This is a genomic window from Vibrio sp. 378 (genome assembly GCF_033339435.1).
Map to the genome: position 1 here is coordinate 1 of NZ_JAWOUO010000002.1, position 57671 is coordinate 57671.

Here is a 57671-nt window from a genome sequence, read left to right on the forward strand (position 1 = left end):
GCGGTCGCACCATCTTCGTCCACGACTACAACATCAAGATTCACTTCACCATTGAAGTTTTGGTTTGGTGCAAAGCTAAACGTACCATCACCATTGTCGGTAAAGATACCTTCGCTGCCACTGTAGATCACGCTATCTAGTGCTACCTCACCTTCAATATCGGAAGAGTTTGCCAACAACTGTTCTGCGCTGATGGTGATAACTTCATCTTCATCAATGGTGTAACTGGTTGTGCCTGCGATTGGTGGATCGTTCACCTCAAGAACGGTAATACCCGCTGTTGTTGTGTCAACCGCGCCGTCCTCGTCAACCACGACAACATCTAGGCTAACATCGCCTGTAAAGTTTTCGTTTGGTGAGAAGGTGTAAGTACCATCGCCATTAATTTCTAGCACACCGTCGTTACCGCTGTAGCTCACGCTGCTGATCGCAACATCACCCTCGATATCAGACGAATTAGCCAGTAGTTGCTCATCACTGATGGTGATCGAGTTGTCTTCATGTACTGTGTAAGACGTGCTGCCCGCAACTGGCGGATCGTTCTCTGGCGTCACACTCACATCAATGTTGGCAGAGGTTGTATCCGTATCGTCTGATACATCGAAAGTGAAGTTCACATCGCCATTGAAGTTCTCGTTCGGTGCGAAGCTGTATGAGCCATCACCATTGTCGGTGAGGACACCGTCTGCACCTGTGTAAGTCACGCCTTCAACTGTTAGGTTGTCACCTTCTACATCCGTCGCGCCTGTTAACAAGTCCGCATCAGTGAAGGTAAGAATACCATCCTCACCCACGGTGAACGCTTGATCTTGTGGCTCTGGCGCATCATTGACTGGTGTTACCGTTAGATCGAGACCAGCCGCGACCACTTCTTCCCCGTCAGTCACATCGTAGGTGAACTCGATATCACCGTAGAAGTTCTCGCTTGGAGTAATGGTGAAGCTGCCATCCTCGTTCATTTCAACCGTCGCATTTTCATCATTGGTGCTTAGGTTGATTGCGCTCAGATCGTCACCATCAATATCAACAGCGTGCTCCAGTAACTGCTCTTGAGTTAGCGTAATGCTGTTGTCTTCGGCAGTGACTGCGCTGATGTCACCCGTCACTTCTGGTGCATCATTGGTTGGGGAGATATGAATCGTCACATCTTGCGTCGCTGTCGCTGTTGTACCTGTATCCACATCCGTAGAGGTTGCATTCACGGTTAGCGTCACATCGCCATTGAAGTCTGCAGAAGGAATAAACTCTAGCCCTTCTAGCTCGCCTGGTTGTAGTGACCAAGTACCATCACCATTATCAACACCCGCTGATAATGAGCTGCCTTCTGGCACATCTTCAATCAAGATAGCGAGGTTTTCTGAACCATCGGTATCGGTCAATGCTGCATCGATATCAAGCGGCACTGGTGTATCTTCGGTACCAATGATTTGGTAATCCGCGTCCGCTACCGTGATTTCAATGTTGTCGATGCCGAATGACTCGTCAGGAATACTTTGGTTTAGCGTAGAACCAAAGCCTAACTGAAGCTGACCGTCTTCCACCGGAACGGTTAAGTTCACTTGGTGTGCTTGGTCATTCCAACCACTGAAGCCTTCACGTTGAGAGGCTCCGTGGATCACTTCACCCACTTCATTACCATCTGAGTCGTAAAGCGTTGTCGTACCATCTTGAGTACGGAACGCGGAGTGCTCCAAGGTGGTTAGCTGTTCACCGCCGACAAAGATTTGGAACGACTCGCCATCCCAAGAATCGATTTCGTAGAAGCTAAACGAGATATTCACTTCGTTGACATCGCTTGGGATCAAGTAGGTTTTGCTGACCGCTTCATCACCGCCAGTGCCACCAATACGACCCAACATGTCGCCCGTTTCGAAGCCTTGAGAGCTTTCAGTGTTCGCGTTCCAACCGTTCGAGCCAGACTCGAAGTTATCAGACGCAATCACCAAGTCCGAAGCAATCGAAAGCTCTGGCATATCAACCACAGATTGAACATCAATGTTCGCTTCTGCTGGCACGGTAACGGTTCCATCGTTGACATCAAACGTTACGTTCACGTTGCCATCGAAGTTTTCATTCGGAGCGAAGGTGTACGTGCCGTCACCGTTGTCGACTAACGTACCACTGTCAGAAGCAACGTTCTCAACCGTTAGGTTATCACCATCGATATCACCTGCATTTTGCAGCAGTTGCTCTTCGGTGAAGGTGAAACTGGTGTCTTCTTGCGTAACAAACTGTGGTTGACCAACCGTTGGTAGGTCGTTCACTGGGTTCACAGTCAGATCGGCAGTGGCTTGAATGGTCGCATCGCCGTCCGTAATGTCGAAGCTCAGATCAATGTCGCCATTGAAGTCCGCATCTGGTGTGATAGTGAAGCTGCCATCGTCATTCGCAACAACGGTCGCATTGCCGTCAACAGTGAGGTTCGCCGCGGTTAGGTCATCGCCATCTACGTCGCCTGCTTGTGCAAGAAGCTGTTCTTGGCTTAGCGTGATAGAGCCATCTTCATCCACGCTGTAAGCCAAATCACCTGATACCGGAGCATCATTGACTGGCAATACATCAATATTTGCATTGGTTGCTACCGTTGCACCGTCTTCATCGGTCACGACCACATCTAGGCTGACATCACCGTTGAAGTTTTCGTTTGGCGCGAAGCTGAATGTGCCATCGCCGTTGTCAGTAAAGATACCGTCAGAGCCGCTGTAGCTGACGCTATCAATCGCGACTTCGCCTTCAACATCAGAAGCACTCGCCAATAGCTGCTCAGAGCTGATGGTGATGACTTCATCTTCGTTAACGGAGTAGCTCGTCGCGCCTGCGATTGGTGGGTCGTTCACCTCAAGAACAGTAATGCCAGCGGTGGTTGAGTCCGTCGCACCGTCTTCATCTACTACGACAACATCTAGGCTCACTTCACCATTGAAGTTCTCGTTTGGCGAGAAGGTGTAAGTACCATCACCATTGTCTTGGAACACGCCATCTGCGCCGCTGTAGCTGACGCTGTCGATTGCTACTTCGCCTTCAATGTCCGATGAGTTCGCTAGTAGCTGTTCATCACTGATGGTGATCGAGTTATCTTCATGCACTGTGTAAGACGTGCTGCCTGCCACTGGTGGATCATTCTCTGGCGTCACACTCACATCGATATTCGCGGTCACGGTGTCCGTGCCATCAGAAACATCGAAGGTAAAGTTCACATCACCATTGAAGTTCTCGTTTGGAGCAAAGCTGTAGGTACCATCACCGTTATCGGTTAGGACACCGTCTGCACCTGTGTAAGTCACGCCTTCAACCGATAGGTCATCGCCATCGATATCCGTTGCACCATCCAACAGGTCTTGATCAGTGAAGGTCAACACGCCATCTTCACCAATGGTGAACGCTTGATCTTCCGGCTGCGGCAAGTCATTAACTGGGTTAACCGTTAGGTCCGCCGTTGCAACGATAGTATCGCCGCCATCATTGATATCGAACGTGATATCAATGTCGCCATTGAAGTTCGCGTCAGGCGTAATGGTAAAGCTGCCATCGTCGTTTGCCGTAACCGTTGCATCACCGTCAACCACTAGGTTAGTCGCGGTTAGCGCGTCGCCTTCTACATCCGATGCTTGAGCAAGAAGCTGTTCTTGGCTTAGCGTAATTGAATTGTCTTCATCGACACTGTAAGCCAAGTTACCAGATACAGGTGCATCATTGATTGGTAAGACATCGACTGTGATGTAAGTATCAACCTCTGCGCCATCTTCATCGCGAATGGTCACATCCAACTGTACTTGACCGTTGAAGTTTTCATTCGGTGCAAAGCTACAAGTACCATCACCGTTTACTGAGAAGATGCCATCTGGACCGTCGTAGCTGATGCCTACTAGCTCAACATCCCCTTCAACATCCGAAGCATTCAGTAGCACTTGCGATTCACTGAAGGTTAGAACTTGGTCTTCATCGATAGTGTATGCGGTAGGACCTGCGATTGGTGGGTCATTTACCTCAATCACAGTAATGCCTGCAGTGGTCGAGTCCGTTGCACCATCTTCATCGACAACGACAACATCTAGGCTCACCTCGCCGCTGAAGTTTTCGTTTGGTGAGAAGGTGTACGTACCATCACCGTTGATTTCCAGCACGCCATCGTTACCGCTGTAGCTCACGCTATCAATCGCCACTTCGCCTTCTATATCAGACGAGTTAGCCAACAGCTGTTCGTTACTAATGGTAATCGAATTGTCTTCATGAACGGTGTAAGCCGTGCTGCCTGCAACCGGTGGATCGTTCTCCGGCGTCACGCTTACGTCGATATTCGCCGTCACGGTATCCGTGCCATCGGAAACATCGAAAGTGAAGTTCACGTCGCCATTAAAGTTCTCGTTTGGTGCGAAGCTATATGTGCCATCACCATTGTCAGTAAGAACACCGTCCGCGCCTGTGTAAGTGACGCCCTCAACAGATAAGTCATCCCCTTCAATATCGGTAGCGCCTGTTAGGAGATCCGCATCAGTAAAGGTCAGCACACCATCTTCACCAATGGTGAACGCTTGATCTTGTGGTTCAGGCGCATCGTTAACTGGTGACACCAATAACTCAAGGTTGGTTGAGACAACATCATCGCCGTCAGACACATCGAACGTAAAGGTGATGTCACCATTAAAGTCCGCATCTGGCGTTAAGGTGTAAGTACCGTCACCATTGTCTGTGATGGTGATGTTTTCATCATCCGTTGCCAAGTTCAGTGCTGTCAGTTGGTCTCCATCCAAGTCACGCGCATTAGCGAGCAAATCTTCTTGCGTGATTAGGATTGAACCATCTTCTTCAACCACAGCAGAAACAGGCAATGCTTCAGGCGTATGTTCAATGTGAGCACCCGTTGCATTGACGTAGATGGTTTGAGAAACGGTTTCAGAATCATTATTTGATAGCTCTGTCGCCGTTGCCGTTACATTGATTTCTAGCTGTTGGTTAAAGTCTTCTGGCAATTGAATCTGTAGCTCTTGTTCAATTGCTGTGGTTGGAAGCGTTACATAACCATCTGGACCGACTGTTACTTCACCGCTGTAGATCTGGCTGTTCACTTCACCTACATCAATGGTGAAGTTGAAGTCACTATAATCGGCATCGCCGCCACCGTAGAGATCTTCAAAGCCGTAAACCAGTTCACCGTCTTCGTTCACAGTAGTTCGAGTATGTTCAATGCCATCTTGGTTGAGCTCTGAGCTTGTGCCGCCATGGAAGACTGCATCACCAAATTGGCTTTGAATCACGGTTTCAGAACCATCAGCACCCACAAACACGAGTTGTGGGTCGACCGTATCCATGTTCGCAGGAGAGCCATCTGCCGCACGGAACTCATACTGACCATCTTGCATGGACGCAAAGTCATTGAAGTTATGACCGTTAGGAATCAAGAATAGGTTGAAGCTTTCCCCTTCCGAGATTTGGAAGCTGAACTGATCTTGTCCCGGAATGAGGTCACCGCCTCCGCCAACTTGAGAGGCGTTTTCGTACACCACTTCAACGCCCGTGATATTGCCGTCTTCATCAACTTTGTAATAGCCAGCTGCGTTTTGGTAACCCGCGGTTTCACCTTCAAAGGTAACCGTGATTTCAGTATCGTTAAAACTGGTGATACCGTTGTCTTGATCGTTAAGTACCCCTTCGTTGTCGTAGCTGATCACCGAACCTTCTGGGACACCATCCACGGTCACCGTCAGCGTTTCTGACAAGTCTTGGTCAACCAATGCAGCGGCGATGTTCACTTCAACAATACCGCCTGGCTCAACCAAGATTGCTTGATCATCCACGTTTCGACCATCGCCATCAGTGATGACTAGGTCTGGCGCATCTGCCACGGCTTCGATATGGACATTAATGTCTTGCTCAACTTCATCAGTACCGTCAGAAACCGTAAAGCTGAACTGCAAGTCACCACTGAAGTGCTCTTCTGGTACGAAGCTAAATGTACCGTCACCGTTGTCCGTTACAGTACCTTCATCACCCGAGTAATTAATGCTGGTAACAGTGAGGTCATCACCATCAATATCAATCGCACCACTTAGCAGATCTTCTTGCGTGAACAGGATGCTGCCATCCTCTTCAATGTGGTACATGCCAGGCGCAACAATTGGAATGTCATTGACTGGGTTCACCGTCAATGTCATTTCATTGGCAACACTCAATTCACCGTCGCTTACTTCATAATTAAACTCTATGTCCCCATTGAAATGTTGTGAAGGCGTAACGGTAAAGGTGCCGTCACCGTTATCCACGATAGAGGCATTAGGATCATTGGTTTCTAATGCCGTTGCGTACAGGTCATCACCATCTTGATCGCTGGCGTTTTCAAGCAGCATTTCTTGTGTCACGAGGATAGATCCATCCTCGTCCACGTCTGCCACGATTGGCGCTGCTTCTGGTGCGTCGTTGACGAACTCAACTTTCAAGTCGATGTTTGCCGCCACCACATCGGTGCCATCGCTCACATCAAACGTGAGGTCAACATTACCAAAGAAGCCCTGCTCTGGCGTTAATGTGTAAGTGCCATCGCCATTGTCTGTCACTTGAACCGTGTCGCTTAAACTCGTCACGTTAACAACAGACAGGTCATCGCCTTCGATGTCCGTCGCTTGAGCCAGCAGCTCTGCTTCAGTAATAGTGATCGCTTCACCGTCTTCTGTGGTGAAGGACAAATCAGGCACATCTGGCAGGTCGTTCACTGGGTTAACGGTGAGGTTTAGAGCCGCAGCGACGGTTTCAATCGCGTCAGTTACGTCATAAGTAAATTCGATTTCACCAAAGAAGTTTTCGCTCGGTGTAATCGTAAAGCTACCATCAGCGTTCTCAACGATAGTTGCATTAGGATCGTTGGTCGATAGGTTCACCGCTTCAAGGTTGTCACCATCCACGTCCGTCGCGTTCGCTAACAAGTCTTCTTGAGTGATGGTAATTGAGCCATCTTCATCAACGACCGCATCAACTGGACCGCTAACCTCTGGACCTTCGTTGACGATCTCAACATCGATCTTCGCAGTGCTTGGTGCACTTGCTTGACCATCGCTGATGTCGAAGGTCAAGTTCACTTCACCGTAGAAGTTCGAAGTTGGCTCGAAGGTAAAGGTGTTGTCGCCGTTGTCTGTCAACGTACCTTGTGACTGGTCAACAAGCAGTAGATTCTCGATATGCAGAATGTCGCCATCCACATCGGTCGCACCTGATAGTAGGTCTTTTGCTTCGATGATGATGGTGCCGTTTTCTAGCATTTGAGTATGCAGCGGCGCACCAGGAACTGGCACATCATTGACTGGAATAACGGTCAGATCTAGATGGGTGTCGACTTCATCGGTGCCATCGAAGACTTTGTAATCAATGTCGACTTCACCATTGAAGTTTTCATTCGGCATAAAGGTGTAAGTGCCGTCGCCATTGTCGACAAGCTCACCGTTATCACCGCTGTAAGAGATATCAGAGATAGACAGCGCATCGCCTTCCACGTCACTAGCATTGGCAAGCAGATCGTCCGCGCTAAACGTAATGCCCACATCCTCATCAGTCGACAACACAATCGGACCAGAAACGATTGGCGCATCGTTTACTGCTTCGAAGTTGATGTTGATGATGTTGTCGTCGGTTAGCTCACCATCCGTAACTTGGTAACCAAGCTCAATCTCACCATAGAAGTTCTCATCCGGTGTGACTGTCCATGTACCATCGCCGTTGTCGGTTAACGTAGCGTGCTCCGCGTTATCCCCCACCAGCTCTAGGTTTTGAATATCAAGGACATCACTATCGATATCACTCGCTTGTGCTAAAAGCTGATCTTCTGTAATTACCACAGAGGCAAACTGCGTAGAACCTTCGGTATCGATGGTCACATTTGGCAAGTCAGCGGTCAGTTCGATTTCACTGTCACCTTCTCGGATATTCAGTTCTACCGTCTCCGTGATTTCCGTGCCGTCCACGCCAATAGATGTGAACACTGCTTCATCATGACAAGTTTGCGATACCGTCATGTTTTGAACCACGTAAGTACCGTTACCTTGAATTGTTCCTAGCTCAAAGTAAGACACTGGCTCGTTCACCGTTAGGGTGTAATCCGTCTCATAGCTACCACGATCTTCTTTGTGGTAAGTCATCGAGTCGATCAAGTCACCATCGGAGTTGAATGCACGAATTTCGACTTCGGTAAAGTGGCGAGACTCTTCCATAAACCAGCCGCCTAGACCATCTAGGTGGAAGCTGATTTCGTTGATGTCTTGACCTTCAACGGTCACAGTCAGTTTTTCATCACCACTCAAGCCTTGGCGGTCAGTATCGCCAATACCGTGACCGATGTGTGTTTTACCATTCCACGCACCGAGTGGGTCATCATTACTTTGAACGGTAACTTTCAAATCACCATCAACAAACTCACGTGTGTAAGGGTCAACAGCAGTACCCCAATCATCGAGGCTAGCGTTGTCATCAAAAGTACCAATTTGACTCGTGTGCGTACCGTTCGCCAATGCATCATCATTTGGAATGAAGCGCACTTCCGTATCTGCAGGCACCTCTTGCCCGACTTCTAGCTGTACCCATTCGTCATTTAGATTCGCTTCAATGATGCCGTTTTCAGGGGCTTGGTCGAGACGTAACGCAGGCTCTTCACGCAGAGAAACACCCACGGTTTGGTCTTCTTCCGCTTGAATAAAGATCTCGTCGCCCGCTTCTGGCGCATCGTTGACAGGGTTAACGGTCAGATCCAACGTGGTCAGAACATCATTTTCGCCATCGCTGATGTTGTAAGTGAAGTCCAACTCACCGTTAAAGTTTTCCGTATGCGTAATCGTGAATGAACCATCGTCGTTGGCTACGATCGTCGCATCTGGGTCATTGGTTTGCAGATTGCTGGCAACAAGGTCATCACCTTCAATGTCTGTCGCATTCGCAAGCAACTGTTCTTGCGTGATGGTGATGGCGTTATCTTCATCCACTTCAGCTTGAATGCCTGATGTTTCAGGTGCGTCGTTCACCGCGATAACATCGATGCCTGCGGTTGTCGTATCCGTTGCACCATCTTGGTCGATAACTGTAACGTCGAGCGAAATGTTACCGTCAAAGTTCTCATTTGGCGTAAAGGTATATGTGCCGTCGCCATTGTCCACGAAGCTACCGTCGTTACCAGAGTAGCTAACATTCGCCAAGGCTACGTCGCCTTCCACATCAGAAGAGTTGGCTAACAACTGCTCGTCACTAATGGTGATTTGACCATCTTCTTGAACCGTGTAAGACGTAGAACCTGCCACCGGTGGATCGTTCACTGGTGTCACGCTGACATCAATAAATGCAGGTGTTGAGCCTGTGCCGTCAGACACATCGAATGTGAACTGAACATCACCGTTGAAGTTCTCATTCGGCGCGAAGCTGTAAGTGCCATCGCCATTGTCGGTAAGCACACCATCCGCACCTGTGTAGAGAACGTTTTCGATAGACAGATCATCGCCATCAATATCCGATGCGCCTTCCAATAGGTCTGCATCCGTGAACAGCAAGGTGCCATCTTCTTCTACCGTGAACTGTTGATCTTGCGCTTGTGGCAAGTCATTCACAGGATTAACCGTAATATCCAGACCAACTTGTACCGAGCCACCATCGTTATCAATGATATCGAAGGTCAGGTCTAGATCGCCGTTGTAGTTTTCATCCGGTGTGATGGTGTAGCTGCCATCATCGTTATATTGAATTGTCGCGTTGTCATCTGTCGATAGATTGATGGCTTCAAGGTTCTCGCTATCAATATCGCCCGCTTTGGTAAGCAACTGCTCTTGGCTTAGCGTAATTGAGCTGTCTTCGTTGATGGTGTAAGCCAAATCGCCCGATACTGGTGGATCGTTGATTGGTAATACATCGACATTGATGTGCGTATCAACGGTTGCCCCATTCTCATCTTGAATGGTCACATCCAACTGAACTTGACCATTGAAGTTCTCGTTTGGCGCAAAGCTACAAGTACCATCGCCATTGACGGTAAAGATACCATCCGAGCCTTCATAGCTGATGCCAACAAGCTCTACATCGCCCTCGATATCAGATGCGTTGGCAAGAATTTGTGACTCACTGAATGTCAGTACTGAATCTTCATCAATCGTGTAAGATGTTGGACCGGCAACTGGAGGATCATTCACTTCAATGACCGTAATGCCTGCGGTCGTTTCGTCAATCGCACCTTGCTCATCCGCCACAATCACATCAAGGCTGATATCACCACTGAAGTTCTCATTCGGCATGAAGGTGTAAGTGCCGTCACCGTTGTCTTGGAATACGCCATCGGTGCCTGAATAGGTCACGCTATCGATAGACACTGCGCCTTCCACATCCGAAGAGTTAGCCAGAAGCTGCTCGTCGGAAATCGTAATCGCATTATCTTCATCAACCGTGTAAGACGTAGAACCCGCAACCGGAGGATCGTTCACTGGAGTGACGCTCACATCCACATTGGCAGGTACGGTCTCAGTGCCGTCAGAAACACCAAAGCTAAAGCTGACATCGCCGTTGAAGTTTTCGTTTGGTGCAAAGGTGTAAGTACCATCGCCGTGGTCAGTCAGCACACCATCGCTGCCTGTGTAGCTAATGCCATCAACCGTTAAGTTATCGCCATCGATGTCGGTCGCCCCTGCAAGCAGGTCTGCGTCAGTAAACTGAAGCGTGCCGTCTTCTTCAACACTAAACTGCTGGTCTTGAGGAACAGGAAGATCATTAACCGGATTAACCGTTAGATCTGCCGTTGCTTGGATAGTGTCTGTGCCGTCCGTAATGTTGAATTGGATATCAATGTCACCATTAAAGTCCGCATCTGGTGTAATCGTGAAGCTGCCATCATCGTTCGCTGTAACGGTTGCGTTTCCATCAACAGTCAAATCGCTAGCAGTCAGGTCATCGCCCTCAATATCAGACGCTTGAGAAAGAAGCTGCTCTTGGCTGAGTGTAATCGCACCGTCTTCATCAACACTGTAAGCCAAATCACCCGATACTGGCGCATCATTGATTGGCAATACATTCACATTGATGACGGTATCAACTTCTGCTCCATCTTCATCTCGAATGGTGACATCAAGTTGAACTTGTCCGTTAAAGTTCTCGTTTGGCGCGAAGCTGCACGTGCCATCATCGTTAACGGTGAAAATGCCATCCGGCCCATCGTAACTAATGCCAACAAGCTCTACATCGCCTTCCACATCAGAGGCATTCAACAGCACTTGCGACTCACTAAACGTCAGAACTGAATCTTCATCAATAGTGTAAGAAGTTGGTCCAGCGACTGGTGGATCGTTCACTTCCAGTACTGTAATGCCAGCAGTGGTGACATCCGTTGCGCCTTCTTCATCAGCGACGACAACATCAAGCGTCACTTCACCATTAAAGTTTTCATTTGGAGAGAAGGTGTACGTACCGTCACCATTGATTTGCAACACACCATCGCTGCCAGAGTAGCTCACGCTATCAATCGAGACATCCCCTTCTAAATCCGAAGAATTTGCCAACAGCTGCGCGTCAGAAATGGTAATAGAGTTGTCTTCGTGAACCGTGTAAGACGTTGAGCCTGCCACCGGAGGATCATTCACCGGCGTGACGCTCACATCTACATTCGCTGAAACCGTATCTGTGCCATCAGATACGTCGAAACTGAAGTTTACATCGCCATTGAAGTTCTCATTTGGCGCAAAGCTATACGTGCCATCGCCATTGTCAGTTAGAACGCCATCGGTGCCTTCATAGCTGATTCCCGTTACAGAAAGGTCATCGCCTTCAATGTCGGTCGCACCAGCAAGCAGATCCGCATCAGTAAATTGCAGCGTGCCGTCCTCTTCCACACTGAATTGTTGGTCTTGAGGAACCGGCAGATCGTTGATTGGATTAACGGTTAGATCAGCGGTTGCTTGAACGGTGTTCGTGCCATCGGAAATATCGAAGCTGATGTCGATATCACCATTGAAATCTGCGTCTGGCGTGATAGTGAAGCTGCCATCGTCGTTTTGAGTCACCGTCGCATTGCCATCTACCGAAAGGTTAGAAGCCGTCAGTGCATCGCCTTCCACGTCAGAAGCTTGCGACAACAACTGCTCTTGGCTTAAACGAATCGAGCCATCTTCGTCCACCGAGTAAGCAAGATTGCCAGACACTGGCGCATCATCGACTGGTGTGACGCTTACATCAATGTTGGCAGAAACCGTATCTGTGCCATCGGATACATCAAAGCTGAAGTTCACATCACCATTGAAATTTTCATTTGGCGCAAAAGTGTAAGTCCCATTACCGTTGTCGATCAGGATGCCGTCGCCACCATCGTAACTCACACCTTCAACTGTTAGGTTATCGCCCTCAATATCCGTTGCGCCAGCAAGCAGGTCTGCGTCCGTAAAGATCAGCGTGCCATCTTCTTCCACGCTGAACTGCTGGTCTTGAGGAACCGGCAAATCGTTTATTGGGTTAACGGTTAGATCAGCGGTTGCTTGAACGGTGTTCGTGCCATCGGAAATATCGAAGCTGATGTCGATATCACCGTTGAAATCTGCGTCCGGCGTGATAGTGAAGCTGCCATCGTCATTTTGAGTCACCGTCGCATTGCCATCTACCGAAAGGTTAGACGCCGTTAGTGCATCGCCTTCCGCATCAGAAGCTTGCGACAACAACTGTTCTTGGCTCAAACGAATCGAGCCATCTTCATCCACTGAGTAAGCAAGATTGCCAGATACTGGCGCATCATCAACTGGCGTAACGTTAACATCAATGTTGGCAGAAACCGTATCTGTGCCGTCGGACACATCAAAGCTGAAGCTCACATCGCCATTGAAGTTTTCATTTGGCGCAAAAGTGTAAGTCCCGTTACCGTTGTCGGTCAGGATGCCGTCGCCACCGTCGTAGCTCACGCCTTCAACTGTGAGGTTATCGCCTTCAATATCCGTTGCGCCAGTAAGCAGGTCAGCATCGGTGAAGATCAGCGTGCCGTCTTCTTCCACCTCAAAGGTTTTATCTTCCGGCACTGGTGCGTCATTGATTGGACGAACAGTTAAATCAATCGAGCTAGAAATGGTTTCTTGACCATCACTGATATCAAACGTTAAGTCGAGTTCACCATTAAAATCAGCTTCAGGTGTGACGGTATAAGTGCCATCACCATTATCCACAACCGATGCATTAGCCCCCACTTGCACGTTGAATGCGGCAAGATCATCGCCATCAACATCACTCGCGTACCCAAGAAGTTGTTCTTGAGTGAAGGTAATAGTGCCATCTTCATCCATGATGTATGCCAGATCTTGCCCTACTTCTGGCGCGTCATTTTCACCTTCGACTTTAATTTGGAACGTTTCGCTCGTAGTTTCGGAGTCGAAATCGTCTTCTACTTGCGTCGTGGTTTCTTCGCTGGTGTCTTGTACATCCACCGCGAAGCTCTCTTCAGTGGTTTCTGAATCTAGCTCGTCACCACCTTGAGAACCTTCAGAGTCTGAAGAAGCACTTGGCGCAGATGAAGTTTGTACCGCTTGTCCTTGCGCTTCATTGCCTTCTGCGTCCGAACCACCTTCAGAGCCAGAGGCATCACCACCACCGACCGCTTGGGCACCCGCCCCAGAATCCGAACCACCGCTGCCCAGAGCCTGGTCACCTGATTCTCCGCTAGAAGCTACACTATCAACAACATTGGATTGTGCAGCGTCAGAGTCGCTGCTACTTTCAGTATCCTCTTCTTGAACTGCGCCACCCGAGCTCACTGCTTCTTCTTCCGTACCCGCGCCACTAGGATTTTCTTCCATCGCACGATTGGCTTCATCAACAGCATCTGCACTTTCAGCACCGGTCGCTACAGTCGAAGAGACGGTCGACTGCTGTTTTTCTTCTTTTGTCCCCGTATCCTTCGTTTCTGTTTGCTCTACCGCATCGTTAAGCTTTTCATTGTCTTTTTCTTGATTAGTGTCGCCTGCCATTACAGCCTCCGTTGCTTTTAGCTAACTGATCGTATTTAGAGGCAGTAAAGGACACCATTTTTAGAAACCAACTTTTTTATACAACTTTTTTCATACCTTTCGAGTTCCATAAAAACAAAAAAATTTGAAAACCCAGTATAAAGATCCTTACTTGTTGTCATTAAAGCAATTAGTGCGGTGGGATAATGATAAATATGACAAATCTGTTGCGCTCAGTCGACAACAGCCATAAAGGGCTGCAATTGCTATTAGGCGATTTTTACCAAGATTTCAGTGACGCAGGGATTGATATTGAGATGCTGCATAAACAAAACCGTTTTGAAGCACTCAGATGTTATTCAAAAAGACTAAAGACCATTCTCGTCTTGTTATGTGATGACGACTTACCACCAAAATTGGCAAAGATTGAACACTTAAACAAACACCATTTCCCTGCTCCTAATGAATTGATCGAGGACGTTAAAACCGAGCTTAACAACGTAAACAAACAAATTAGCCAGCTGTTAAAAATCGAAAATTCAATCGATAGCCGCACAGGTAGTGAATCGTAGGGGTGGCTCATGAGTAATAAGCAAATAGAACATCACCTCAAAAAGGCGCTCGTTTCGAACAACGAAGCTTCGAAGGTAACAACAGACGATACAATCGTGCTAGCCAGTGCAATGACCAGCGTACACAAAACCTTGCTGGTTATCTTTTTGCTTTCCATGGTGGCTATCGCCGTGGCATCTCAGGCTCGTATCGACATTGTGGTGTCGGTGCGCGGTGAGCTATTGCTCGAATCTGACATCGAAAAAGTGCAACACCTTGAAGGCGGTATTCTAGAAGAAATGCTAGTGCGCAAAGGCGAAGTAGTTTACGAAGGTCAGCCTATTGCACGCCTTCGCTCTCTGGATAGAAACACTCAACTCGATACGGTAAACACAGAGATCATTCAGCTAGAGCTAGACAAGATTCGTTACGAAAGCCTGCGCGATATGGTGGAACCCGATTTTTCTGCCTACATCGAAAACTACCCAGAATTAGTGCAAGTCAACATGAATACCTGGCAGCAAGAATTTTCTAAAAACCGTTCCAATGAAGAGTTGATCACTCACGATATCCAACATAAGAATTCGCTTATTGATTCAATGCTCAAGCGCCGTAAAAGCTCCGAGAACCAGCTCTCCTTGATACGCAAGCAGCTCAATATTAAGAACACCTTGTACAAAGAGGAAATGGCGTCTTACGTCGATGTTCTGAATATGCAGGTTCAAGAGTCAAACATGGTGCGTGAGATTGAAAACCTTGATGAGTCGGTCATGAATGAGCGCTTCCAACTCGACAAACTAGAGAAGCAGTACCGAGACTTGGTGGAGAATCGTAATGCCGAGTATCAAGCACAAATCATTCAAGCAAACAAGGACTTAAAGTTGAAACGTATATTACGTCCTCAACACTCAGATAAAGTGGATCGCCTCGTGGTTTACGCCCCTATTGACGGTGTAGTAGATAAAGTGCACTTCAACTTCCGCTCCGCTGTGATACCGCCAGGTGAAAGCATCGCGGACATTGCACCGATCAATAACGCCCTTCATGGAGAGGCGAAGATCCCGCGTAAAGACATGGGTTTTGTAGAAATCGGACAAGCGGTCAAAGTGAAGATGGATACCTACAACTTTGCCAAATACGGATTTTTGGAAGGTCGAATTGCATCGATCAGCCGTTCTTCTTATGAAGAAGAAGACGCTGAATTCTACCTCGCGGAAATCCAAATCAGTCAAAACTATCTAGAGCGCGGAGGCACACAATACAAGCTGTCCCCTTATATGGAGTTTACCGCAGACGTGAAAACAGGTTCACGCCGGGTTATCGAATACGCAGCGAAGCCGGTTATGTCGGCTATCGAAGACGCATTCGATGAGAGGTGATGGATGAGTAGCAAACCTTCTTACAATATTTCCGTTCCTGTTATGCGCCTAAGCATTGCTTTCAGCTTGATGCTGGCTGCCCTCGCCTTTTATTTGTATATCTCTTGGGACAAAGTGGATTCAGTCGAGAAAGTGCAAAACGCGCCTCTGTTGGTTCAAGCTCAACAGCTCAACCAAACTATCGAGTTTGATATTCAAACGCTTCAACGCTGTTTAACCGAACGTTATTGCAGTACAACAGAGCTTGATTTTGAGGTTCTGAAAGACGAAATTGACCAATTTAAGTCGCTCGCGTCACTCAACAAAACCGAGTTTAGCTTGGTGGGCGCGACCGAATACACGCAGCTTGAACTGGCAATCAATCGCTTCTCAGACAGCCAAAAAACACGCGACGATGTGTTGGCACTGTACCTCTCGCTCACCAATAACTACCTACAAATGGACGACAACTACCGGACCATTTTTAACAACCATGCGAGCGACCTAATGATGGAGAAAAACGAGTTCTTCATTTGGTTGTTTGTGGTCGTTGTCGTACTGGTTGGTATCGCAGTGCTATCGAACTTGGTGGCAATCCTTAAACTGAAAAAATCCAGCTCGAATGAGCGTGACATTGACCAAGAATTCGATGAGCTTTATCAAGAACTCAAACTACTGGATTTACAAAGGTTGGAAGAGTTGCTGAATGAAGTGAGCATCAATCCTAAGCAGCGTCAGATCTACTCACACCTAAAACTGATTTTCAGCAAACTCGAAGAGCAAAAACGCAATAACGATCTCTACAAGCAGCTCTATGCTCTGATTGGTTACGAGATTCGTGGCATCACCAACACCATTAACGGCGGCGTGCAATATCTCGTTCAAGAGACCGATGAGAGCGGAGTGTTGATGGCGCAAGATATAACCTCGGCTGCCAATACCCTGTCTGAATTGGCAGAGAACTACAACCGACTCATTTCACAAGGGACCGAGAGCAAATCGAAAGAGTTTTCACTGCTGAATGTACTGTCTGAATTGATGATTCACATCAGTTCAAAAGTGCAGCGAAATGAAGGTGAGCTAGACTGCTTTATCTCGGATAACCTACCAAACCGTGTTGAAGGACAATCCACCAGCTTATTCTGGGTGTTGTTCCTTCAGCTATCAAATGCCATCCAACTCAAAGCCGACAAGAAACTGTTTGTCACCATTGAATCAGGTGCGGCGTCAGACATTGAAAATACCCGCCTGACCATCAATCTAAACTTCTTAACCACGCTGGATGTGCCGCTTGCCAAGCTCAATACCCTACACTGGAGCGACCATAAACAGCACACTGCAACCAAAGACGATTTGGCGAAAAGCGTGTTGAAAGATTATGGCTATTACGAGAGCCATTGGTATCAATCAGGCAATCAGGAACGTTTTCAAATTCAGCTCGATTTGAAAGCCAAAAGCTTCCACACCGAGAAAACTCGCTTCGACAATAAGCGCCTATTACTGTGTGCCAACTCTCAGCTGCGCATTGATGTGATGAGCAAAATGTTAGTCAACTTGGGCTTGGAGATCACGCCAATTCGAACGCCGAACGAACTCTTCTCTGCTGCAAAAACCTTTGGCGAATACGATGCCATCATGCTGACCGACACGTTCGAGCCAAACAAGCTGCCCTCACTGAGCAAAACGGTGAAATCGCAACTGCGCAATCACCCGAACACCAAGTTGTTGCTTTCAGTCACTAGCACTCAGCAAGCACAAGAGAGCCATACCTTTGTCGACAAGATTCTGAACTCCCCTGCGATTCCGTATGAGTTCATCCCTAACCTATTAGCAATCATGGAAGCTGAAGCCTCTGAAGAACAGATGGAGAACAGCTCATTCCTGATTGTGGAAGATGACCGTGTTCAACAGATTCTACTCAAACGTATTTTGAGCAAGCAAGAATACGAAGCCGACACCGTTGGCGATGGCGCAGACGCTGTTCAGCACTTCATGAATCAGCGCTCGGACATCATTTTTATGGACTGCATCATGCCTGGCATGGGCGGTATTGAAGCAACCAAACGCATTCGACAATACGAACAAGAGAGCGGACAACACCCTTGCACCATCATAGGCGCGACAGCATTGACCAGTAGTAATGAACACCAAGCTTGTATCGAAGCTGGAATGGATTACGTGATCAGCAAACCTTATAAAAACGACGAAATCATCAAGGTGATCAACAAGTATGTGGCGGTACAGAAACTTAACTAGCTGTGTATTGGCAGCGCTTACATTGAGCAACGCTCCTTCGGCAATGGCGACCACCTTGCTTGAGGCGGTCAAACTCGGCTTGGAAAACAACCTATCTCTGCGCGCTAGTGATAAAGGCGTGGAGGAAAACGAATACAACATCGACATTAGCCGTTCTAAGTTCCTGCCCTCTTTAAACGGTGCCGCTGATACCACATGGAATGAAAACGAGACCATATTAACGGGAACACCGGATACACGTTCAAGCTACAACTCGAACAGCTACAGCGTGTCTTTATCCCAATCGGTGTTTAACCTTGGCGACATCTTCAAATACGGTACCGCGAAGCTTGATTTCAACATTGAAGAAATCAAACACGAGAACAAAATCCAGAGCACTATTTCTGAAATCGCGACGCAATATTTCGAATACCTCAAAAACAACGCGCAAATCAAAGCCACCCAAGTAGAGCTTAAATCGTCTGAAACACGTGAGCGCCAAATGCGTCGCAACGTGGAACTTGGCAACACTGCGGCGAGCGAGTTGTATGAGGTGATTGCTCAGAAAGAAGGCATTGCCAATCGCTTAAGAACCCTAGAGAAAGACCGACGTGTGATTTTGAACGGTTTAGAGATTCAAGTTCAATATCCAGTCACCCCATCGCAGGATATCTACGAAAGCGTACCCTTAGCAGAAATCAGCGAATCCGAACAACGCGCGATTCTTGAACAAGCTTTGAAGCTCAATAACGATTTATTGGTTGCGAAGAAAACCGTAGAGCGAAGCCGAAGAGGCTTGAAAGAAAGCGGTTCAAACTTTGTGCCGACCGTATCGCTCTCTGCCAGTTACCGTTACGACGATGCGAACAACTATGACCGAACCGACCCAACCGCAACAGGGGACAGTAATTCCACCAGCGTCGGTTTAAACTTGAATGTGCCGATTTTCTCCGGCGGTTCGGATTACTACGGTTATCAAAAATCATCAACTGCCATCGAGCGAACCGAGCTGCTGTACCAAGATTCGTTGTTCACGACGCGCAATAGCGTTAACACCTCGGTACTCAACATTAATGACTTCTCCCGAGCTATTAGCAGTTACGAGAACATTATCCGAGCCAACTACGCTTCCTACAAAGGAATTCAACGCGCTTACCAGCTTGGTACGCGAACCATTACCGACTTACTGGCAGCAGAAAGTAAACTGTTTAGCGCACTGCGTGATTACGAGAGCGCGCGTTATGACTACATCATTGAATCGATCAATCTTGAGCAAATCAAAGGCATGCTGTCGGTGCAATCCATCGAAAGCATCATGCAGTTGATGAGCGATATCGAAGGCAGAAGCAATCAAGACTTAGTTCCAAAACACCTTCTCTCCAAACCATCGATTAAGAAAGGAGGTCGCAATGCAAACTGAGCATTTTTCCCAGAAGATTAACTTTGCTGACAAATGTTACCTGACTTTCTCAACGGTCATCTCGACGCTGTTTGGTTTAGTACTTCCCTTTTCGATTCTGATTATTTTTGACCGAGTTTTACCTAACCAAGCCAAAGACACGCTGTTTCTTCTGTTTGCCATTATCTTGATCACCATCTTCCTCGACTATCACTTAAAAAATCAGGAAGAAAAGATTTCGTCGGTGATCATGAAGCAGTTCGAAACCAACCTAACCAACAAGGTGTTTCAATCCATCTGTTTGGCTGAGATTTCGAAGTTTCGTCGCCTAGAACCCGGTGAATACCTAGAGCGTATTGCCACCATTCCAGAGATTAAATCCTTCTTTGGCGGAGAATCTGTACGGGCATTGATCAACCTTGCCGTCAGCATACTGACCATTCTGATTATCGGTCTGATCAACATCTGGGCAGGGGTGACCATCTTGCTCGCCTCCATCATTTTGGCGGTGTTCGCGCTTAGTCTGTCTAAGCAAAAAATCAACAGCCTAGAAAACAAATCCGACATCGAAGGCTTAACCACCTCAAAAATCATCGAGATCATCTCTAGCCCACTCGATATCAAAGCGCGCAATATGGAATATCGCGTTGAGAGTTTGATGACACAAATGGTGGAAGAACGTGAAGTCGAGAACATCAAATACGAGCAAATTGAATCAAACTTCAACCTTATCTTGTCGCTCATACAACAGCTCTCCATCGCTTGTGTGGTGGTGGTTTTGGCAACGGCAGTTATCAACATGCAATCGAGCCAAGGCATCATGGCTGCCATCATCATGCTTACCAACCGCTACTTCGCGCCATACCAGCAAGTAATGCGCACGGTGAGTCGATGGGAGTTGAACAAGCTTCATATTCAACGTATCGCCGAGCTGCTTGAGCTTGCTGCATCTATAGAACAACAAAACGACACGACGGAAGTCGAGCGCATCTCGGTGAAGTATTCGGAAAAACAACGCATTGAGTTTGAACGCGGTCAGGCTTACTTGCTGACGGGGAAAAGCGGCGCAGGTAAAACCCACCTCGCCAATTGCATTACGCGGCAAAACACCGACAGCAAGCTCGATATCCAAATCAACGAGACACCGCTCGATGACGTCAACTACAACGTCTGGCGTAATAGCGTGCTCATGGTCGACAAAACCAGTTCGTTCGTCGAAGGCACCATCATCGACAACTTGACTTGTTTCCGCCCGAGCTTAAATAACACGGCATTTGCGCTTTGCGAAACCATGAACATCAAGGCACAAATCGATGCCCTTCCCGCTGGTTTTTACACCGAGCTGAAAGGACATTTACGCAACCCATTCTCGCGCCAAGTCGCTTATGCCTTGTTGTTAGTGCGTGCCTTACTCGCGAACAAACGTGTGTTGATCTTCGACGACATCGACTGTGTTTATGATGACGACTTTGCTCGATTGGTTTTGACCAGCACCGCCTATCGCGCCAACGACAAAATCCTCATCATCGTCAGCAACAAGATGGACAAACTCAATCATCGCCTCAAACGCGTCAAACTTACCGGAGGTGACCAATGAGTATTTTGGTTGATTTTAATAATGTCCCTCAGCGCTTGTTGGACTTTGAGGCTCGCAGTTATGACGAGCGATACAATGAGTCACCTTTGATTCGTGGTTTAGCTTACACCCTCATAGCGCTTGAATGGGAAGGCACACCTTCTATCCTCAGTGACGCTTTTATCCCTAAACCAAAAGACAGCGACAGTTTTATTGCCACCATTGAACGTCTTGGTTACCGTTGTGACGTCACCAAATTAAAAACGTTGGAGCACATCGAGGGGCACCCTCATCCTTGTTTTATTGAGATAGAAAACCTCACTGCGATTTTCTTGGGCACCAAAGACGGCAAACTGATCCTGTTTGATTACACCAATAACAACACCATTGAATACCCGCTCTGCAAGAAGCCGTGCTTGTTGGTGTCGATCAGCGAATACTCCCGCTTATTCCGAGAGCCGCCACCTGAATCTCAAGACCGCAGTAACTGGATTAAATACGCATTTTATCGCTACAACAATGAACTCAAAAGCCTGATTATTCTCAGCTTCGTGGTCAGCATTCTCGGCGCACTCCAGCCCTTTTTTATTATGAGTGTGTACAACTTCGCCTTAACCTCTAGCTCGCAAGCCACGCTTTATTGGCTCACGTTATTTGCTGTGATTGTTGGGTTCTCGGAATACTTTTTCAAGAAAATGCGGGTCAACATCATCGCCACATCAGGAAAGGATTTGGCGGTGCATATTTCTCAAAACGTAATATCCAAACTGTTGTGGCTTCCTTATTCGATGACATCTACCGCTGGTGTTTCTTCTCAGTTAGCACGATTGAAGGACATCGACACTTTCCGCCGTTTGGTAACCGCAGAGTCAACATTAAGCTACTTCGACATGCCGTTTGTTATCGTATTCATTATTGCCATTGCTCTTATGTCTGGTACCGCAGCGCTAGTCGTTATGGCGGGGTTGATTCTAATGTTGGTGTTCTGTGTTTATTCTCGTTACATCTACTCGCAAGCCACGTCCAAGAGCTCTCGCGCCAACGCCATGGTTTCTTACCAATGGAATGAGATTCTTCGTGGTATAAAAACCATCCAAGGCTTGCCATTATTGCGTGTTATCCAGTCCCGCTTTAGCGCATCGCATTTACAAAGCACCAACGATGCAGAACATGTTTCAGTGACTAATAGCAGGGTTCAGGCAGCAGGCGGGAGTTTGATTCAGGTTATTGGTACCGCAAGTATCGTCGCGGCCGTTATCGGCGTGATGGACGGCACCTCCGATGCAGGTGCAATGCTTGCTACCGTAATTTTAGTCTGGAAGGCGTTGGGGCCTATTATGGGCATCTACAACTCTATTTCTAAGTTCCAATCCATTAAGGCGTCTTCTGCGCAAATCAACAACCTTATGGCGATGAATGACGATAAGCTAACGTTAGAGAAAAGCCCCCCTATTCGCCTATTTCAAGGTAGTATCGTCGGCTCTGGTGTGAGCCATCGTTATAGTGGTGCGGCAACAGGCTTAACTAATCTTGGTTTTAAAATTCCACCGGGCGCAAAAGTTGTGATTTGTGGACCAACAGGTTGCGGTAAAACGACGCTCATTTCTATTATCGCTGGGCTAGAGGAACGCTATCAAGGCTCAGTTTCGGTGGACGGTTATAACATCAAACAATTCAACAGTTACCGCTATCGAACCTCGATTAACTACATCCCGTTTAACCTGCATATTTTTGAAGGCTCCTTGGAGACTAACTTCATCTTGCATAATGGGTTAATCCCAACAGAAAAAATGCGTGAAATGGTGAGTTTCTTTGAGCTCGATACATGGTTGCCACAAGGCCTGGACACTCAATTGAGCGTTGATATCTGTAAAAGTTTACCAAATGGTATTCAACAGAGACTGCGGCTCGCATTAGGGCTAGGTAACTGCGAACAATCTTTGATTATCATTGACGAGCCATTTAATGGTGCTGAGCAAGAAAACTCGCACTACTTCAAGCGGTTATTCAGCGACAAACTACTCAATAAGACCGTTATTTTCTCAACGAATGATCCGGGCATGATCTCTACATCCAACATGAGCTTAGTCTTGGAACCAGATGGCAACCTGAAATATTTCGGGTTAACCGATAAGTACTTAAAAAGTCTAAGTTAAGTTCGGAATGTGGTGTGGTTCATCATTCATACTTGAGCACGGTCATTGACAAAAATGTAAACGATGAGACTATTTACTCTGTAAGCGCGTACACTAAGGAATCCGATGTATACATTTGTTGCAGACAAATTGGATGTGGTTTATTTATCAACAATACCAGAAAACTACCAGTTACAAGACTTCGATGTGCCTGAAGAAGAACTCGAAATTCGTGAAATTGTAGAGGTATGGTATGAGTGTGCGTTTCTTCCTGACTTTAACCTTCAACACATCGACATCGAAAACAAAACCGCATTAGTCGAGACACAAGCGCAAGTCGTAAACAACTACACAAGTACGCTCGCTTTTTTACTCAAAAGTCGTACTTATCGCGCAGCACTTAACCGATTATTGAGTGTATGGAGATTGGAGGCAGCAGCTAAAGCACAGCTTGAGCTGCTGTTACTTACGGAAGAACAGAGTAGCAAGCCAGTAAATTAATCGGCTAGGATAAGGGGCTAAAAATCTTAAACCCAACCATCGAATCGGAGACGTTTCTGCACGCGTTCAACCGCCTCTATCTGCATCTGACGAACACGCTCGTTAGATACGTTTAATAACAGGCCTATTTCCGACAAGGTTTTCACTCTCTGGTCAAATAATCCGAATCGATGGATCAAGACTTTCTGCAACTTAGTTGGCAAAGTTTTAATAATATTTTCAATAGCTTGAGTAAAGCACTGGTTTTCACAGTCTTGTTGTGGATCTGGCGTATACTCACTTTCACACAGTTCAAGAACAAATGGAACACGATGTAGGTCCGCCGTGGTCGATACATCAATAAAACCACTTAGAGCAACAAGTTCATCTATGCGCTCTGCTTTCACTCCTGAGCAGCGTGAGAGTTCAGAAATAGACAACTCCTTGCTCTCACTTTTTGACGCATCGAGCTTTTTTAAAGCCAGGCTATTTATCTCTTTGCACACATGAGCAGGTAAACGTACCGTGCGGCCATTGTTCATTAATGCCGCTTCTATATTCTCGCGAATCCACCATACCGCATAAGTAGAAAAACGGTAGCCTGGCTCAGGATCGAACTTATCGACCGCTTTTATCAAACCAATGTTACCTTCTTCTATTAAATCAAGCAGAGTAAAGTTATTGCCTGGCCGTTTGAGGTAACCTTTTGCGATTTTCACAACAAGTCGAAGATTAGACTCAATCAACATTTCGCGCGCTTCTTCATCACCAGCTCGATTAAGTTTGGCGTAATGCAACTCCTCTTCACGAGACAACAAATCAATCCCCACAATATCTTTGAGATAGTGAGCATAAGGGTCTTTCCCAACTGACAACGATTCTTTCATTGACAGTTCATCCGTGACAGCTCGGAACCTAGCAAAGCATTCGTTGTTCATTCCCCGTCCTTCTCAAGCCAACTTATTTCTTATCTTCTTTAATTGTTTTTGTACAACACTGTATGCATCATGCTTTATATGCATTACTTTACACTGAGTGTAGACAGGGGTTCTGATCTTTACCAAGAAATCACTTATCACTTTAAAACAATTACTGCTTCTATGATAAAAACGTGAGCAGGTGGGGGGTTATATATATGAAAGTGCAAGTATTTGTACGCAAATTGGCCTCAAAGAAAACAACGCAACGTGATCGTTAACGCTTACCACGTTACTCTGACTAAAACTTTGAGGCTTGAGGATGGTTTGAAGTATCAGTTGAATTAGCGAGATCTAATTCACTTGACGAAGCGCAGGTTGAAGCTGACAGTCTGTTATAACTTGGAAAACTGCACGATTCTTTCCTTCAGACTTACCTTGATACATCAACTCGTCAGCATCTTGCAAGCTCACGATGTGGGTAAACTCAGGATAGTAAGCACAGCCCAAACTGATACTCAAATGAATTGCTTGTCCGCCCAGTATAACAGGCTGATCGTAAACTGCTTTACAGAGCATATTGGCAAAATTGAGTGCTTCTCGCTCTGACAGAGAAGACGTAACGAGTGCGAACTCTTCTCCTCCAATTCTCGCCAATGTCATTCGGTCATCAGTCATCGACTTAGCGGCTTCTGCGATGGCAACTATTGCTCGGTCTCCAGCAAGGTGGCCATATCGATCATTGATTGATTTAAAATCATCAATATCAAACACCATCACCGTTAAGTTTCGCTTCAAATGATTCAGTAGCGCCAATTGCTCAATAAGGTGTCTACGGTTGTATAGCTTTGTGAGAGAATCCGTCAACGTCATCTCCAGCAATTGCTGATTGGCAATCGTTAATTGCCTTGTCCGAAGAGCAACCATACGTTTGAGGGCAAAAATATGATAAAGCGTTGCGACCGCCATAATGAAAATAGCAATAGGGAAAAGATAAAGTGGATAAACCGTTTTCACCACACTCCAACGGGTGAGGATCCGCTCACGATTCGTATCGATGACTTTTTCAAACGCTCTTGATACCTCTAAAATGGAAGTTGCACTGTGCATTCCTGCTGCAATCCGAAGATCTTTACTATATAAGCTAATTGTCGGGACAAACATACCCGCTCCCGGCGTGGTTGCCATATAAAAGTTAGCAACTTGCAGGTCTGCAACAAAGTACAGCACCTTTTTATCGACGGCGGCTTGTATCATCGAATCATTGTTAATGTATTCTGCGATAGGTGCATTCGGATAATTCGTCTGAACAAACTCAGACTCGTAACTTCCTTTAACAACGCCAATTGGCAGCGTCATTTCGCCAGTTAAAACACTCCTGATATCAACCGAAAGTACATCTTTATTTACGTACAATTTGGTTTGGATAGGCATTATGACGGCGCCAAAGTCCATATACTTCGCTCTTTCGGGCGAGTAGACAAGTCCTCCGTGAAAGTCAGCCTTACCCTCTTTTACGGCTTGCAAAGAAGCATCCCAATCCAAAAGGAGAAACTGAACGTCAATTTGGTTGTTCGCCGCGTACTCTTTCCAAAAGTCGATTAAAATACCTTTAGGTTCACCATCTGGGCTAAGGTAAGAGAACGGCTTCCACGCTTTGGAGTTAGCAACAATTAAAGAATGAGACTCTGATTTGTGCGCATGCGCCATCGGACAAATGGACAGCCACAGTAGTAATAAAGAAGCACACGCTTTTTTACATTTGCAACCATAAGTACCATAACTCGTCGATGACATACCTACTTCTCACCAGTCTTTTTAAACCATAATCTCGGCTGTTTGATTAGACTAAAGATATAGTAGAGTTGCATAAGACAGGAAGTGACGCTTATTGATATGAATCTAACTTAGTAAGTTTTAGTACTTAATTGGTACTTTCAACGCCTGGTTCGCTGAAGCAGTTGAAGCAGTTGAAGCAGTTGAAGCAGTTGAAGCAGTACATGATAAATTAGGAAAACTTATCTGGTACTAAAAAATTGAATATCATCAGTTTTGCAAACACCTAGTACCAATAAAAAAGCCCTATTCAAAATCCACCTTGGGGAGAACTTTGAATAGGGCTCTTTGCCTCTATGCTTCATTTTACGGCTGAAGCTACCTTTACCTTTTTTCGCTTTAACGACTCGTGTTTGGAACAGCTGACTGGTAACAACCGCTTTTAACGCGTTGTCTTTGATTTCACCTCTGCCGAAGTCGGTCTCATGTTGTGAGCCACTCGGTTGAGGACTGATTTTACGCTTTGCCATAAATCCTCCTTAATGGTCGAACCAGATTGGACAACAATTATATAAATAAGTCAAATTTATAGATTTAGTTGAATTTTATGCTAAAAAACTTCACATCACCGTCATTTATTTGAAATTTAATCAAAAACATGCTGGTTAAATAGTGACTAAATACAAATATTTGTCCATAAAGCACTAATATATGTTGACTCTTCGTGGAATTAACCTAGACTCAAACACGGCTAGAAAGAAAGTTCTTTGTTTTCACATTTCGTTGGATTACTTGTAACCCGTCGTCCTGTGGTACGCAATAGCAATTTATTTTTCCACGCTATAAGCGCCGTTGAGGCGAAAGATTACATTATTTAGATATTTAGGAAATAGACATGTCTAACACAGCTACTGGCACAGTTAAGTGGTTCAACGAAACTAAAGGCTTCGGTTTCATTCAACAAGAAAACGGTCCTGACGTATTTGCTCACTTCTCTGCAATCACTGGTGACGGCTTCCGTACTCTAGTTGAAGGCCAGAAAGTAGAATTTGTTATCTCTCAAGGTCAAAAAGGCCCTCAAGCAGAGCAAATCAAAGTACTTTAATTCTTAAAGAATTTGATACGATAGCCAGCTTTTAAAGCTGGCTATTTTTTTGCCTAAAACTTATTTTGCCAACAAAACGATATAAATCTATGGCTCTTAAACCAACCATTTACAAATTTCGTATCGCCATTTCCGATATGAATAATGACTATTACGATTCTAAAAATCTAACTATCGCCCTTCATCCTTCTGAAAAGCCGCAACGAATGTTGGCTCGCATTCTAGCTTACTGTTTAAATGCTCAAAGCAATCTGGAGTTTACAAAAGGACTCTCTACGATTGAAGAGCCTGATTTATGGCATGTTGGCGATGATCAAAGCATTACTCACTGGATTGAAATTGGCGAACCAGAACCAGACAGAATTAAGAAAGCTTCTCGCCTCGCAAAGCATGTAAAAGTTTACACTTATAACACCAAAGCGGCTGTCTGGTGGGACAAAATGTCAGGAAAGTTCTCAATGCTTCCCGTCAACGTAGAGAGCTTTGACTATGACGCTATCGACTTGATTTGTCAGCATCTTGACCGAGGTACTAACCTTTCTGTTATGATTACTGGCAGCTCAATTTTTGTTGATATCAATGATCAACATATCGAAGTAACGGTGAAGGAACTAAAAAACCATGACGTCTCTTAGTGAACTGAGTCAAGAGATGGGATTTGAAGAAATCCCCTTTGTTAAAGAACATAAAGCAGCAAAGCGACGTTGGTTAAAAGAACAGTCACAACTATTTACAAAAGTTTGTGAGAACAAACCCTCAACAGCACCTACTCTTCACCTGCTTGGCCTTTTGACCAAATCACATATTGAAGCAAGTGCTAACTACGAGCAACATGCTCACTCTACCCAGCTTATGCAGCAAGTTCTGACTGACTCCTTGGGTAATGAGCACGCGGATAAGTTTACTAACCAATCTGCTGAAGACCTAATCTTAGTCACCCACCTTTGGTTATACACGCAAGGCTATTTAAATATGGATTTCAGCTTGGCGCACGATCATGCCGAGCAGACTCAAAATACATTGCAGCATGAGCTTGTCATAAAACGCATGGACGTTGATGCATTCAGAACCGAACTCATGCAAAGTTTTTATCAAGGTAAAGAAGCCCGTCCGGCTTCAGCAAGTGGCTTTTGGGGTTGGTTTAAACGTCTATTTTCCGCATAAAATACATGGTTTTATCCATTTCAAACAACTGATAGACTTCACGTTCAGTGCAACAAGCATCATGATTGCATTCTTAAAGGACAATTACCCAATGAACATCAAGGGATCATTATGAAGTTTATCCGTTGGATTTTAGGCAAGGTTATCTTATTGCTGAACGCGGTGTTCTCACCTCGTGGTATTAAGCGCACCGCAGAAGAACAGCAACGTATTGATGAAAAAGCGAAACAATACGCACTTTACCAATTTGAAGCCTGCCCTTTTTGCGTAAAGGTCCGCCGTGCAATGAAGCGTCAATCGGTGAACATTGAGCTACGTGATGCAAAAAATAACCCGACTCATCGAGCTGAACTAGAGCAAGGTGGTGGGCGAGTTAAAGTCCCTTGTCTTCGTATCGAAAAAGATGGCGAGACACAGTGGTTATACGAGTCATCTGACATCGTCGCTTACGTTGAAAAAGAATTTGCCTAAGTTCCCCCTATGAACGTTGGCGGATGTAAAAGAGGCACCTAACGGTGCCTCTTTTCTATTTTTTCTAGCTAAATGTTGCCGTGCGAGCTTTCCTTATTCAGTCTTCTTGCTCAACTCCGAACTTAAACTCCACTAAGCAAATAACGGGTATGCGAGAACAACACAACGAAGATTACCGCCTAACGTCTGCGTTATTCATCCACGATCAATGTTAGCTCTACGCGCCGATTGCAAGCTTTACCACTCGCTGTCGCATTGCTGCACTTCGGTACATACTCTCCGAAGCCTCTAGAAAACACTCGTTGACGTGGAATACTCGTCGCCAATAGTTGTTTTTCTACTTCACGAGCTCGCTTTTCAGATAGCGTGTCATTGAAGCTTTCAGCTCCCGTGCTATCCGCATGACCATCAATCACGACATCAACATCAGTTCTTCCAGCCAGATAGTGACCAATGTTTCGAATCCAGTCTTGAGATTGAGCAGATAACCGTGCAGAACCCGTTTGAAAATGCACTTGCTCTTTCAAACGTATCATCAGGTGACCACCACTGAGCGTCTCGTGAGGAATGTTATGCCTGCTCAGGAACATTTCCAGAGAGGTCACGTTTTGCGACTTTTTTACTGACGCCCTCGCCGTTTGATATGAACGAGGGGAAGAAGCCACATTGGATGCGCTCGGGTATCCCCACTCTGGGTGTCTCAGCTCAGTGTTTGATTTAGGAGCTGTATCTAAAATGTTCCCACCAGGGACCATATCTTGATCGAGGCTGCTGCACCCGGCCAGAATGCCACAAACAATTAAAAACCAATGCTTCATACCATTACCAACGTAGAAAAACTCTTGTTCATTGTGTCGACAAAACACGCCGAATCTTTAGCGCTTTTGTCCACCGACTGGTTTGTCTATGCAGCGTTCATGCCACTGGAGTCAATGCAAAATCATCTCTCAAATAAAACGCAACACTAAAATACCCTACCCTTACAGTCCATACGTCAGGCAAAGTCTGTTACCAATGGTCTCACTTTATTGTTATTTAATGGTTTTAGTCACTATCGTTAACCGATAAACTAACGCAAATTTCTCATTTAGAGCACTACTATGTTAAAAACCATATCGAAAGGCTTTGCTGTTGTTGTTGCCGTAATGGCTTTGTCGGCATGCGATAGCGGCAAGAGTCAGCCTCAGCAAGGCAAACAATACGAAGTTTTGCCAGTATCCCTTGAAGAATATGATTTAGCTCCCCTGACTGAAGCATTCTCTTTAACTTGTGGCCACTGCCGCTCAATGGAAGAGTTTGTCCCTCAAATTGAATCATTGACCGATCAAAGCGTTGAAAAAATGCATGTAACGTTCAATGAAAGTGCACAAGTGAGCGCCATCATCTTCTATACTGCCGTAATGCAGCTTGAATCAACACCAGATAAAGCGTTTATGGCGGATCTTTTTACTGCTGTGCAAATGGGTGCCGATGCAACGGCTGAGGAACGCCAAATCGCCGTAGAGAAAGCCTTTGAGTCTCGCAACCTTATCAGCCCTTACCATTTAGATGAAGCACAGCAAAAAACGCTGTTTGAGTACATCACTAAGGCAGAAGCGATCACGACTCGCGGCCAAATTAACTCCGTTCCAGCCTTTATCGTAAACGGAAAATATCAAGTGATTACTGGTGGTCATGACAGCGTTGAAGCCATGGCAGAAACCATCAACTTTTTGCTAAAACAACCTAAATAGACAAGGAGATTACGTGTCTAAATTTTTGTTTCCTCTTATTATTTTTATTTTGGCGGGCTTTTTCATTTACCGTACTTGGACAAACCATAAAGTAGCGGATGAAAACTTTGCCAAAGGCCAAGCATTCTTACTAGAAAATGCGAAAAAAGAAGGCGTTATCACAACAGAAAGTGGCCTTCAATACATGGTTCTTGAAAAAGGCGAAGGTGAGGTTCACCCAACTGCAACAAGTAAAGTAAAAGTACACTACCACGGCACCTTGATTGATGGAACGGTATTCGATAGCTCTGTTAATCGTGGTGAGCCGATTTCATTTGGTCTTAACCAAGTCATTAAAGGCTGGCAAGAAGGTCTACAATACATGGTAGAAGGTGAGAAAATCCGCCTTTTCGTACCAAGCACGCTTGGCTATGGTAAGAGTGGCTCTGGCCCAATTCCACCAGCAAGTGTTTTGATCTTTGATGTTGAACTGCTAGAAATTCAATAAATCTAGAAAGCTTTGTCTTAAAGCCAAAGTATCAAAACCAAAAACGCCGCGAACCACGCGGCGTTTTCTGTTTTAAGAGAGGTTAAAAACCAATATAGTGATCCGAAAGCAATGCAATGAACAACGCCAAAAGATGATAGATAGAGAATTTAAACGTCTCCATCGCGGTATTTGGCTCTGGTGCATATTTTAGCTTCCATGCATGGTACATAAAGCCAACATTGAGTAGTAGCGAGGCAAAAAGATACACCACGCCGACCATACCAACCAAAACCGGTAGGACACAAACCAAAGTCAATAGCACCGTATACAACAGAATAGAAGTTTTGGTGTACTCAATGCCGTGTGTCACTGGCAGCATGGGAATATCTACCTTGCGGTAATCCTCGACACGATGAATAGCCAGAGCCCAAAAATGTGGTGGCGTCCAGATAAAAATGATCATCACGAGCAGCCAAGCATTCGCATGTAATTGCCCTGTTACAGCAGTCCAACCGAGAAGAGGCGGCATCGCACCGGCAATCCCTGCAATGACGATATTTTGGGGCGTAGCACGTTTGAGGTACATTGTGTATACCATCGCATAGCCGAGCAAACTCATCAAAGTCAACCATGCCGTCAGCGGGTTGACCATCGCATAGAGAAGTACAAACCCTAAGACACCTAAAACTGTAGCGAAGGCTATCACCGATGATGGTTTAGTCTCACCCGATGGCAATGGTCGTTTGTGTGTACGTGCCATTCTCGCATCAATTCGGCGGTCAATTAGATGATTAAACGCTGCCGCAGACCCGGCCATCAGACCAATCCCCGTTAGGCCAACTACCGCCTGCAACCAGGGGAAATCATCAACCGGGGCTAAGCTCATCCCTACTACTGCCGTCACCAACATTAACGCCACCACTTTAGGTTTCGTTAACTTCAAATAAACGGAACTTAGTCGCTTTCGCCCATTTAACGACAGCGCGATTTCTTTACTCATAGCGAACTCCTTTCGCGGTGTAATTCCAAGCTGTTTTACCCTGCCACAAGTAAAACTGGCTAACACAAACGAGACTCAACATAACAGCGGCACCAAGGTTGTGCGCCACCGCGACATAGATAGGAAGTTGAAATACTACGTTGCTTACACCCAGCATAATTTGGCACACCAGAGTGAATAACAACCACCCTCCGATTCTCTGTGAATGATGAGAATCTTGCCTCATAAGCCCAATACTATAAGCCAATACCACGGTGGCGGTAACAATAGCGCCTATACGATGAGTGACGTGTATAGTCATTCTTGCCGGATACTCCAAAACACCAAATTCATAATTCTCGAATCCAGTTTGCCAGAAAGAAAACGCTTCTTTCCATGAGAGATGGCTCATCCAGTCTCCCTCACAAATCGGCAGTGTGGTACACATCAGCGCAGCATAATTTGACGAAGTCCACCCTCCAAGGAGCACTTGCACCAAAACGACCAGAAAAACCAACAATGAAAAGCCTCTCAGAGAGCTAGAAGATGGAGAGAAATAGAGATTGTTTTGCGCTTTTAATTGGCAGTAAAAAATCGCCTGTAACGCCAATAAAACGAAACCACCGAGCAAGTGAAGCATCACGATGGCGGGCATTAATTTAAGAGTAACTGTCCACATTCCCAAAAGTGCCTGCCCAATCACCAATACGCTTAGCAACATCGGAATGGTTGAATTTACACGCTCAGACCTTATTGATATCGCTGCCATCGCAAAAATGACTAAACCTAACGTTCCCGCAAAATAGCGATGAATCATCTCAAGCCATGCTTTCTCATGCTCTACTGCCCGCTCGGGGAAGTTCAGGTTAGCACGTATGACGTCTTCTTCTTGATGCGGCACAGAAAAGTGCCCATAACAACCAGGCCAATCCGGGCAACCTAACCCTGCATCTGAAAGGCGAGTATATGCCCCTAACATGATCACCACGAGAGTTAGCAGCAAACTGAATCTAACCAACTGAATTAATTTCATATGCACTTCCTCTAACCGACTCGTGACAGTTTTAAGAGCTTGCGTAAGTCCGCCAACATACCTTTATTCAATAGGACTAAGTCCTCATTTGGTTTCGGCGAGTAAGACATCACCAGTTGCCCAAGAGGATCAACGATCAACATTTGCCCAGGTTTCACTTTTGCGGTAACCAATTCATTCATTTGCATCGCTAACATCGATACTTCCATGGGATCTGAATGCTCAGTCTGCCAAACGACTGGCACTACTCGCTCTTGATACTTACCTAAAGCAACATGGCTTTGCTGAAGCAGGTAAAGCTGCTGTTTACACTGTTCAGTGCATTCGTTAGGCAATACATAAGCGAGTTGCCAACCATGGTCTTTGAGAGGTGACTCTTGACCAAGTTGCTCTAACGTCGTGTATGGTTCGACTAACTCGCCTCTATTGGTCACTCCGCTTTGATACCACCCTTGTGTGAGAATGACTTTTGCAATGACAGCGGGAAGCGCGAACGTACAAACCAGCGCAATCAACATTAGTCGTCCTTTGGTTACTTTAGATGTCATGCTTCACCTCCATGTGACGCAACTTTTTTTGCCAACGAACAAAAACAATTAAAGTCAGTAATAAGAAAACACCTGCCATCGAAAACCATTGAATCGAATAGCCAAAATGTTTGGCACTATTGAGTGGCAATGGATTCCAAGGAAAGTCATAGGGCCAACGAGTTAAATTGTCTGGCTGCAAGACTGCGGGCATAAGTTCAATATTCAGTAGCTGATTCAATTGCGCGATGTTTAGGTTTTGCACGCGAATAACATCGCCAACTTCCGGCATTAACTCTGAACTCAGTGGATTAGTAGATTTTCGGTACAGGCGTCCTGTGATGAAAGTCGAATTATCGAGTTTGGTGACCGTTGGTAACACTGAGCGTTCTGCTCTTCCCTCGACAAAACCAAGCTCCAATAACGCGTAGGCACTAGGCTCATCGATCGTCAATACAATCTGAAATGCTAAATATCCCACACTGCCTTGATGCGTTTGGTTGTCTAACAAAATTACGGGAAACGCCTGAGGAACAACATTAACTTCCACTTTTTTCCCGAGGATACTTTCCTCTCGCCAGTCGTTGTCTTCAAGAACGACGCTTAGTGCTTGGTACGCACTATCCGCACGCGCGAGAATGGCTTGTTCCAATGCTTGTTTTTCTTGCCCTCTCTCAAACTGCCAAAAACCCAGTTTGACCAAAAGAGAAAACACAACCACAGTTAAACCAACTGCAACCCAAAACCGTTTCGATAGCCATAATTGTCTTGATAACAACAATGATGAAACCGGAGGTGCCATGTCCACCGTATTTCTATTCAAACTGACGCTTGTCCTTTTGCTGCTTTTCATTATCTTCAACCTCGCAAAAGCGCTTATCGAAATGGTTCGTGAAGACCCAGATAATCCTGAAAAAAGAGACAAACCCATGAGTCATTACTTAGGCCGTCGAGTCATGTTCTCCGCTTTGGTGGTCGTCCTTTTGCTTATTGCGCTCAGCTCGGGTTGGCTAGCACCAAACCCTCGCCCTTATTAGTCGAACCAAGAGTTCACACTGCGCCTAAAGTACGTAAACAAACACAAACAGACATAACCAAACCACATCCACGAAATGCCAATACCAGCTGCCCGCTTGAAAGGCAAAATGGTTCTTTGGCGAAAAGTGATCTTTAGCGATTCTGAACAGCAGCACGATCAAGAAGATAGTCCCAAGACAAACGTGTAAACCGTGGAACCCCGTCAACATGAAGAACGTGTTACCGTAAATACCGGACTGCAACGTGAGCCCTATGTCTTGATAAGCATGAACATACTCAACCGCTTGGTAATATAGGAAAAAGCCAGCAAGTACGATGGTTATCTCTAACCAAACAATCAGTGCCGTTCTTTTGTCTTGTTCAAGGCTTATATGCGCCATATGTAGCGTAATAGACGACAATAGCAGCAAGATAGTATTGGTAAGGGGTATGCCCTGCCACGGCATAGCTTGTGTTGTTTCTCCCCCCGGTGTCAGTGTGAGTGGCCACATCGCTTCGAAGGTTGGCCACAGGACTTCGTTGGTCATGAAGTTATTATCTGCCCCACCTAACCAAGGCACAGAAATCATTCTGGCGTAAAACAAGGCACCAAAAAAGGCACCAAAAAACATCACTTCAGAAAAGATAAACCAGCTCATTCCTTGGCGAAAAGAACGAGTAATTTGCGAGCTGTATTTTCCACTCAGTGATTCAGTAATCACATTACTAAACCAACCAGCCAACATGTAAAGCAAGAACAAGAAGCCCACCGCTAGCACAATGCCACCAATGGTTCCCACTGCACCGTCACTTTGTGTCCCCTGGACGGTCATGCCCGCGCCAACAGCAACCAAAAACAGAGCAAATGCACCGATGATCGGCCAGCTACTTTGAGCGGGAACATAATATGTTCCTGGCTTGTTACTCATAATTTCTCTCCTTACTGACCAACCTTGGTCTGTATCTCTCTCCCTGAGTGGCTAAGAGCCTGTAGGAGGGGGAAGTTTATAGAGTGTGTAAGACAGCGTTAACGTGTGTATAGACTCCGGCAAGTCCGGTTCGATATAAAAAATCAACGGCATTTGAGCTTGCTGTTTACCATCCAGAGGCTGCTGGTTAAAACAAAAACACTCAATCTTATTGAAGTAAGCAGCTCCAGTCCCGGGAGAAACAGAAGGAACGGCTTGCCCCACCAACTTCTGCCCGCTTTCATTAAATGCAAGGTATTCGGTTTGTACGACTTCACCTGGGTGAACATCCATCGAAATCACTTTGGGTCTAAACTCCCAAGGCATATCTGGGCTGACATGCGCCATAAACTCCACGCGAACAGTTCTGCTCATGTCCGGTTGCATACCTGTCGGTTGAATGGCGGCTACTTCACTTGTCTTTCCATTGATTCCCAGTGCGTCGCACATCACGTCATAAAGTGGGACCAGTGCATAGCCGAAGCCAAACATTAACAGGGTCGCCAAAAGCAACTTCACGGTGAGCTTCTTGTTTGATGGATTCGGTTTCATGTCACTCACCCCACTCTTTGCTAGTCAATCTTAGGCGGTGTAGTAAACGTATGATGCGGCGCAGGGCTTGGCACTGTCCACTCTAAGCCTTCCGCACGTTCCCACGGTTTTGCAGAAGCCTTCTCCCCGCCACGAATACACTTGATCACCAACCATAAGAAGATCAGTTGTGACAACCCAAATGCAAACCCACCAATTGATACTATTTGATTAACATCAGCAAACTGAATGGCGTAATCCGGTATGCGCCTTGGCATGCCTGCTAAGCCTAGGAAGTGCATTGGGAAAAACAGGACATTGACGGAAATAATTGAGCACCAGAAATGCCATAAACTCAGCTTGTGGTCGTACATATTGCCCGTCCACTTAGGTAGCCAGTAGTATGCTGCTGCCATGATCGAGAATACCGCACCAGATACCAACACATAATGGAAATGGGCAACCACGAAGTAAGTGTCATGATATTGGAAATCCGCCGGCACAATCGCCAACATCAGTCCCGAGAAGCCGCCAATAGTAAAAAGCACAATAAAGGCAATGGCAAACAACATTGGCGTTTCAAATGTCAGAGCTCCACGCCACATGGTGGCAACCCAGTTAAAGACTTTAACCCCCGTTGGTACCGCAATCAGCATAGTGCAATACATAAAGAAGAGCTCAGCAAAAACTGGCATCCCCGTGGTAAACATGTGGTGCGCCCACACAAGGAAAGATAACAATGCAATGCTGCACGTCGCGTAAACCATCGAATGATAACCAAACAGCTTCTTACCACTGAAAGCAGGCAGAATAGCGGAGATGATTCCAAACGACGGTAAAATCATGATGTACACTTCTGGGTGACCAAAGAACCAAAAGATGTGTTGGAACATTACCGGGTCACCACCACCAGCTGCGTCAAAGAAGCTAGTCCCGAAATATTTGTCAGTAAGAACCATGGTCACCGCACCCGCTAGTACCGGCATAACCGCGATCAACAAGAAAGCGGTGATTAGCCAAGTCCAAACAAACATTGGTAACTTGAACCAAGTCATTCCCGGAGCTCGCATATTTACGATCGTCACGATAACGTTGATCGCGCCCATAATGGAGCTGATACCCATGATATGAACAGAGAATACAAACAGCGCAGTGCTATCCGGGCCATAAGTCGTGGACAGCGGAGCATAAAACGTCCAACCAAAATCAGGACCGCCGCCAGGTAAAAACAACGAGCTCAACAAAATAAGAAATGCAAAAGGTAAGATCCAAAAGCTCAAGTTGTTCATGCGCGGCAGCGCCATATCTGGAGCGCCGATCATCATCGGAATCATCCAGTTAGCAAGACCAGTAAATGCTGGCATCACCGCACCAAATACCATCACTAAACCGTGTACCGTGGTCATTTGATTAAAAAACTGCGGATCGACTAGCTGTAGCCCTGGCTGGAACAGTTCGGCACGAATGATCATTGCCATCGCACCACCTGTTAGAAACATCGCAAAGCTAAACCAAAGGTAGAGGGTGCCTATGTCTTTATGGCTTGTAGAATACAACCAACGAGTGATGCCCTGGGGTGCATGATGCTCGTGACCATCATCGATCGCAATGGTACTGTTCGCACTGGCTTCTGCTGGCGCAGACTTCACTGCCTTATCTATTGGCTTACTCATATTTCCTCCTTAGCACTGCCTTGTGCCTTAAAGGCATTCACATCGGATGCTTGCACTGTATCGCCAGTATCGTTGCCCCATGCATTTCGTTGATATGTGATAACCGCGCCAATTTCTTTGTCACTTAACTGATTAGAAAAAGCCTGCATTGCGGTGCCCGGGCGACCGTTGACAATAATATCTATGTGCTCTGTAACATCTCCGGTTGCAATAGGACTGCCTTTAATCGCGGGAAATGCACCCGGAATCCCCTCACCATTTGCCTGATGACACACAGCGCAACGCGCCGTGTATATCGATTCGCCTTGCGACATCAATTCGTCCATAGATAAGTCTTGAGAGAGCGCTTCTTGTGCCGCCGCTTTTTGAAGCGCGAGTTCTTCCTTCTTACTCGCTAGCCATTCATCGAACTTTTCTTCTTCCATCGCATGCACCACCACTGGCATAAATCCGTGTGCACGACCACATAGCTCCGCACACTGACCGCGATATACGCCTGGCTCATCAATTCTTGTCCATGCTTCATTGATAAAACCTGGAATGGTGTCTTTCTTGACGGCAAAGTCTGGTACCCACCAAGAGTGAATGACATCATCAGAAGTCATCAAAAAACGCACTTTGCGATTCACAGGCAACACCAAAGGGTTGTCTACTTCCAGTAAGTAATGTGCGCCTTTAGCTTCGATTCCATCAATTTGTTTTTGGCTGGTGGCAAGCAAACTAAAAAACTCAACATCTTCGCCAAAATAGCTGTAATGCCATTTCCATTGCGAGCCTGTGATCTTGACCGTGATATCCGATTGGCTTGTGTCTTCCATTGCTACTAGAGTTTTTGTTGCGGGAATCGCCATAGCGACAAGAATGATGATGGGTATGACCGTCCAAATAATTTCCACTTTTGTACTTTCATGGAAATGCGCGGCAACTGCTCCTTTTGACTTGCGATGACGGAAGATGGAATAGAACATCACACCAAAAACAATCAAAGCAATTACACAGCAGATATAGAAAATCAGCATATGTAATTCATACACTTGCCCACTTATCTCTGTGACCCCTTTTGTCATGTTGTAGTCATTTTCCTTTGACCAACCAAAAGAGGAAAATGTGATTAAAATCACATTCAGTGATAAGGCTAGAGTAGTCGTTAATCTTTTCAAAAGATCTCTCCTCTGCTCAGCCGCTACGCCTACGCGAGCTTCCTTGCGTCCCGATGCAAATATCGAACAACTTTACGAAAAATCACAAAAACTACGATTTCGACACGGTTTGTTATATTTATGTTAAAAGGCTAGTTATAGTTCCAAGGTTCTTCAAGAAATTAAATATGATTAAATTTTGTTCGGATAAGAAAAATTAATTCGGTTTATCGATTGCCCTCTTTGAAATGTAATTGAGAACCATTTACATTGATTTAAAAGAAAACATTGAGATACTTACCAAACGAAGTGTCCAAGAAAGTAGGCTCCCCCTACTAAGGAATGACTGATATGACAGCACTAATTACGCAATGGCTAGAACGAGACCCTGACCCTAAGACTCGTGAAGAGCTACAACACCTCGTCGATACGAACAATGAACAAGAGCTTACTGATCGCTTTGGCTCACGCCTTGCCTTTGGTACTGCAGGCTTACGTGGCAAAGTGGGCGCAGGTCCAAACCGAATGAACCGCTTGGTGATTCAAGAGACCGCCACTGGTTTAGGGAACTATTTGCTTGAGCAAGTCAAAGATGCCGCGAGTCGTGGTGTCGTTATTGGCTACGACGGTCGTCCCGATTCAAAACAATTCGCGCATGATACCGCATCCGTACTGACGGCCCTTGGTATCAAGGTTTACCTAACGTATGACGTTGCAGCAACCCCAATTGTTGCGTTTGGTGTCCGTACATTGAATGCTGCGGCCGCTGTTGTTGTTACTGCCAGCCACAATCCACCAGAATACAATGGCTTCAAAGTATATTGGGAAAATGGCGCACAGATTATTCCTCCACACGACTCTGGAATCGCAGCGAAAATTGATGACGCAACAACGAAGCCATTACCTTTAATGTCTCTCGATGATGCAAAACAGCACGGTTTGTTAGTTTGGTTGGAAGACGACTACTACCAAACTTACCGTAAGACAATGAATGAAAACGCGCTGCTTACTCCTGACAACAATACCGATATATCTATTGCTTACACCGCAATGCATGGCGTTGGCGCGAATATGGCGGAAACGCTACTTGCCGACGCAGGCTTCCAAAAAGTGGCAAGTGTTAAGGAACAACGCGAACCTGATGGAAGCTTCCCAACCGTCAACTTCCCAAACCCTGAAGAAGCCGGTGCAATGGATATGGTGATGGCATTAGGTAAGTCCGTAGATGCCGATATCGCTTGCGCGAACGACCCAGATGCGGACCGTTTTGCCGTGGCAGTTAAACGCCCAGATGGCGAGTATCAAATGCTAACGGGTGATCAGGTGGGCTCACTGTTTGGCGATTACTTGTTGGAACAGCAACCTAACGCTTTGGTTGGCAACACCATCGTATCCTCAAGAATGCTGAGCAGCATCGCTAAGGCGCATGGCGCACAATACTATCAAACATTAACTGGCTTTAAATGGCTTACTAACGTTGCCATGGAACAAGAGACAGAAACCAACCCATTCTTGTTTGCTTATGAGGAAGCGCTCGGTTATACCGTGGGTAACAAGGTGTGGGATAAAGATGGTTTATCTGCAATCGTCGCGTTTTCACAGCTAACAGGCAAGCTTAAAGCGCAAGGTAAAACACTGTGGGATAAACTGGAAGAGCTGTACCGCGAGCACGGTTTCTACTTCAACGCGCAACGCAGCATTGCTCTCGACCCGAACTCTCCACCAATCGGCGACAAACTCCGAGCAAATCCACCAACAGAGATTGCTGGTAAAAAAGTTGCAGTAACCGAAGATCTAAAAACATCGGTTCGCATGTTTGACGACGGCTCTGAAGAATCCATTGACTTACCGGCAAGTGACGTATTGATTTATCACCTAGAAGATCAATCACGCGTGATTGTTCGTCCTTCTGGTACTGAGCCAAAACTAAAATGTTACTACGAAGTCATCAACCTCTTCCCTGCGGATATGAGCTATGAACAAGCACAGCAAGCAGCAGAAGCGAAGATGAACGAACTTATCGACGCGCACCAGCAAAGTTTGTAAGTCAAAGAGAAACATAGATATTTGATACAACAAGAGGCGCAAATTCGCGCCTCTTTTTTTGATTTTAACGAGAACAAGTCAAGCTAACCCGTGCTTTCCCTAGCCTACAATTTCCTTTTGTAGAAAGTACTTGTGGATCCCCTCTGCAGGATAGCCTGAGTACTGCCCCACTTTCTCAAAACCCAATTTGAGATAGAACTCAAGAGCTTGAAAGCTGTAGGTATCCAAATAAACATGGGTAACCCCATGAGGCTTTACTTTTTGTTCTAGCATCGACATTAATTGGCTACCGAGACCAGAGGTTCGACTTTCAGCGTCTACCCACAAAAACTCAACAAATACCGTATTTTTAAACATTTCGCCAGTCAAGCCACCCATGATCTTGCCATTCTCATCTTTTGCGAAACAGCCTACAGCATGCACTTCCCCTTCAGGTAAATGCAGTCGGTTATAAGATCGAATACCTTCACGAACAAAATCAAGGTCTGTTTGATCTGGATTTAAACAAAATTCAAGCTTCATATACCCTCTCCTTAGGAAACACCAATATCCTAAAACAAAAAGCCAGCAATTGCTGGCTTTCTGATGGAATATGATAACTTTACAAGGCGAAACTACTCAGCATCCACAACGCCAGAATAACAAACACTAACCCCATTAGTTTATGTTGATACGTGCGGAATTTTTCGTTCTCGAGCAGCCCTTTGCCCAATGTGCCTGCTAACCCAACAAGTAATAAATTGAATGACAAGCCAAGAACGTTCAACAATAACCCTAGCGCTAGCATCTGCTCACCAGAAGATGCCGTGATATTGCTTGAGACAAACTGCGGCAAAAACATCACAAAAAAGACTAAGGCTTTAGGGTTGAGCAAATTACTCATCAAAGCACGTTGATAATAAGTTGATGCCATTTTGTTTTGACCATCAAGCTCTGGAGCCGAAGATGCCTCAGCTCGTAAGCAGTCCCAACCCATTTTTAACAAGTAAGCGCCACCTAGTAGATGAAGGACTTTAAGGGCTATTGGGCTCATGGCAATCAGGGTAGATACGCCCATCGCAGCAAGCAAAGTAAGAATAACACCAGACGTCGCATTGCCTAAGCTAGCAAAAAGACCGACCTTCTTACCGTAACTCATACTTGAGCTCGCTATCAGCAACATATCGGGCCCTGGTAACAGCAACAAAGCCACTACTGCGGTGAGATAAACAGGAAGTACAGATAAATCAATCATGATGGAACCGCTTTTCTACAACAAGGCGGCGAATGTTATACCAACAAAATGACATCATCCAGCCCAAAATAGCCAAGATAACTCAAAAAATAAAAATCATAGTTTGCCCATATGAGAAATAGCAATCAATTCGCCTGTTTATCAAAATCGAATAGCAATTTTGTACAAAAATAAGCACGATGGATCCGTTACACTTCTAAAATGATTTTCTTGAGCAGACCGGATAAAGATGAAAGAAAAGAATAAGGAAATCGCTACCTTCAAGATAGCTCAAGAGCTCGGCGGTTTAGAACTTCTCGATGCAAAGTATGAGAAGCAGAATTTTTCACGCCATAGCCACGAAGGTTACACTATTGGTGTCATCGAAAAAGGGGCACAACAATTTTTTAGGACGGGCGGGAATCATATCGCGCCACAGGACAGCATCATCCTTGTTAATGCAGATGAAGTACACAACGGGCATTCAGCCTCGGAAGGCGGCTGGGAATACAAAGCAATGTACCCCGTACCTCAGCAGTTTCAAACTTTAGGACAAGAGCTTGGCTCACCAAATGTAGCTCTACCCTATTTCCCTCAACCTGTGGTTTACGATCCTGAGCTGGCTAGTCAGTTACGACTGGTATTTGAAACACTAGAAAAATCAGACAACCGTTTATTGAGAGAAACTTTGGTTTACGGCACGTTGATCAAGCTAGCCAGTAAACACAGCACTCATCGGGCACCACTGAAAGAGTCAACCAGAGCTCAGCGACAAGTGCAGCTCGTCAGAGAATTTTTGGAAGACTTTCCACAAACGGACGTCTCACTAGAAGAACTCGCGAAACTGTCTGGATTAAGCCCTTTTCATCTGCTGAGAGAGTTTCAAAAGCAATTTGGCTTTCCGCCTCATGCCTATCAAATTCAGCAACGTTTACGTATGGCGAAGAAGCTACTAAAAATGGGACAAAAAATTTCAGACGTGGCACAAGAATGTGGCTTCCATGATCAGAGCCATCTGCATCGACACTTTAAAAAAGCCATGGGCGTCACTCCCGGCCAATACGTCCGTCACAGCTAAAGCAGCAATATTGTACAAGGCGTTATGCGACTACCGAGCTATCTTGGTAATCTGATTTAGGAATAAATAAGAAGAAACTATGGACCACACTTTGCCGTTACAAAAAGAATCAAAAGCCACGCTATTTTGGCAAGGTACACTTGCGATGATGCCTTTGAGTATCGCAGTGCTCCCTTGGGGCTTACTCGCAGGCTCATTCGCAATTGATACTGGGCTTCACCCTTTGGAAGGGCAAGCACTATCCGCCATTTTGTTCGCAGGTTCTGCACAGCTCGTCGCGATGGGAATGATTAAAACGGGAGCAGGTCTAGTGACCATGTTACTGACAACGTTTTTTATCACCTCTCGACACTTCCTCTACAGTGTATCGATGCGCAGTAAAATTGCACCGCTCCCTCTAAAATGGCGATTATCACTCGGCTTCTTACTTACTGACGAGCTGTTTGCGATTGTAGGCCACCATTCCGATAAACAATTTAATCGCTGGTATGCACTTGGGGCTGGTCTGAGTTTTTACCTGTTTTGGAATGTCGCGACATTGACGGGCATTATTGCGGGAAGTCTAATCCCTGAACTGAACGAAATGGGTTTGGAATTTGCTGTGGCCGCAACTTTTATCGCGATAGTAGTACCCACCATTAAAAATGCAGCGGTGCTCGCGAGTGTTATTGTGGCTTTGGTGAGCTCAGTTGCCCTAACCTATTATCAAATTGAGGGAAGTTTGATGATTTCAAGCATTTTAGCCATGCTTACTGGTTACTTTGTGGAACAAGTAAAGGAGAAACGCTAATGATCATGTTGGCTATTTTACTGATGACGGTACTTGTTTTCACCAGCCGCTACTTGTTTTTAGAACCCAAGCTACCATTGCGATTAGGGACGCGCACTCAAAAAGTACTCAATTACGCTAGCCCAGCAGTACTGACTGCGATCTGGGCACCTATCGTTTTCATTCCAGATGGGGAGCTCAGCGTCAATGTGCAAAACCCATTTTTACTGGCTGCCGTACTAGCTGCTTTAATCGCGTATTTTACTAAAAATGTTCTTTTAACGACGGTTATCAGTATGGTGGTATTTCTCGTTCTACGAATTTGGCTTTAATCCGCCAACCACTCAATCTCCAACAAGGTGACATCGCCACACTTTAATCGACCAAGGAAGATGTCACCTTCATGTACCTCACCAACGCCCTTTGGTGTACCGGTCATCACTACATCGCCATCTTGAAGTGTTGTGTAACTGGTTAATTCATCCAGGATAGTTAGCGGCGGGTAGAGCATTTGGTTAACGTGACCTTTTTGTACACGAACACAGTTAATTAAGAGCTCAAGGTTAAGATCATTGATATCAATGTTATCCAAAGAGACAAACCGACTAAACACAGCAGAGCCATCAAATGCCTTAGCACGCTCCCACGGCAACCCCTGATTTTTAAGCGAGGATTGCAAACCACGCTTGGTCAGATCCAATCCCAAACCAACCGCTGAATAACGTCCATCCTTGATCAAAAAGCAGATTTCAGCCTCATAATGAAGGGGCTCTTGATGGAATGAACGCAGAGTTGTTGATACGGAAGTTGCGGGTTTATTAAATACCACCATTTGCTCAGGCATTGCATTATTAAGCTCATGAATATGTTCAACGTAATTTCGTCCAACACAAAGCACTTTACCCACTTCTACTTTCTTTTCTTCAACTTGAATAACACTCATCATTCTTCCCTGCAAAACAAAAATCCCATCATAATCTAACCTATTGACTTAACGACACTAAATAGCAACCTCTAGTGTAAAAAATAAGACATTCACCCCGTTTTGAGTTTTGTATCATCTAATTGAAACAGCAAAGTATTTGTAAAACAAATAGACAAAAAAGCCAGCACGAGGCTGGCTTTAGATCAATGAGCTTGAATAATAGTTCTCGCTAAACCCTATTATAGGTAGTAACGAGCACCTAACGCCCATTTGTCATCAGTTTCACGACCATTGTCGTCATTTAGGTCAAATTGGTAACCCGCGTAACCAACAAATTTAGGCGTGAAGTTGTATTCTGCTTGTAGTGCCATTTCTTCACGAGCAGTTTCTGTTTTAGAGCTCTTAAACTCTTTACCTTCCACCATCTCATAGTTAACACTCAAGTTTAGGCTGTTTGCTAGAGCGTATGCGATGATCGCTTCGTACGCATCACTTTCTTCTAAACGGTCGCCTTTTGCACTGAAGTTCATGTTTTCGTTTGAACCATAAACCGCAGCAAGGAATAGGCCTTGGCCGTACGCACCGTAAGATGCTGATACAACGTGTGATTCCGCCGTGTGCTTACCTGCATATGCAGGGTGCTGGAAATCACCGCCATTGTATGAATAACCGATTTTAGCGCCCATGATTGAGTAAGAAAGCGCAGCTTGCACACGGTCATCGTATTTAGCACCGCCAGTTATAACTCCTGCATCGTTGCGCGTGTAATCATCGTTTGCACCCTGCCAACCAAGACCAAAGTTGATCACACCCGCTTCACCCAGCTCGATGGCATTACGGTAAGAAAGCATTTTATCCGCACGGCCAGTGCCAAGGTTTCCATGATCGTCATAGATGAAGTCGTTTGCAAACGCGATTGGCATATCTGCAATACCTGCGACATCGTAGTAAGGTGACCATTGCGTACCACCTACTGCACGACCATAAACCTCATGTGTTATACCTAAGTAACCTAGACGAGTTTTAAACGACTCTTCACCACCGTCTAAGTAGTTTAGCGCCCATTCACCACGTGCGTCTGCGGTGAAGCCATTACCCAAATCCTGTGTCGCAGAGATATTGATACGAGGAGAGTTAGTACCCACATCCGTGTCACCTTGCTCTGATCCATTTAAATTAACAGAAACGTGGCCGCCCATCGAAAATGTTGTGCCATCGTTATTATATAGTTCCACTGCAACTGCTTGAGTACCGAAGGTTGCTGCCGCGATTGCCGCTGCTAATAATTTTTTATTCATTTCTAAATCCATTACTTATTAGTTGGTTAGTCAGTTTTAGACCCGGCTTTGGTTCACTTTCGTAAAAACGAAATGATGAACAAAGAGAGGAATACAAAGGCTATCCGAGGCATCGTTTCCACCAGATTAGTTTTACCTTTGTGTAACAACTGCCGACACTTTATTTGATTAGTTCCTGACAACCGAGTGAAAAGATCTCAGACAAAACCTAAAAAGCAATCGTTTACTTAGTCTTCAAGAAATCGAGAAATAGAAACCTTACAATAAGAAATGCTTTAGAGAGAGTTAGCTCACAAATAGCTGATGATTCGCTATTTTTAGGCCAAACTTCCCTGCCAAATTGAAATGTTTACTTACATTTAGAGTCAAGAAGCAATTCAGGAACTTTTTGAAAAAAACACAGTCTTTAACGGAGAGGAAAAAACCTCAAAAAAGATAAACCTTTCTTTTTATAAGTGGTATGAGAAGGGGCACTTATTCTCGCCAGCAATAAAAGTGCAATCAAATCATAACTTAACAGAAATCTATCTTTCATTTTCAGCCTTTACCTTAGCGTCATCAACACATCGGGCAAGAAAGCCCATCGATTACAACTAGGGTAATAAGAAAATGAAAAAGGCAGCACTAACTACTGCAATTCTTACAGCATTGGTATCAGCACCATCATTCGCAGCAACTGTATACAAAAACGACGGTACTGAATTAAAAGTTGGCGGCCGCGTTGAGTTTCGTGGTGACTTCATCGGTTCAGACGGTGCTGAAGTTGAAGGTTCCATGGAAGATAAAAGCCGTGCTCGTCTTAACCTAAAAGGTAAAACAAACATCGGCAACGGCCTTTCTGCTTTCGGTGTTTACGAAGCCGAACAAAAAACGGGCAAGAGTGAATTCAAAAACCGCTACATGTATGCAGGCGTCGACTCTGATATCGGTGCTTTCTCTGTAGGTCGTCAAGACATGGCTGCAGTTATCATCTCTGACATGACGGATATCACAGAGTTCTCTGGTGTTCAGCAAGTTATTGATTCGTCGTCTGATAAGCAAGACAGCGTTTTCGCATACCGTGGGGCGTTTGATGCACTACAACTTCAAGCAACCTACCAAGCAAACTCTAGCGATAACGAAGATAAATACGGCATCTCTGGAATGTACTCACTACCAATGGGCCTCGACTTTGGTCTTGCATACTCTGGTGGCGATGTAGATAAAGATAACTCTGAAGATCAAATTCTAGGTGGTATCGCTTACTCGATGGACAACCTTTACCTAGCAGGTACTTATTCTCAAGGTTCCCTGACTGACTCTGAAGACTTTACGGCTTACGAGCTAGTCGCAAGCTACAAAGTAGCAAGCAAAGTGACGCTTGCAGCTCTATACACAGCTCAAGAGAATGATCCAGACAACGGTTCAAAGTACGACACCGTTGAAGGTATCGAGCTTGTTGGTTACTACAAACTAAACAGCAACTTCCGTACTTACCTGTCTTACTACATCAACCAACTTGATGAAGCAAAAGATGCAACAACAGGTCTAGTAACAGAAGGCGAAGATACACTGCGCCTAGGCGTACGTTACGATTTCTAATTCACTCTTGTCCTAAGAGCGAGTCCACTTGGCCAGCACCTTTGCTGGCCATTTTTTATGTAACCCAACACAACTCGATAAGTTTTCACACTATCGAAGCATCGCTCAGCAATGAAAAACGACCGTAACGACGCCTACTTCTGCCCTCTTTTAATGCGATTGATCACTAAGTTAGTGCATTTCATCTAATCGACAACATAGAAAAACCAAAAAACCATTTAAAATCAAATACATAAAAGTTGGCACGTGTTCTGCAATGTTATTTATGCAAATGCATGGCAGCGTTTGTGCTTCTCGTTCTTTGTACCTGTTATAACAGGCACGTCCTTTGAATTGGTAATGTCGCCTCCCTCTGGGAGGCATTTTTTTATTGGCGCGAAAAACAATAGGACGTATGATCCCGCCACCTCTATCAAACTGGAATTTTTCAATTGAATCATCATCCTGTTCAAGGTGCGTCCTGGATGCTAACAGCTGGCTTGGCATTCGCCATAGTGAACAGCTTCGCCCAAATTGCTAGCATCAACTTTGGTGTCTCCTCCACCACATTTGCGTTATTCCAATATGCAATCGCCTTATTTGTTATTCTGCCCTACCTACGTACACTTGGGATTAGACGTTCTTTAAGAACCCAACACTTTGGCTGGCATGCATTCCGCATTTTTCTCTCTGTTATCGGGATTCAACTTTGGTTATGGGCTCTCGCTTACCCAGTTCCAATTTGGCAAGGTATTGCACTTCTCATGACCTCCCCGTTATTTGCCACAGTTGGTTCTGGCTTGTTACTCAAAGAAAAAGTAGGTACTGCACGCTGGCTCGCTACATTGACGGGGTTTGTTGGTGCCATGATCATTCTTGAGCCTTGGGCAGACTCATTTACATGGGCGACCCTGCTCCCTGTTGGCGCCGCATTTTTCTGGGCAGCGTATTCATTAATGGTTAAAAAAATGTCGGTAAACGATCCGCCATCAACCATGGTTGTCTATTTATTGCTGCTGATAACACCATTTAATATCTTGTTAGCGATACCGACGTTTACTATGCCAGATACGTGGACGATATGGGGTGTGCTTTTAGCCGCAGGTGCACTTACAGCACTCGCTCAATGGGCTATCGTTAAAGCATATGCAGTAGCAGACGCCTCATTTGTGCAACCATTTGATCACGCCAAACTGCCTTTGAATGTTGTTGCTGGTTGGTTGGTGTTTGGTTGGGTGCCACCTGGTCGTTTATGGTTAGGTGCTGCGATTATTATTGCATCTATTGCGTTTATTACGCATTGGGAAGCGAAAAAGACAAAGTTAGTTGAAAGAAAAATCTAATTTAAAAGTTCTATATTTTCAGGAAAGGAAATGAGGAACCCATATGAGTCAACCAATCAAAATTACACTGTATCGCTGGGCTGGTAGTTGGGGCCCATTCAAAGTCAATATTCCTTGTGGTGAATGTACATTAACCAAAGATATTTTAAAGGATACTTTTGAAAACGAATTAGCCGATGTGCCCGTTGAACTTGAAGTAAAAGATTGGTTATCGCACTGGTGGGAACCATTAAAAGCTGGTGCTTGGCATGCACCCATTCTTCTTGTCGAAGGGAAAGTTATCAGCCAAGGAGAAGCATTGAATCGGGGTGTACTTGTACAGTCTGTTATTGCTGAGTGGGTAAAACGCGATGAGCTAAAAGGCAACATTGTTTATGGTAAAGCAACTTGCCCTTACTGTGTCAAAGCCAAACAATTACTTGACGAGGCTGGCGTTCAGTATGAGTACCATGATGTAGTTAAAGACAGCGCCGCCTTATACCGTATGATTCCTGAAGTAAAAGCCATCATTGGCGAAAAAACACCGGTAACAGTGCCGCAAATCTGGTTAGATGGAAAATATATTGGAGGCGCTGACGATTTAGAAAAGTGGTTATCAGCAAAGGGGCTAGATAAAGTGCCTAACAATGTTGTGGAGATACCAAGCCAATCCGCGTAATTCTAGATTTAAATGTCATCAGTCTTTGAGTAGCGTTTTGCCAATGTTGTGCAATATGTTGGCTACTTACTAACAACAAAACAGAGAAAGCAAAAAGCCCTGATTTTTTAATCAGGGCTTTTTAAATTATTTCGCCAGTTTTTTAATAACACGAGCAAAAACAGAAGCTTTTTTCTTCTTCGCTTTACCGTAAAGCGCTTTGTGCATCGCGTCTTTTGCAATCATCTGGCCAATATAAGCACCACCAAGTTCGTTACCCATGACCTTCTCCTGAATGTATTGACTTAACTATGTAGTAATTTTACACCACAAATAGATAAAAACAAGACTTCAGTCACATTTATTTTGTAATTAACTTTCAGTTTGGTTTTCGTGGATTTTTTGAAATGAGCGTCTATCGCTTAGGTTGTTGGTATGTTTTACCCGCCGCGACGTACGTATCTTTCTGTTTGATTTCAAAGAATGTTTCAAAGAACCACGCTGCAAACTTGATCAAGTGATCGCCTTCATTCATGACGTGCTCTACGTATTCTTGCTCTTCTCCGGACTCGTCTTCTTGAGTGGTAATATGGTAAATACGTTTCTCACCATCAACTTCTGCAAGGCCAAACTGACCCGTTAGGGATTGCGCCGCTTGTGCAACTTCTTCTTCCTCACACGCCTTCAAGATTTCAAGTGCCTTTGGCATGCTTTCTTGCTGAGTAATTTCTTTTACCAGTGTTTCAAATTCGTTTTGTTGCATTCTTTCACCTAACGATTAGAGATCGGATAGCCATTGGGCAGAAATGTATTCCAAGCTTGAGAGAAGTATCAAGGTTCGCCCTCTTCCTTTCAAACCAAGTCATTCAGTATACACAACAGGCCAGACTTAATTTAGCTGCGCATTTTAGAAAGCCGACCTTCTGGTTGCAAGTATATTCAGATGGAAGTTTCTGCTTGAACCGTCCCTTCTGGCACTTTACGAAATTGGCTTAGTACAAGAACAAAGCAAGAAAGTAACGCAATAAACAAATAAAACACCCCAAGCTGCTGCTGATTCGTAACCCATGAGTCTACTAAGTACCCACCAAACAAACCTGCTAAACACATTTGAATAGAACCAGATAGCGCAGAAACCGCGCCTGCCTGTTGCTTATGTGGTGAAAGTAGCAAACTGATCGATACTGGGAATGACATGCCTTGAGCAAAACTTAAACACGTGAATGCCGTCAGCAATGAAAATACACTGAAGGGGGTAACCAACAACATGAAGCCAGCAACAGCAACAATCGCGAAACTCATCAGCAAGATTTGCTGAGCTTTGTAACGAGCATTGATCAAATTCAGCACTAAGCTACCCGTCAGCAAACCAACTGATGGTATGATCATCAAAGAGCCGTAATCTGCCGCCGTTAATCCTAACTCTTGTTGCATTAAAAATGGATACAAGGAGAGCGTAACCAGAGCCGATAAATAACTAAGCCAGTTGTAGCTCGCACTACCAATCACTTGTGTATTCGTTAACAGACGCAAATAGTTCGCGCTTACTTCGCCTACTTTAAATTTTCTCTTCGGATAAGGCAGCGTTTCTGGCAACACCAACAAACCAAGTGTAAAAATTGCCATTAAGTAAATCAGCACAAACACGAAGACAGCATGCCAACTCAGGTGAAAAGCAATCCAGCCACCAAACAGCGGAGCAATAATTGGCATCACTGAAGCAGTGACTGAAATATAAGATAGCGCTTTGGTTAGTTGCATACCGTCATAACTATCACGCAGTACTGACCGACCAAGTACCGAAGCGCTGCCCGCTCCTAGGCCTTGCAGTAACCGTCCCGCTTCAAGGGCAACAATGTTGTCCGAAAACGCGATGCAAATAACCGTACCAACTAGATATACACTTTGCCCCAGAATAAACACCGGCCGACGACCAATCGCATCAGACAATGGGCCGTAAAAAAGCTGAGAGATACCGAAGCCAACGAGAAATAGCGTGACGAGATTCTGAATCGAATGTTGCGGCAAATTCAAGTCATGACCAATCAACGGCAAAGAAGGAAGATAAATACTAACGCCAACTTGGCCTGTGGCAATGATCATCATCGCTAATAACAATGGTGTTTTACGCAAACGTTCCTCCTACTTTGTGACAGATTGATGGCAAACAGTGTATATTTGATACTCAAAGATGATAATCAGCTAAGTTGGAAAGGAATTAATTCCCAAGGAGATACAATGGACTGGATTCAAAGCGTGAAGAGTTATATTCGTGTGGTCGAAGAAGGTAGCTTTAATGCAGCAGCGCGGAAACTCAATACCACCAGCTCAGCTATCAGTAAGCGAGTTCAATGGCTAGAAGATAAAATTGGCGTTCAACTACTCAAACGTACGACCCGCTCAATTAGCCAAACTGAAGCTGGTGCGCTGTTTTATCAACGAGCAAAAAGTCAGCTTGATTCATGGCAATCGGTATTAGATGAAACTCGCTCAGTCAACCAATCACCAGCGGGGCTATTAAAAATTGGGGCAACGCTGGCCGTTGGTTCCAAGTTTCTAGTTCATTATCTCGATGATTTTCTTGAGAAATATCCAGACATCACACTTCAATTAACAACAACGCTACCAGGCCAATTGCCAGAGCTAAGCTTAGACCTGTTTATTAGCCGGGAATTAGAGCAACTGAACTCTCTGAGTTTCAAAGCCACTGCGCTTTTCGAACATAAAGCCCAGTTTTACGCTGCGCCTAGTTACCTAAAAAAATACGGCACCCCACAATGCGTTGAGGATCTGACAGAGCATAATGTCCTGATTTGGGGAGAAAAACCCTCACGAGAAATCAAAACAAATCGAGGCAAACGTATCAGCTTGTCCGGTAACTTTGCCACGACCAACCCAGAAGCGCTGTTTCATGGTGCCAAAAGAGGCATGGGTATTTTGATGACGAACAACGTCATGATCAAAGATGATCTCAAATCCGGCGCGTTAGTCCCTATCCTGCCCGATATCACAGCGGATAAAGCCACTGTATATGCCTACTATCCAAAGCTGGATTATCAGCATACCCGAACTAAGCTGTTCCTCGATTATCTCAAATCACGATTAGAAGAGGAGAAGCGCGCCTAGCTTAGCGTTTTTATCGCTATGGCTTTAAAAGGTTCAAGCATAAAAACATGAAAATAATGATTTGTTCGTTCACAAAATTTGAAAAATCTGCCTTAGTAACCGATAGTTTATTTGATGCATATCAAATAATAATTCGTCGTGTCTTACACGATATGTTAATAACAACGCTAGGTGAAATGCTCAATGGGTCAGGTACAAATCAGTTTCCACAAAATTGATGAGATATTGAAGCTAAACGGCACGGCTCAGCTAAACCGAGTCACGTTAGATATTCATCAACACTTGCAGAGCCATTGCACTTGCGTTGTAGAAGTTGCGCATCTTCAGCATTCGGCTCATACCATTTCCTTCGCCAGCAATGGAAAAATTACAGACAACCTAAGCTACCACCTTTCAGGCACCCCCTGTGAAAAAGTGGCAAAAGACATTGGCGAACATATTTTCTATCAAGACCAGGTATACAAGCGTTTTCCTGAAGATCAGATGTTTCAAGAAGATGGCATCCAAGCTTACATTGGCCTGCCATTGAAGACACAAAATGGCGAAGTTCTGGGAATTTTACTGTCTACCTTTACCCGAAGCATCCACGCGAAAGAAGCGCAAGATATCCTCGACTGCCACCGATTTTATGCCAATGTCATTATTCATAGCTTACGTGAAAAGTGGGTCAGTGAACGTTCAGATAAGCTTCTTAATCAGCTTAGCTATGAGGTATCGCATGATAACCTAACTGGACTGCTCAACCGTAGCTGTTTAGCTGATACCTTGGAGACATTAACGCAGCAGGCGACTCGCCCATTCAGTTTGGCGTATCTTGATATCGATAATTTCAAATCGATCAATGATATCAACGGAAACTATATCGGCGACCAAATCATTAAGTTCACAGCTAACGCCATTCAACAGAGCTTGTCGTCGCCAAACAATGCGTTCCGTGTTGCAGGAGATGAATTCGCCTTCATCACGTACGACGAAGATCCTGTCGCCGTGTGTCAGGAAGTACTCGACAAAATTGAAAGCGGCTACAGCGACAAATCTAACCGGATTTCTTTCACCGTTAGTATTGGTATTGCACGTGCCCCAGTACATATGTTGAACAGCGATGAGCTGATTTTGAATGCCAGTCTCGCTCTCAAAGATTGTAAAAAACACCGCGATACACGGATTCAGCATTACGACACACACCTTAGTGCGTTATACCACCGTAGGACGCAGCTTATTGAGGCAATGCGAATCCAACTAAGTACTGATATACAAGACAGCGATGAGTTGTATGTAGTGGTTCAACCGATCGTCGATATCACGAGCGACCGCTGGAATTACTTTGAAATTTTGACTCGTTGGAATAGCAATATCTATGGAAATATCTCTCCAGCGGAGTTCATTGAAGCTGCCGAACAATCAGGCCTGATTATCGAGTTAGGTGAACGGATTATTGAACTCGCGTGTATCGCAAAGCAAGAACTCGAAGCGAACCTAGGCTATAAAGTCAAACTCTCCATCAATTGCTCAGCGTATGAGCTGGTTGATTCCAACCGTTATATTAATCACTTAACCAACATGGTTGAAAAGTATCAGCACGAAGCAAAAGACTTTGTTATAGAGCTCACCGAGACCGTCTTACTCTCACAAAGTGGCCGTGAACAGATGGTACTTAACTCGTTGCGATACTTGGGTTTTAAAGTCGCACTGGATGATTTTGGTACGGGATACTCAAGCTTGAACTATATACACAATTATCCGATTGATAGCATCAAAATCGATGCTACCTTTGTGCAGAACATGCTCTCAAATACAACCTCTGAACAAGTAGTGTTTTTGATAGCACAATTGGCAGAGCTGCTTGATGTGGATTTGATTGCCGAAGGCGTAGAAGACGATAGAGCACTACAAAAGTTAATTGAAATGGGCTGCCACTACATCCAAGGTTACTTTTACTCTCGTCCACACAGTGTTGAAGAAATCGTACACCTGATAAATGAACGTGAAGTGCGGAGTGCCTAACGTACTGAACAGACTGCTGTCATAGAATTCAAATCTAGTTAATGCACAAAGTAAAAGAGACCAAGCTATGCTTAGTCTCTTTTTGTTTTTTTAAGCGAAGTACTTTATTACAGCACTGCTTTCTCTTTATCGCGTAATAGTCTATCCATTTCATCTCTGTTCGCGACAAAAGTAGCCATCTCTTTCTTAGGAACAGAACTCGCCATTGGGATATTTGCTCGCATAGCGTTAACTGGACGGCCGTATTCAATCAACTCATAGTGAAGGTGTGGCCCAGTCACTCGACCTGTTTTACCAGAAAGACCGATACGCTGGCCTCGAGAAACCTTTTGCCCTTTCTTCACCAAAATCTTACTTAGGTGTAAGTAACGGGTTTTGTATTTGCTGCCGTGCTCAACAACCACGTAGTTACCCGCATAGGGGTGTTTACGAGTCATGATCACTGTACCATCACCAGTAGAAACGACTGGTGTACCGGTTGGTACAGCAAAGTCAGTGCCGTTGTGCGGCGCAACACGCCCCGTTACTGGATGTAAACGATTAGGGTTGAAGCCAGAACTGATACGCCAACGACTACTTACAGGGTAACGCTGGAATGCGCGCTGTAAGCTTTCACCTTTGGCATTGTAGAATTGACCATCAGTATGAAGGTAAGCGGTGATCTCGCGGCCGCGATTATAAATCTTAATCGCCTCAATTTCGTTCTTACCTGTTGGTACACCATTGATGCTTTGTGAGCGACGAACAACTTCAAATCGATCACCTGCACGAAGATCACGTCCAAAGTTAAGTTGTTCTTTGAGTAAGCTTACGACTTGACTCACTTCCGCCGACGTTAAACCTAAACGACTCGCAGAAGAAGAAAAACTGCCTTGAATAACGCCAACTAAAGGTTCTTGGCTCCACACGCCAGGAATGGAAATATCAGTAAAGTCATAGCTACCATCACTATTCAGCTTGTAGACCACCTTATCTGCAATAGAAAATTGCAGTTCCATTTTCGCTAACTCGCCTGTCGCATCATCACGCCAGAAACGGAGCGTATTGCCCGGCTTAAGTGTATCAAGTGCCAAGTAGTTCAAATCCGTTTCCATTACTTTCATTAACGAGCTGTAACCGAAACCGAGCTGACTAAAAATAGTGCTTAGGTTGTCACCTGCTTGGATTTGATATTCGAAGTTCGGGGGAGTGACAACTTCGGCAGTTGTCGCATCAAGAATTTTTTCAACGACCTGAGATTCAGGTAGGTTCAATGCGATGGTTTTGGTTAAAGATGACTCTTTGAGAGAGTGAGAAACACCAATCGCAACTAAAACTGGCAAGGAGTATAACAGCAGCGCTCTACGACTTGTCAGATTCGGCAACCGTCTTGTAATTTCATTTGTAGACACGGGAATTACTATCTCCTTTCAAACAAGGCTCATAGCTTATGCATTCCCGAATAAGAAATCACTAGGAAATTTCGAGATCTAGCGCAGAAAATACTGAATTTTTACAGAACTCAAAAAAAATTCATCACTGTTGCATATGTAAGTTATTCCCTACACGCTGTAATGTGGATGAATTGAATTGATTTGGCGTGTCTGCCATTGCTTGATCGTCACCGTGCGCTAAATATGAAAGCGTGATAGTTGTATCACTTTTCCATTCGAGCTGAGTAAATTTCACGCGGTCACCAACAAAAATACTGTCTAAAAGGACAACTCGGCTCGGCACGGGGTCAAACTTGAACAAGCCAACATAGTTAAACGAACCGCTACCTTGTGTCGTTACAATCATCGGTGCAACAACCCATGAAACACCTTCAATCTCACGCTGGCTAATCGACGCAGTTGGAACAAGTACCTGACCTTTCGTCGCACCTGCATCATAGCCACCTATCAAATAGCCGTTTTCTTTATCCCACTCATCAAGAAAAGTGACCGCACCCTGCTCGGGGACTTGGATCGTCCAAGGATTACGTGCAGTGATACCAAGCGTCTCTTGCACAATAACGTTCGTTTCTACTTCTGTTTGAGGAAACTTAGCCATGATCTCGTCATCAGACAAACTAAAGCGATAAACACCCGCGATCACAACCACAACCAATAAAACGATTGGAATAAGTAGAATAAGTGGTATCGGCAGGATTTTTTTGTGAGTCATGAAGACTTCCTTGTTTCAAGGTATAAACGAAAAGCGAGTATACCATTGTATACCCAAATGATTTCACCTCTTCAAGTGTTTCAAAATTAAACTAAACTGATTGTATCCAAATAGTTTCAAGTCCAGAGCTCATAACGAGCCAGTGACATAAGCTCTGTGCTCTAGGTCTATTGGTGTATTGGGACAAATAGGTAATCACGATGACAAAAACCATTCATACATGCGAGTGCGCCTGCGGTTTAGTTGAGATCCGTTGTAAGGGAGAGCCCACCCACACGTCTGTCTGCCATTGCTTCGAATGCCAAAAACGAACTGGCAGTGTTTTTGGGGTACAAGCTCGCTTTGAAAAAGAGCATGTCACT

46 protein-coding genes (1 of these 46 running past the window's edge) are annotated in these 57671 nt (G+C 45.2%); 24 read left to right on the forward strand and 22 right to left on the reverse strand.

Annotated elements, in window-relative coordinates:
• Window positions 1-13949, reverse strand: a 13949-nt coding sequence (locus R7Q48_RS03445; protein ID WP_318132170.1) for a tandem-95 repeat protein, incomplete at its 3' end; no start/stop codon positions are given.
• Window positions 13950-14131: 182 nt separating this feature from the next.
• On the opposite strand from R7Q48_RS03445, the gene R7Q48_RS03450 reads away from it, so the two are divergent.
• The 7 genes from R7Q48_RS03450 to R7Q48_RS03480 all read left to right on the forward strand — a co-directional run bounded on the left by R7Q48_RS03450 (window position 14132) and on the right by R7Q48_RS03480 (window position 23684).
• Complete coding sequence (locus R7Q48_RS03450; RefSeq protein WP_025998718.1) at window positions 14132-14500, forward strand: hypothetical protein; 369 nt, start codon at window positions 14132-14134, stop codon at window positions 14498-14500.
• 9 nt (window positions 14501-14509) lie between these two features.
• Entirely contained in the window at window positions 14510-15859 is a 1350-nt protein-coding gene (locus tag R7Q48_RS03455; protein ID WP_053307833.1) for an HlyD family type I secretion periplasmic adaptor subunit, read from the forward strand.
• Window positions 15860-15862: 3 nt separating this feature from the next.
• Complete coding sequence (locus tag R7Q48_RS03460; RefSeq protein ID WP_318132171.1) at window positions 15863-18094, forward strand: response regulator; 2232 nt, start codon at window positions 15863-15865, stop codon at window positions 18092-18094.
• Window positions 18069-19493 carry a TolC family protein gene (locus R7Q48_RS03465; RefSeq protein ID WP_170897021.1) on the forward strand — a complete coding sequence of 475 codons (1425 nt, stop codon included), beginning with the start codon at window positions 18069-18071 and terminating at the stop codon, window positions 19491-19493. Before R7Q48_RS03460 ends, R7Q48_RS03465 begins: the two co-directional genes overlap by 26 nt.
• Entirely contained in the window at window positions 19483-21069 is a 1587-nt protein-coding gene (locus R7Q48_RS03470) for an ATP-binding cassette domain-containing protein (RefSeq protein ID WP_025768455.1), read from the forward strand. Before R7Q48_RS03465 ends, R7Q48_RS03470 begins: the two co-directional genes overlap by 11 nt.
• The gene (locus R7Q48_RS03475; RefSeq protein WP_053350479.1) at window positions 21066-23204 is read left to right on the forward strand and encodes an ATP-binding cassette domain-containing protein; all 2139 of its coding nucleotides are present in this window, start codon (window positions 21066-21068) and stop codon (window positions 23202-23204) included. The genes R7Q48_RS03470 and R7Q48_RS03475 overlap by 4 nt, the downstream gene beginning before the upstream one ends.
• 105 nt (window positions 23205-23309) lie before the next feature.
• Window positions 23310-23684, forward strand: a complete 375-nt coding sequence (locus R7Q48_RS03480) for a hypothetical protein (protein ID WP_005375619.1) — start codon at window positions 23310-23312, stop codon at window positions 23682-23684.
• A 26-nt stretch (window positions 23685-23710) separates the two neighbouring features.
• Here R7Q48_RS03480 and R7Q48_RS03485 read toward each other — a convergent pair whose 3' ends face one another.
• The 3 genes from R7Q48_RS03485 to R7Q48_RS03495 all read right to left on the reverse strand — a co-directional run bounded on the left by R7Q48_RS03485 (window position 23711) and on the right by R7Q48_RS03495 (window position 26886).
• A complete protein-coding gene (locus R7Q48_RS03485) occupies window positions 23711-24601 on the reverse strand; it encodes an RNA polymerase sigma factor RpoD/SigA (protein WP_017635872.1) in 891 nt (296 codons plus the stop codon).
• A gap of 333 nt (window positions 24602-24934) precedes the next feature.
• Window positions 24935-26377 carry a diguanylate cyclase domain-containing protein gene (locus R7Q48_RS03490; RefSeq protein ID WP_256902624.1) on the reverse strand — a complete coding sequence of 481 codons (1443 nt, stop codon included), beginning with the start codon at window positions 26375-26377 and terminating at the stop codon, window positions 24935-24937.
• A gap of 221 nt (window positions 26378-26598) precedes the next feature.
• Complete coding sequence (locus R7Q48_RS03495) at window positions 26599-26886, reverse strand: alternative ribosome-rescue factor A (RefSeq protein WP_017821594.1); 288 nt, start codon at window positions 26884-26886, stop codon at window positions 26599-26601.
• Between the two features lie 365 nt (window positions 26887-27251).
• Between R7Q48_RS03495 and R7Q48_RS03500 the strand changes: the two genes are divergently transcribed.
• From R7Q48_RS03500 to R7Q48_RS03515, 4 genes are all read left to right on the forward strand, one after another.
• The gene (locus R7Q48_RS03500) at window positions 27252-27461 is read left to right on the forward strand and encodes a cold-shock protein (RefSeq protein ID WP_005375625.1); all 210 of its coding nucleotides are present in this window, start codon (window positions 27252-27254) and stop codon (window positions 27459-27461) included.
• Between the two features lie 89 nt (window positions 27462-27550).
• On the forward strand, window positions 27551-28096 hold the full coding sequence (locus R7Q48_RS03505) for a YaeQ family protein (RefSeq protein WP_064376786.1): 546 nt from the start codon (window positions 27551-27553) through the stop codon (window positions 28094-28096).
• Window positions 28083-28625 carry a hypothetical protein gene (locus R7Q48_RS03510; RefSeq protein WP_225477756.1) on the forward strand — a complete coding sequence of 181 codons (543 nt, stop codon included), beginning with the start codon at window positions 28083-28085 and terminating at the stop codon, window positions 28623-28625. Before R7Q48_RS03505 ends, R7Q48_RS03510 begins: the two co-directional genes overlap by 14 nt.
• A gap of 111 nt (window positions 28626-28736) precedes the next feature.
• Window positions 28737-29096 carry a glutaredoxin family protein gene (locus R7Q48_RS03515; RefSeq protein WP_005375631.1) on the forward strand — a complete coding sequence of 120 codons (360 nt, stop codon included), beginning with the start codon at window positions 28737-28739 and terminating at the stop codon, window positions 29094-29096.
• A 191-nt stretch (window positions 29097-29287) separates the two neighbouring features.
• Here R7Q48_RS03515 and R7Q48_RS03520 read toward each other — a convergent pair whose 3' ends face one another.
• Window positions 29288-29914 carry an OmpA family protein gene (locus R7Q48_RS03520; protein ID WP_025768460.1) on the reverse strand — a complete coding sequence of 209 codons (627 nt, stop codon included), beginning with the start codon at window positions 29912-29914 and terminating at the stop codon, window positions 29288-29290.
• A gap of 282 nt (window positions 29915-30196) precedes the next feature.
• Here R7Q48_RS03520 and R7Q48_RS03525 point away from each other — a divergent pair, with 282 nt between their 5' ends.
• Both R7Q48_RS03525 and R7Q48_RS03530 read left to right on the forward strand, forming a co-directional pair.
• Window positions 30197-30829 carry a thiol:disulfide interchange protein DsbA/DsbL gene (locus R7Q48_RS03525; protein WP_005375635.1) on the forward strand — a complete coding sequence of 211 codons (633 nt, stop codon included), beginning with the start codon at window positions 30197-30199 and terminating at the stop codon, window positions 30827-30829.
• Window positions 30830-30842: 13 nt separating this feature from the next.
• The gene (locus tag R7Q48_RS03530) at window positions 30843-31316 is read left to right on the forward strand and encodes an FKBP-type peptidyl-prolyl cis-trans isomerase (protein WP_005375638.1); all 474 of its coding nucleotides are present in this window, start codon (window positions 30843-30845) and stop codon (window positions 31314-31316) included.
• An 82-nt stretch (window positions 31317-31398) separates the two neighbouring features.
• Here R7Q48_RS03530 and cyoE read toward each other — a convergent pair whose 3' ends face one another.
• Genes cyoE through R7Q48_RS03550 form a run of 4 tightly spaced genes read right to left on the reverse strand, consistent with a single transcriptional unit; the run spans window position 31399 to window position 34639 of the window.
• Window positions 31399-32298, reverse strand: a complete 900-nt coding sequence (cyoE, locus tag R7Q48_RS03535) for a heme o synthase (protein WP_005375639.1) — start codon at window positions 32296-32298, stop codon at window positions 31399-31401.
• A complete protein-coding gene (locus R7Q48_RS03540) occupies window positions 32291-33310 on the reverse strand; it encodes a COX15/CtaA family protein (RefSeq protein ID WP_154203947.1) in 1020 nt (339 codons plus the stop codon). Before R7Q48_RS03540 ends, cyoE begins: the two co-directional genes overlap by 8 nt.
• Window positions 33311-33321: 11 nt before the next feature.
• The gene (locus R7Q48_RS03545) at window positions 33322-33858 is read right to left on the reverse strand and encodes a hypothetical protein (protein ID WP_017635864.1); all 537 of its coding nucleotides are present in this window, start codon (window positions 33856-33858) and stop codon (window positions 33322-33324) included.
• A complete protein-coding gene (locus R7Q48_RS03550) occupies window positions 33848-34639 on the reverse strand; it encodes an SURF1 family protein (protein ID WP_195723057.1) in 792 nt (263 codons plus the stop codon). The genes R7Q48_RS03545 and R7Q48_RS03550 overlap by 11 nt, the downstream gene beginning before the upstream one ends.
• Here R7Q48_RS03550 and R7Q48_RS03555 point away from each other — a divergent pair.
• On the forward strand, window positions 34638-34874 hold the full coding sequence (locus tag R7Q48_RS03555; RefSeq protein ID WP_005375504.1) for a DUF2909 domain-containing protein: 237 nt from the start codon (window positions 34638-34640) through the stop codon (window positions 34872-34874). The genes R7Q48_RS03550 and R7Q48_RS03555 overlap by 2 nt on opposite strands.
• Window positions 34875-34898: 24 nt before the next feature.
• Here R7Q48_RS03555 and R7Q48_RS03560 read toward each other — a convergent pair whose 3' ends face one another.
• Genes R7Q48_RS03560 through coxB form a run of 4 tightly spaced genes read right to left on the reverse strand, consistent with a single transcriptional unit; the run spans window position 34899 to window position 39186 of the window.
• Window positions 34899-35783: a cytochrome c oxidase subunit 3 gene (locus R7Q48_RS03560; RefSeq protein ID WP_005385214.1), complete on the reverse strand. Its 885-nt coding sequence runs from the start codon at window positions 35781-35783 to the stop codon at window positions 34899-34901.
• Between the two features lie 51 nt (window positions 35784-35834).
• Window positions 35835-36374, reverse strand: a complete 540-nt coding sequence (locus tag R7Q48_RS03565) for a cytochrome c oxidase assembly protein (protein WP_005385211.1) — start codon at window positions 36372-36374, stop codon at window positions 35835-35837.
• A 20-nt stretch (window positions 36375-36394) separates the two neighbouring features.
• On the reverse strand, window positions 36395-38026 hold the full coding sequence (ctaD, locus tag R7Q48_RS03570; RefSeq protein ID WP_005375510.1) for a cytochrome c oxidase subunit I: 1632 nt from the start codon (window positions 38024-38026) through the stop codon (window positions 36395-36397).
• Window positions 38023-39186: a cytochrome c oxidase subunit II gene (gene coxB, locus R7Q48_RS03575; protein ID WP_005385208.1), complete on the reverse strand. Its 1164-nt coding sequence runs from the start codon at window positions 39184-39186 to the stop codon at window positions 38023-38025. Before coxB ends, ctaD begins: the two co-directional genes overlap by 4 nt.
• Before the next feature lie 330 nt (window positions 39187-39516).
• Here coxB and R7Q48_RS03580 point away from each other — a divergent pair, with 330 nt between their 5' ends.
• The gene (locus R7Q48_RS03580) at window positions 39517-41211 is read left to right on the forward strand and encodes a phospho-sugar mutase (RefSeq protein WP_025768465.1); all 1695 of its coding nucleotides are present in this window, start codon (window positions 39517-39519) and stop codon (window positions 41209-41211) included.
• A gap of 99 nt (window positions 41212-41310) precedes the next feature.
• Here the strand turns inward: R7Q48_RS03580 and R7Q48_RS03585 are convergent, their stop codons facing one another.
• Window positions 41311-41733, reverse strand: a complete 423-nt coding sequence (locus tag R7Q48_RS03585; protein ID WP_005375519.1) for a GNAT family N-acetyltransferase — start codon at window positions 41731-41733, stop codon at window positions 41311-41313.
• A gap of 79 nt (window positions 41734-41812) precedes the next feature.
• Window positions 41813-42445, reverse strand: coding sequence for a LysE family translocator (locus R7Q48_RS03590; RefSeq protein ID WP_005375522.1), 633 nt, complete (start codon window positions 42443-42445; stop codon window positions 41813-41815).
• Between the two features lie 229 nt (window positions 42446-42674).
• On the opposite strand from R7Q48_RS03590, the gene R7Q48_RS03595 reads away from it, so the two are divergent.
• From R7Q48_RS03595 to R7Q48_RS03605, 3 genes are all read left to right on the forward strand, one after another.
• The gene (locus R7Q48_RS03595; protein WP_005385198.1) at window positions 42675-43502 is read left to right on the forward strand and encodes an AraC family transcriptional regulator; all 828 of its coding nucleotides are present in this window, start codon (window positions 42675-42677) and stop codon (window positions 43500-43502) included.
• 79 nt (window positions 43503-43581) lie between these two features.
• Complete coding sequence (locus R7Q48_RS03600) at window positions 43582-44292, forward strand: AzlC family ABC transporter permease (protein ID WP_005375526.1); 711 nt, start codon at window positions 43582-43584, stop codon at window positions 44290-44292.
• Complete coding sequence (locus tag R7Q48_RS03605; protein ID WP_005385193.1) at window positions 44292-44603, forward strand: AzlD domain-containing protein; 312 nt, start codon at window positions 44292-44294, stop codon at window positions 44601-44603. The genes R7Q48_RS03600 and R7Q48_RS03605 overlap by 1 nt, the downstream gene beginning before the upstream one ends.
• Here the strand turns inward: R7Q48_RS03605 and R7Q48_RS03610 are convergent.
• Entirely contained in the window at window positions 44600-45214 is a 615-nt protein-coding gene (locus R7Q48_RS03610) for a fumarylacetoacetate hydrolase family protein (RefSeq protein ID WP_017635857.1), read from the reverse strand. The two genes, R7Q48_RS03605 and R7Q48_RS03610, sit on opposite strands and share 4 nt — an antisense overlap.
• A gap of 221 nt (window positions 45215-45435) precedes the next feature.
• A complete protein-coding gene (locus R7Q48_RS03615) occupies window positions 45436-46494 on the reverse strand; it encodes a porin (protein WP_042521502.1) in 1059 nt (352 codons plus the stop codon).
• 609 nt (window positions 46495-47103) lie between these two features.
• Here R7Q48_RS03615 and R7Q48_RS03620 point away from each other — a divergent pair.
• From R7Q48_RS03620 to R7Q48_RS03630, 3 genes are all read left to right on the forward strand, one after another.
• Window positions 47104-48075 (forward strand): porin, encoded by a 972-nt coding sequence (locus R7Q48_RS03620; protein WP_213867820.1) that lies wholly within the window; start codon window positions 47104-47106, stop codon window positions 48073-48075.
• Window positions 48076-48539: 464 nt separating this feature from the next.
• Window positions 48540-49397 carry a DMT family transporter gene (locus R7Q48_RS03625; RefSeq protein WP_005375542.1) on the forward strand — a complete coding sequence of 286 codons (858 nt, stop codon included), beginning with the start codon at window positions 48540-48542 and terminating at the stop codon, window positions 49395-49397.
• A gap of 43 nt (window positions 49398-49440) precedes the next feature.
• Window positions 49441-50055 (forward strand): glutaredoxin domain-containing protein, encoded by a 615-nt coding sequence (locus R7Q48_RS03630; protein ID WP_005385185.1) that lies wholly within the window; start codon window positions 49441-49443, stop codon window positions 50053-50055.
• Between the two features lie 126 nt (window positions 50056-50181).
• Here R7Q48_RS03630 and R7Q48_RS03635 read toward each other — a convergent pair whose 3' ends face one another.
• The 3 genes from R7Q48_RS03635 to R7Q48_RS03645 form a co-directional block, all read right to left on the reverse strand.
• Window positions 50182-50316: a hypothetical protein gene (locus R7Q48_RS03635; protein WP_017635854.1), complete on the reverse strand. Its 135-nt coding sequence runs from the start codon at window positions 50314-50316 to the stop codon at window positions 50182-50184.
• 133 nt (window positions 50317-50449) lie between these two features.
• Window positions 50450-50797, reverse strand: a complete 348-nt coding sequence (locus R7Q48_RS03640; RefSeq protein ID WP_005375501.1) for a hypothetical protein — start codon at window positions 50795-50797, stop codon at window positions 50450-50452.
• 176 nt (window positions 50798-50973) lie between these two features.
• Entirely contained in the window at window positions 50974-52167 is a 1194-nt protein-coding gene (locus R7Q48_RS03645; protein ID WP_017821607.1) for a multidrug effflux MFS transporter, read from the reverse strand.
• A 105-nt stretch (window positions 52168-52272) separates the two neighbouring features.
• On the opposite strand from R7Q48_RS03645, the gene R7Q48_RS03650 reads away from it, so the two are divergent.
• Both R7Q48_RS03650 and R7Q48_RS03655 read left to right on the forward strand, forming a co-directional pair.
• The gene (locus R7Q48_RS03650; protein ID WP_017635852.1) at window positions 52273-53160 is read left to right on the forward strand and encodes a LysR family transcriptional regulator; all 888 of its coding nucleotides are present in this window, start codon (window positions 52273-52275) and stop codon (window positions 53158-53160) included.
• A gap of 183 nt (window positions 53161-53343) precedes the next feature.
• On the forward strand, window positions 53344-55164 hold the full coding sequence (locus tag R7Q48_RS03655) for a putative bifunctional diguanylate cyclase/phosphodiesterase (RefSeq protein ID WP_086047285.1): 1821 nt from the start codon (window positions 53344-53346) through the stop codon (window positions 55162-55164).
• A gap of 107 nt (window positions 55165-55271) precedes the next feature.
• Here R7Q48_RS03655 and R7Q48_RS03660 read toward each other — a convergent pair whose 3' ends face one another.
• Together R7Q48_RS03660 and R7Q48_RS03665 are read right to left on the reverse strand one after the other, a co-directional pair.
• Window positions 55272-56555 carry a peptidoglycan DD-metalloendopeptidase family protein gene (locus R7Q48_RS03660; RefSeq protein ID WP_025768471.1) on the reverse strand — a complete coding sequence of 428 codons (1284 nt, stop codon included), beginning with the start codon at window positions 56553-56555 and terminating at the stop codon, window positions 55272-55274.
• A gap of 124 nt (window positions 56556-56679) precedes the next feature.
• Complete coding sequence (locus R7Q48_RS03665) at window positions 56680-57309, reverse strand: hypothetical protein (RefSeq protein ID WP_115386736.1); 630 nt, start codon at window positions 57307-57309, stop codon at window positions 56680-56682.
• Window positions 57310-57509: 200 nt separating this feature from the next.
• Here R7Q48_RS03665 and R7Q48_RS03670 point away from each other — a divergent pair, with 200 nt between their 5' ends.
• On the forward strand, window positions 57510-57671 hold the 5' portion of the coding sequence (locus tag R7Q48_RS03670) for a GFA family protein (RefSeq protein WP_025768472.1). The gene runs 240 nt beyond the window's last position; only the first 162 of its 402 coding nucleotides appear in the window; the start codon lies at window positions 57510-57512; its stop codon lies off the right edge, out of view.

What these genes read in the sequence shown, in the direction of transcription:
- R7Q48_RS03455 (WP_053307833.1), top strand. Translation starts at nt 14,510, where the DNA reads ATGAGTAATAAGCAAATAGAACATCACCTCAAAAAGGCGCTCGTTTCG.
- R7Q48_RS03460 (WP_318132171.1), top strand. Translation starts at nt 15,863, where the DNA reads ATGAGTAGCAAACCTTCTTACAATATTTCCGTTCCTGTTATGCGCCTA.
- R7Q48_RS03465 (WP_170897021.1), top strand. Translation starts at nt 18,069, where the DNA reads ATGTGGCGGTACAGAAACTTAACTAGCTGTGTATTGGCAGCGCTTACA.
- R7Q48_RS03470 (WP_025768455.1), top strand. Translation starts at nt 19,483, where the DNA reads ATGCAAACTGAGCATTTTTCCCAGAAGATTAACTTTGCTGACAAATGT.
- R7Q48_RS03475 (WP_053350479.1), top strand. Translation starts at nt 21,066, where the DNA reads ATGAGTATTTTGGTTGATTTTAATAATGTCCCTCAGCGCTTGTTGGAC.
- R7Q48_RS03480 (WP_005375619.1), top strand. Translation starts at nt 23,310, where the DNA reads ATGTATACATTTGTTGCAGACAAATTGGATGTGGTTTATTTATCAACA.
- R7Q48_RS03485 (WP_017635872.1), bottom strand. Translation starts at nt 24,601, where the DNA reads ATGAACAACGAATGCTTTGCTAGGTTCCGAGCTGTCACGGATGAACTG.
- R7Q48_RS03490 (WP_256902624.1), bottom strand. Translation starts at nt 26,377, where the DNA reads ATGTCATCGACGAGTTATGGTACTTATGGTTGCAAATGTAAAAAAGCG.
- R7Q48_RS03495 (WP_017821594.1), bottom strand. Translation starts at nt 26,886, where the DNA reads ATGGCAAAGCGTAAAATCAGTCCTCAACCGAGTGGCTCACAACATGAG.
- R7Q48_RS03500 (WP_005375625.1), top strand. Translation starts at nt 27,252, where the DNA reads ATGTCTAACACAGCTACTGGCACAGTTAAGTGGTTCAACGAAACTAAA.
- R7Q48_RS03505 (WP_064376786.1), top strand. Translation starts at nt 27,551, where the DNA reads ATGGCTCTTAAACCAACCATTTACAAATTTCGTATCGCCATTTCCGAT.
- R7Q48_RS03510 (WP_225477756.1), top strand. Translation starts at nt 28,083, where the DNA reads ATGACGTCTCTTAGTGAACTGAGTCAAGAGATGGGATTTGAAGAAATC.
- R7Q48_RS03515 (WP_005375631.1), top strand. Translation starts at nt 28,737, where the DNA reads ATGAAGTTTATCCGTTGGATTTTAGGCAAGGTTATCTTATTGCTGAAC.
- R7Q48_RS03520 (WP_025768460.1), bottom strand. Translation starts at nt 29,914, where the DNA reads ATGAAGCATTGGTTTTTAATTGTTTGTGGCATTCTGGCCGGGTGCAGC.
- R7Q48_RS03525 (WP_005375635.1), top strand. Translation starts at nt 30,197, where the DNA reads ATGTTAAAAACCATATCGAAAGGCTTTGCTGTTGTTGTTGCCGTAATG.
- cyoE (WP_005375639.1), bottom strand. Translation starts at nt 32,298, where the DNA reads ATGAGTAAAGAAATCGCGCTGTCGTTAAATGGGCGAAAGCGACTAAGT.
- R7Q48_RS03540 (WP_154203947.1), bottom strand. Translation starts at nt 33,310, where the DNA reads ATGAAATTAATTCAGTTGGTTAGATTCAGTTTGCTGCTAACTCTCGTG.
- R7Q48_RS03545 (WP_017635864.1), bottom strand. Translation starts at nt 33,858, where the DNA reads ATGACATCTAAAGTAACCAAAGGACGACTAATGTTGATTGCGCTGGTT.
- R7Q48_RS03555 (WP_005375504.1), top strand. Translation starts at nt 34,638, where the DNA reads ATGTCCACCGTATTTCTATTCAAACTGACGCTTGTCCTTTTGCTGCTT.
- R7Q48_RS03550 (WP_195723057.1), bottom strand. Translation starts at nt 34,639, where the DNA reads ATGGCACCTCCGGTTTCATCATTGTTGTTATCAAGACAATTATGGCTA.
- R7Q48_RS03560 (WP_005385214.1), bottom strand. Translation starts at nt 35,783, where the DNA reads ATGAGTAACAAGCCAGGAACATATTATGTTCCCGCTCAAAGTAGCTGG.
- R7Q48_RS03565 (WP_005385211.1), bottom strand. Translation starts at nt 36,374, where the DNA reads ATGAAACCGAATCCATCAAACAAGAAGCTCACCGTGAAGTTGCTTTTG.
- ctaD (WP_005375510.1), bottom strand. Translation starts at nt 38,026, where the DNA reads ATGAGTAAGCCAATAGATAAGGCAGTGAAGTCTGCGCCAGCAGAAGCC.
- R7Q48_RS03580 (WP_025768465.1), top strand. Translation starts at nt 39,517, where the DNA reads ATGACAGCACTAATTACGCAATGGCTAGAACGAGACCCTGACCCTAAG.
- R7Q48_RS03585 (WP_005375519.1), bottom strand. Translation starts at nt 41,733, where the DNA reads ATGAAGCTTGAATTTTGTTTAAATCCAGATCAAACAGACCTTGATTTT.
- R7Q48_RS03590 (WP_005375522.1), bottom strand. Translation starts at nt 42,445, where the DNA reads ATGATTGATTTATCTGTACTTCCTGTTTATCTCACCGCAGTAGTGGCT.
- R7Q48_RS03595 (WP_005385198.1), top strand. Translation starts at nt 42,675, where the DNA reads ATGAAAGAAAAGAATAAGGAAATCGCTACCTTCAAGATAGCTCAAGAG.
- R7Q48_RS03600 (WP_005375526.1), top strand. Translation starts at nt 43,582, where the DNA reads ATGGACCACACTTTGCCGTTACAAAAAGAATCAAAAGCCACGCTATTT.
- R7Q48_RS03605 (WP_005385193.1), top strand. Translation starts at nt 44,292, where the DNA reads ATGATCATGTTGGCTATTTTACTGATGACGGTACTTGTTTTCACCAGC.
- R7Q48_RS03610 (WP_017635857.1), bottom strand. Translation starts at nt 45,214, where the DNA reads ATGAGTGTTATTCAAGTTGAAGAAAAGAAAGTAGAAGTGGGTAAAGTG.
- R7Q48_RS03615 (WP_042521502.1), bottom strand. Translation starts at nt 46,494, where the DNA reads ATGAATAAAAAATTATTAGCAGCGGCAATCGCGGCAGCAACCTTCGGT.
- R7Q48_RS03620 (WP_213867820.1), top strand. Translation starts at nt 47,104, where the DNA reads ATGAAAAAGGCAGCACTAACTACTGCAATTCTTACAGCATTGGTATCA.
- R7Q48_RS03625 (WP_005375542.1), top strand. Translation starts at nt 48,540, where the DNA reads ATGCTAACAGCTGGCTTGGCATTCGCCATAGTGAACAGCTTCGCCCAA.
- R7Q48_RS03630 (WP_005385185.1), top strand. Translation starts at nt 49,441, where the DNA reads ATGAGTCAACCAATCAAAATTACACTGTATCGCTGGGCTGGTAGTTGG.
- R7Q48_RS03635 (WP_017635854.1), bottom strand. Translation starts at nt 50,316, where the DNA reads ATGGGTAACGAACTTGGTGGTGCTTATATTGGCCAGATGATTGCAAAA.
- R7Q48_RS03640 (WP_005375501.1), bottom strand. Translation starts at nt 50,797, where the DNA reads ATGCAACAAAACGAATTTGAAACACTGGTAAAAGAAATTACTCAGCAA.
- R7Q48_RS03650 (WP_017635852.1), top strand. Translation starts at nt 52,273, where the DNA reads ATGGACTGGATTCAAAGCGTGAAGAGTTATATTCGTGTGGTCGAAGAA.
- R7Q48_RS03655 (WP_086047285.1), top strand. Translation starts at nt 53,344, where the DNA reads ATGGGTCAGGTACAAATCAGTTTCCACAAAATTGATGAGATATTGAAG.
- R7Q48_RS03665 (WP_115386736.1), bottom strand. Translation starts at nt 57,309, where the DNA reads ATGACTCACAAAAAAATCCTGCCGATACCACTTATTCTACTTATTCCA.